The organism is Stenotrophomonas sp. FW305-3-2-15-E-LB1, assembly GCF_058787375.1.
The window spans coordinates 57,672-113,866 of record NZ_JBYSZR010000003.1; the positions used below are offsets into that span (position 1 = coordinate 57,672).

Annotated in this window: 53 protein-coding genes (2 of these 53 cut by a window edge); 40 read left to right on the top strand and 13 right to left on the bottom strand. The window is 68.4% G+C overall.

All coding sequences use genetic code 11. The annotated features are described in order from the left end of the window. Both AC3WL7_RS03510 and AC3WL7_RS03515 read right to left on the bottom strand, forming a co-directional pair. Positions 1-717 carry the 5' portion of a hypothetical protein gene (locus AC3WL7_RS03510; RefSeq protein ID WP_492749344.1) on the bottom strand. 132 nt of this gene lie to the left of the window's left edge, so 717 of the gene's 849 nt are visible here — the first part of the coding sequence; its start codon is at positions 715-717; its stop codon lies beyond the left edge, outside the window. A 165-nt stretch (positions 718-882) separates the two neighbouring features. Continuing rightward, positions 883-2,121, bottom strand: a complete 1,239-nt coding sequence (locus AC3WL7_RS03515; RefSeq protein ID WP_492749345.1) for a glycosyltransferase — start codon at positions 2,119-2,121, stop codon at positions 883-885. Positions 2,122-2,236: 115 nt separating this feature from the next. Between AC3WL7_RS03515 and AC3WL7_RS03520 the strand changes: the two genes are divergently transcribed. Further along, a complete protein-coding gene (locus AC3WL7_RS03520; RefSeq protein WP_079224290.1) occupies positions 2,237-2,956 on the top strand; it encodes an IclR family transcriptional regulator in 720 nt (239 codons plus the stop codon). A gap of 107 nt (positions 2,957-3,063) precedes the next feature. Next, entirely contained in the window at positions 3,064-4,353 is a 1,290-nt protein-coding gene (locus AC3WL7_RS03525) for an MFS transporter (RefSeq protein WP_492749346.1), read from the top strand. Between the two features lie 54 nt (positions 4,354-4,407). Here the strand turns inward: AC3WL7_RS03525 and AC3WL7_RS03530 are convergent, their stop codons facing one another. Beyond that, entirely contained in the window at positions 4,408-5,577 is a 1,170-nt protein-coding gene (locus AC3WL7_RS03530; RefSeq protein ID WP_492749348.1) for a mandelate racemase/muconate lactonizing enzyme family protein, read from the bottom strand. After that, entirely contained in the window at positions 5,574-6,506 is a 933-nt protein-coding gene (locus AC3WL7_RS03535) for a dihydrodipicolinate synthase family protein (RefSeq protein WP_492749349.1), read from the bottom strand. Before AC3WL7_RS03535 ends, AC3WL7_RS03530 begins: the two co-directional genes overlap by 4 nt. 295 nt (positions 6,507-6,801) lie before the next feature. Between AC3WL7_RS03535 and AC3WL7_RS03540 the strand changes: the two genes are divergently transcribed. The 11 genes from AC3WL7_RS03540 to AC3WL7_RS03590 all read left to right on the top strand — a co-directional run bounded on the left by AC3WL7_RS03540 (position 6,802) and on the right by AC3WL7_RS03590 (position 19,596). Next, entirely contained in the window at positions 6,802-9,474 is a 2,673-nt protein-coding gene (locus AC3WL7_RS03540) for a TonB-dependent receptor (RefSeq protein ID WP_492749350.1), read from the top strand. A gap of 2 nt (positions 9,475-9,476) precedes the next feature. Next, a complete protein-coding gene (locus AC3WL7_RS03545) occupies positions 9,477-10,223 on the top strand; it encodes an SDR family NAD(P)-dependent oxidoreductase (RefSeq protein ID WP_492749352.1) in 747 nt (248 codons plus the stop codon). Beyond that, positions 10,220-11,152 carry a 2-dehydro-3-deoxygalactonokinase gene (locus AC3WL7_RS03550; RefSeq protein ID WP_492749353.1) on the top strand — a complete coding sequence of 311 codons (933 nt, stop codon included), beginning with the start codon at positions 10,220-10,222 and terminating at the stop codon, positions 11,150-11,152. The genes AC3WL7_RS03545 and AC3WL7_RS03550 overlap by 4 nt, the downstream gene beginning before the upstream one ends. Further along, positions 11,149-12,600: a 2-dehydro-3-deoxy-6-phosphogalactonate aldolase gene (locus AC3WL7_RS03555; protein ID WP_492749355.1), complete on the top strand. Its 1,452-nt coding sequence runs from the start codon at positions 11,149-11,151 to the stop codon at positions 12,598-12,600. The genes AC3WL7_RS03550 and AC3WL7_RS03555 overlap by 4 nt, the downstream gene beginning before the upstream one ends. Before the next feature lie 214 nt (positions 12,601-12,814). Beyond that, a complete protein-coding gene (rpmB, locus tag AC3WL7_RS03560; protein ID WP_005411638.1) occupies positions 12,815-13,051 on the top strand; it encodes a 50S ribosomal protein L28 in 237 nt (78 codons plus the stop codon). Positions 13,052-13,061: 10 nt separating this feature from the next. Beyond that, positions 13,062-13,229, top strand: a complete 168-nt coding sequence (rpmG, locus tag AC3WL7_RS03565; RefSeq protein WP_170272460.1) for a 50S ribosomal protein L33 — start codon at positions 13,062-13,064, stop codon at positions 13,227-13,229. A 200-nt stretch (positions 13,230-13,429) separates the two neighbouring features. Next, positions 13,430-14,848 (top strand): cardiolipin synthase, encoded by a 1,419-nt coding sequence (gene cls / locus AC3WL7_RS03570; RefSeq protein ID WP_492749357.1) that lies wholly within the window; start codon positions 13,430-13,432, stop codon positions 14,846-14,848. Positions 14,849-14,893: 45 nt separating this feature from the next. Continuing rightward, positions 14,894-16,315: an FAD/NAD(P)-binding protein gene (locus AC3WL7_RS03575; protein ID WP_492749359.1), complete on the top strand. Its 1,422-nt coding sequence runs from the start codon at positions 14,894-14,896 to the stop codon at positions 16,313-16,315. A gap of 9 nt (positions 16,316-16,324) precedes the next feature. Then, positions 16,325-18,517: a DNA helicase II gene (uvrD, locus tag AC3WL7_RS03580; RefSeq protein WP_492749360.1), complete on the top strand. Its 2,193-nt coding sequence runs from the start codon at positions 16,325-16,327 to the stop codon at positions 18,515-18,517. Between the two features lie 86 nt (positions 18,518-18,603). Then, positions 18,604-18,930, top strand: coding sequence for a low molecular weight protein tyrosine phosphatase family protein (locus AC3WL7_RS03585; protein WP_108757537.1), 327 nt, complete (start codon positions 18,604-18,606; stop codon positions 18,928-18,930). 111 nt (positions 18,931-19,041) lie between these two features. Beyond that, on the top strand, positions 19,042-19,596 hold the full coding sequence (locus tag AC3WL7_RS03590) for a hypothetical protein (RefSeq protein WP_079224267.1): 555 nt from the start codon (positions 19,042-19,044) through the stop codon (positions 19,594-19,596). Positions 19,597-19,718: 122 nt separating this feature from the next. Here AC3WL7_RS03590 and AC3WL7_RS03595 read toward each other — a convergent pair whose 3' ends face one another. Continuing rightward, positions 19,719-19,865, bottom strand: coding sequence for a hypothetical protein (locus AC3WL7_RS03595; RefSeq protein WP_174208708.1), 147 nt, complete (start codon positions 19,863-19,865; stop codon positions 19,719-19,721). Positions 19,866-19,940: 75 nt separating this feature from the next. Next, positions 19,941-21,536 (bottom strand): RNA repair transcriptional activator RtcR, encoded by a 1,596-nt coding sequence (gene rtcR, locus AC3WL7_RS03600; protein WP_492749364.1) that lies wholly within the window; start codon positions 21,534-21,536, stop codon positions 19,941-19,943. 187 nt (positions 21,537-21,723) lie between these two features. Between rtcR and AC3WL7_RS03605 the strand changes: the two genes are divergently transcribed. The 4 genes from AC3WL7_RS03605 (at position 21,724) to AC3WL7_RS03620 (ending at position 26,694) form a co-directional block, all read left to right on the top strand. Further along, positions 21,724-23,280 carry an RNA-binding protein gene (locus AC3WL7_RS03605; protein ID WP_492749366.1) on the top strand — a complete coding sequence of 519 codons (1,557 nt, stop codon included), beginning with the start codon at positions 21,724-21,726 and terminating at the stop codon, positions 23,278-23,280. 516 nt (positions 23,281-23,796) lie between these two features. Then, positions 23,797-25,023, top strand: coding sequence for an RtcB family protein (locus AC3WL7_RS03610; RefSeq protein ID WP_079224263.1), 1,227 nt, complete (start codon positions 23,797-23,799; stop codon positions 25,021-25,023). An 83-nt stretch (positions 25,024-25,106) separates the two neighbouring features. Continuing rightward, entirely contained in the window at positions 25,107-26,123 is a 1,017-nt protein-coding gene (gene rtcA, locus AC3WL7_RS03615) for an RNA 3'-terminal phosphate cyclase (RefSeq protein WP_283221127.1), read from the top strand. Positions 26,124-26,247: 124 nt separating this feature from the next. Next, a complete protein-coding gene (locus tag AC3WL7_RS03620; RefSeq protein WP_079224261.1) occupies positions 26,248-26,694 on the top strand; it encodes a universal stress protein in 447 nt (148 codons plus the stop codon). A gap of 102 nt (positions 26,695-26,796) precedes the next feature. Here AC3WL7_RS03620 and AC3WL7_RS03625 read toward each other — a convergent pair whose 3' ends face one another. Beyond that, positions 26,797-27,240, bottom strand: a complete 444-nt coding sequence (locus AC3WL7_RS03625) for a helix-turn-helix domain-containing protein (protein ID WP_079224260.1) — start codon at positions 27,238-27,240, stop codon at positions 26,797-26,799. 108 nt (positions 27,241-27,348) lie between these two features. Next, on the bottom strand, positions 27,349-27,633 hold the full coding sequence (locus AC3WL7_RS03630; protein ID WP_108747682.1) for a DUF2782 domain-containing protein: 285 nt from the start codon (positions 27,631-27,633) through the stop codon (positions 27,349-27,351). A 97-nt stretch (positions 27,634-27,730) separates the two neighbouring features. Between AC3WL7_RS03630 and polA the strand changes: the two genes are divergently transcribed. Both polA and AC3WL7_RS03640 read left to right on the top strand, forming a co-directional pair. Then, on the top strand, positions 27,731-30,505 hold the full coding sequence (gene polA / locus AC3WL7_RS03635; protein ID WP_492749368.1) for a DNA polymerase I: 2,775 nt from the start codon (positions 27,731-27,733) through the stop codon (positions 30,503-30,505). A gap of 314 nt (positions 30,506-30,819) precedes the next feature. Then, positions 30,820-31,293, top strand: a complete 474-nt coding sequence (locus AC3WL7_RS03640; protein ID WP_492749369.1) for a DUF421 domain-containing protein — start codon at positions 30,820-30,822, stop codon at positions 31,291-31,293. A gap of 154 nt (positions 31,294-31,447) precedes the next feature. On the opposite strand, the gene hemF is transcribed toward AC3WL7_RS03640, so the two are convergent. From hemF to AC3WL7_RS03665, 5 genes are all read right to left on the bottom strand, one after another. Then, entirely contained in the window at positions 31,448-32,344 is an 897-nt protein-coding gene (hemF, locus tag AC3WL7_RS03645) for an oxygen-dependent coproporphyrinogen oxidase (RefSeq protein WP_283221124.1), read from the bottom strand. A gap of 39 nt (positions 32,345-32,383) precedes the next feature. Beyond that, positions 32,384-33,400 carry a hypothetical protein gene (locus AC3WL7_RS03650; protein WP_492749370.1) on the bottom strand — a complete coding sequence of 339 codons (1,017 nt, stop codon included), beginning with the start codon at positions 33,398-33,400 and terminating at the stop codon, positions 32,384-32,386. A gap of 774 nt (positions 33,401-34,174) precedes the next feature. Then, positions 34,175-34,738 carry a hypothetical protein gene (locus AC3WL7_RS03655; RefSeq protein WP_492749371.1) on the bottom strand — a complete coding sequence of 188 codons (564 nt, stop codon included), beginning with the start codon at positions 34,736-34,738 and terminating at the stop codon, positions 34,175-34,177. A 30-nt stretch (positions 34,739-34,768) separates the two neighbouring features. Continuing rightward, positions 34,769-35,188 carry an NUDIX hydrolase gene (locus tag AC3WL7_RS03660; protein WP_079224252.1) on the bottom strand — a complete coding sequence of 140 codons (420 nt, stop codon included), beginning with the start codon at positions 35,186-35,188 and terminating at the stop codon, positions 34,769-34,771. A 10-nt stretch (positions 35,189-35,198) separates the two neighbouring features. Next, the gene (locus tag AC3WL7_RS03665) at positions 35,199-37,565 is read right to left on the bottom strand and encodes a S9 family peptidase (protein WP_492749373.1); all 2,367 of its coding nucleotides are present in this window, start codon (positions 37,563-37,565) and stop codon (positions 35,199-35,201) included. A 150-nt stretch (positions 37,566-37,715) separates the two neighbouring features. On the opposite strand from AC3WL7_RS03665, the gene AC3WL7_RS03670 reads away from it, so the two are divergent. The 21 genes from AC3WL7_RS03670 to AC3WL7_RS03770 all read left to right on the top strand — a co-directional run. After that, positions 37,716-38,162: a hypothetical protein gene (locus AC3WL7_RS03670; protein ID WP_313419390.1), complete on the top strand. Its 447-nt coding sequence runs from the start codon at positions 37,716-37,718 to the stop codon at positions 38,160-38,162. Between the two features lie 79 nt (positions 38,163-38,241). Next, a complete protein-coding gene (locus tag AC3WL7_RS03675; protein WP_079224246.1) occupies positions 38,242-38,571 on the top strand; it encodes a hypothetical protein in 330 nt (109 codons plus the stop codon). A 36-nt stretch (positions 38,572-38,607) separates the two neighbouring features. Further along, on the top strand, positions 38,608-39,252 hold the full coding sequence (locus AC3WL7_RS03680) for an RNA polymerase sigma factor (protein ID WP_313419388.1): 645 nt from the start codon (positions 38,608-38,610) through the stop codon (positions 39,250-39,252). Next, positions 39,249-39,464 carry a hypothetical protein gene (locus AC3WL7_RS03685; protein WP_492749374.1) on the top strand — a complete coding sequence of 72 codons (216 nt, stop codon included), beginning with the start codon at positions 39,249-39,251 and terminating at the stop codon, positions 39,462-39,464. The genes AC3WL7_RS03680 and AC3WL7_RS03685 overlap by 4 nt, the downstream gene beginning before the upstream one ends. 183 nt (positions 39,465-39,647) lie before the next feature. After that, a complete protein-coding gene (locus tag AC3WL7_RS03690) occupies positions 39,648-41,045 on the top strand; it encodes a cytochrome ubiquinol oxidase subunit I (RefSeq protein ID WP_492749375.1) in 1,398 nt (465 codons plus the stop codon). A 1-nt stretch (position 41,046) separates the two neighbouring features. Beyond that, on the top strand, positions 41,047-42,060 hold the full coding sequence (gene cydB / locus AC3WL7_RS03695; protein ID WP_283221119.1) for a cytochrome d ubiquinol oxidase subunit II: 1,014 nt from the start codon (positions 41,047-41,049) through the stop codon (positions 42,058-42,060). A gap of 218 nt (positions 42,061-42,278) precedes the next feature. Further along, the gene (locus AC3WL7_RS03700; protein WP_492749377.1) at positions 42,279-43,022 is read left to right on the top strand and encodes a beta-ketoacyl synthase chain length factor; all 744 of its coding nucleotides are present in this window, start codon (positions 42,279-42,281) and stop codon (positions 43,020-43,022) included. Continuing rightward, the gene (locus AC3WL7_RS03705) at positions 43,015-43,812 is read left to right on the top strand and encodes a lysophospholipid acyltransferase family protein (RefSeq protein ID WP_492749378.1); all 798 of its coding nucleotides are present in this window, start codon (positions 43,015-43,017) and stop codon (positions 43,810-43,812) included. The genes AC3WL7_RS03700 and AC3WL7_RS03705 overlap by 8 nt, the downstream gene beginning before the upstream one ends. After that, positions 43,799-44,056, top strand: a complete 258-nt coding sequence (locus AC3WL7_RS03710; protein ID WP_005411610.1) for a phosphopantetheine-binding protein — start codon at positions 43,799-43,801, stop codon at positions 44,054-44,056. The genes AC3WL7_RS03705 and AC3WL7_RS03710 overlap by 14 nt, the downstream gene beginning before the upstream one ends. A 16-nt stretch (positions 44,057-44,072) precedes the next feature. Beyond that, positions 44,073-44,330 (top strand): acyl carrier protein, encoded by a 258-nt coding sequence (locus tag AC3WL7_RS03715; RefSeq protein ID WP_025878014.1) that lies wholly within the window; start codon positions 44,073-44,075, stop codon positions 44,328-44,330. A 22-nt stretch (positions 44,331-44,352) separates the two neighbouring features. After that, positions 44,353-44,904: a COG4648 family protein gene (locus tag AC3WL7_RS03720; protein WP_079224233.1), complete on the top strand. Its 552-nt coding sequence runs from the start codon at positions 44,353-44,355 to the stop codon at positions 44,902-44,904. Beyond that, complete coding sequence (locus AC3WL7_RS03725) at positions 44,897-46,582, top strand: ApeI family dehydratase (protein WP_492749381.1); 1,686 nt, start codon at positions 44,897-44,899, stop codon at positions 46,580-46,582. Before AC3WL7_RS03720 ends, AC3WL7_RS03725 begins: the two co-directional genes overlap by 8 nt. Next, complete coding sequence (locus tag AC3WL7_RS03730; RefSeq protein WP_492749382.1) at positions 46,572-47,342, top strand: glycosyltransferase family 2 protein; 771 nt, start codon at positions 46,572-46,574, stop codon at positions 47,340-47,342. The genes AC3WL7_RS03725 and AC3WL7_RS03730 overlap by 11 nt, the downstream gene beginning before the upstream one ends. A gap of 1 nt (position 47,343) precedes the next feature. Beyond that, positions 47,344-48,285 (top strand): lysophospholipid acyltransferase family protein, encoded by a 942-nt coding sequence (locus tag AC3WL7_RS03735; protein ID WP_492749383.1) that lies wholly within the window; start codon positions 47,344-47,346, stop codon positions 48,283-48,285. Next, positions 48,275-49,825, top strand: a complete 1,551-nt coding sequence (locus AC3WL7_RS03740; protein WP_079224225.1) for an HAL/PAL/TAL family ammonia-lyase — start codon at positions 48,275-48,277, stop codon at positions 49,823-49,825. The genes AC3WL7_RS03735 and AC3WL7_RS03740 overlap by 11 nt, the downstream gene beginning before the upstream one ends. Next, positions 49,812-50,243 carry an acyl-CoA thioesterase gene (locus AC3WL7_RS03745; protein WP_079224223.1) on the top strand — a complete coding sequence of 144 codons (432 nt, stop codon included), beginning with the start codon at positions 49,812-49,814 and terminating at the stop codon, positions 50,241-50,243. Before AC3WL7_RS03740 ends, AC3WL7_RS03745 begins: the two co-directional genes overlap by 14 nt. Then, complete coding sequence (locus AC3WL7_RS03750) at positions 50,240-50,869, top strand: outer membrane lipoprotein carrier protein LolA (protein ID WP_492749384.1); 630 nt, start codon at positions 50,240-50,242, stop codon at positions 50,867-50,869. Before AC3WL7_RS03745 ends, AC3WL7_RS03750 begins: the two co-directional genes overlap by 4 nt. Position 50,870: 1 nt before the next feature. Continuing rightward, complete coding sequence (locus tag AC3WL7_RS03755; protein ID WP_492749481.1) at positions 50,871-53,225, top strand: MMPL family transporter; 2,355 nt, start codon at positions 50,871-50,873, stop codon at positions 53,223-53,225. 56 nt (positions 53,226-53,281) lie between these two features. Next, positions 53,282-54,550, top strand: a complete 1,269-nt coding sequence (locus AC3WL7_RS03760; protein WP_492749385.1) for an NAD(P)/FAD-dependent oxidoreductase — start codon at positions 53,282-53,284, stop codon at positions 54,548-54,550. Continuing rightward, a complete protein-coding gene (locus tag AC3WL7_RS03765; RefSeq protein ID WP_200733560.1) occupies positions 54,538-55,095 on the top strand; it encodes a DUF3261 domain-containing protein in 558 nt (185 codons plus the stop codon). Before AC3WL7_RS03760 ends, AC3WL7_RS03765 begins: the two co-directional genes overlap by 13 nt. Beyond that, on the top strand, positions 55,092-56,195 hold the 5' portion of the coding sequence (locus AC3WL7_RS03770) for a beta-ketoacyl-[acyl-carrier-protein] synthase family protein (protein WP_492749386.1). Its footprint extends 87 nt past the window's final position; the window shows 1,104 of its 1,191 coding nt (coding positions 1-1,104); its start codon is at positions 55,092-55,094; its stop codon lies off the right edge, out of view. Before AC3WL7_RS03765 ends, AC3WL7_RS03770 begins: the two co-directional genes overlap by 4 nt.

Genomic DNA, 56,195 nt, shown 5'->3' on the forward strand with positions numbered 1-56,195 from the left:
CCGCAGATCCTGATGAAAGGTGATGGGCTCATGGTGGAACACGCGATTTCGCAGGGCACGAGCGCTTTCGACGCGACGTTGAACCTTTGCCCTGGTTCTCCAGGACTTGGGGACGCCAGGCAGAACAGAACCGAGGAGAGCAGGCCAGGCTGCCCTTCTTCCATTTTCATAGGCGAAGTGAAACATCCCGCACCAGAAGCCGAAGCCGAGCTCTGCAACTACTCGATCCGGATCATGGGGTTTGTTGCGCTTTGAGAGCTTTGCTTTTGCATCCAGGACCATGGCTGCATGGTTCGCATTGAGCCAAGTCTGTTCATACCAATCGGGCGCCCCGAAGTGCTGGCTGAAAGCGTTGTGGATGCTGTTGCGCATCACTACCTCCAGCATATGAAGCACTGGATACATCGCCTCGCACAGCATCATGTTCCTGGCGTGCCTTGCTACGGCCTCGATGCCCGCATTTCCATATGAGCGGGCTTCGGGTGCCGCCCCTTGGGACTGGGCGGCGGTGGCAGATTCCTGCCGGGCGTTCAAGGCCTCGGCCAGCGCAGATCCCAGCGCACTCGCGGGTGCTTGATTGACGGGATTGACCACAACGGCGACGGCGGATGCAGTTGGCAAGCCGTAAGATGCCAACCTGACCGATGACACTGCCGCCACCACCCCGTCAGCGGCTTTCACATCGATGAGCGATGCCCAATAGGGACTCTTGAACATGATGTGATCTTCCCCTAGCATCGCCAGCGCATACCCCGGCTAACTCCTCTCCTCACATGCTTCTCGTGAGTGATGGGTCCGGGGTTTTTTATGGTTGGCCAAACGTCCGTGTGTTGTGCTCACCCTGGAATTTCATGGGCTGGGCAAGGGTCTGGCAAAGCCTGTTCAACGTTCTACAGCAACGTCAGGCGGGCGGTAAGGTTGAATTCCGTCAATCGCGGCGACTGCAGTGCCCACGCCATCCTCGCTGGCCATCGCCGCGCCCAGTGCTGCCGCACGTGCACGCGTAACGCTGTCCTCGGCGAACGCAATCGCTGCCGCCAGCGTGGCCGCATGCAACCGCTTCGGTGACAGTGGCGCCGGCGCGACCCCCAGCGCCTGCAGGCGCCGCGCCCAGAAGAACTGATCGGCCGCGAACGGCATCACCAGCGAAGGAATGCCGGCGCGGCACGCCGAATGCGTGGTGCCGCTGCCGCCATGGTGGATGGCCAGCGCGCAGCGTGGGAACAGTGCTTCATGCGGGGTCGGACCGAGCACGAACACGTTCGCTGGCAGCGCACCTGCCGGCAGCCCGGCCCAGCCCGGAAACAGCAGCACGCGGCGCGGCGCCAGCGCCTGCAGCAAGGCCGGCAGCACACGCTCGCGGTCGAAGCCGGTCATGCTGCCGAAGCCGAGATAGACCGGCGCGGGCCCGGCATCGAGGAAGGCCTGCAGGTCGGCGGGTGGCGACCACGGTTGTTCCGGCATCCGCCACTGCCCGCACACCACATGGTCGGCCGGCCAGTCGGCAGGCGGCGGCAGCAGCTGCGGGGAGATGCCGTACAGCATCGGCAGCCCGGACCAGAGCGTGCGGCGCGGCGGTTGCCCCAGGCCGGCGCGCGCGGCGTTGATCGGCCTGCGGAAGGTGCGCCATACCGCCTGGTTGACCAGCCCGTAGCTGGCCCGGCGCAGCACGCCCGGCAGCGGCATCGGTGGCAGGAAGGGGGAGGCAAAGGCGCGCGTCGGGGTGAGCGGGATCATCCCGGTGCCAATGGCCGGCAGGCCGTGCCGCTCGGCCACGCTCAGGCCCACCAGCGCGGCCAGGCCGCCGGTCAGCACTGCATCGCAGCCGGCGGTGGCCGCATCGGCCTGCGCCATCCAGGCCGGCACGTGGCGGCCGGCCATCCGCGCCAGCCCGCGCGAGGCGGCGGCCAGATTGTTGCCGCGCGCCACCAGCGCGACCACTTCGTCGTGGATGTCGCCTTCCAGCGCCGCGTGCGGCACGCCCAGTTCGCGCGCGCTGCCCAGCGTGCCCTGCTCGGCCAGCAGCAGCACCTCGTGGCCGGCCTTGCGCAGCCCATGGCACAGCATCACCAGGGGGCGCGTGTCGCCTTCGGTTCCATAGGTCACGGCCAGCAGTCGCATCGGGGGCTTCGCGGGTGGGGCTGTCAGTATCGCCGCAGGTCGCAGAAGGCCGCGCGAATGCACCCGCGTGTTGCTATTGGTGGCATTGCACGGGCCCGGCCAGTACGCTTCCTGCATGCGAACCAAGCCCAATGCCCAGCCCAACCAGAGCCTGATCGACGGCATCGCCACCCTTCAGGCACTGGCGTCGTCGCCCGAGCCGGTGGGCTGCCGTGAACTGGCCCGCCAGCTCGACGCCAACCCGACGCGGGTCAACCGCCTGCTCAAGACCCTGGCCTATCTGGGCATCGCACGGCAGACCGCCGACCGCAAGTACACCGCCGGCCCGGGCATGCACGTGCTGGCCGCGCAGAGCCTGTTCGCTTCCGGTCTGATCCGTCGCGCGCTGCCGGTGCTGGAAAGCCTGCGCCGCTTCGGCCACACCGTGGCACTGGGCGTGCTGTGGAACGACAGCGTCAGCTACCTGTTCCATGCGCCGCCGGGCATCGAGGCGGCACGGGGCCTGGGCCGCATCGGCCTGCTGCCGGCCACCACCAGCGGCATCGGCATCGTGCTGCTGGCGCAGCTGAGCGATGACGAAGTGCGCGAGATCTACCAGGACAAGCCGATCCCGATGTTCCCCGAGGGCATCGAGCAGCTGCTGGCGACCCTGGCAGTGACCCGTGCGCAGGGCCATGCCCGGGTGCACGTCGCCGACGAACGTGACCACCACATCGTCGCCATCGCCATGGGCGACCCGGTCCACGCCGGCATCGCCATGTCCGGCTGGATCCCCGAATCGGCCACTGCGGAACTGGTCGCGGCCCTGCGCACGGCGGCGGCGGAGATAGGCTGAGGCACCGCGACAGGGCTGCCGCAGTGCGACTTGACCTGTTGCTACAATAGCAATACGTTGCAGCCTTCCGATGGGGAGGTGTCGTCGATGGCCAAGCGGTGGAGCGCGTGAGCGGGTCGGGCAAGACCAAGTGGGTCCTGCTGGGACTGCTGTTCTTTTCCACCGTCATCAACTACCTGGACCGGCAGGCGCTGTCGATCCTGGCCACGACCATCCAGGCCGACCTGGACATGTCCGACATCGAGTACGCGCGGGTGGTGCAGGTGTTCCTGTTCGCCTATGCCGCCGCCTATGTCATGGCCGGGCGCATCACCGACTGGCTGGGCGCGCGGGTGGCGCTGCTGCTGTTCGTGGGCTGGTGGTCGCTGGCCAACATCGCTACCGGCTTCGTACGCAGTGCGGTGGAACTGGGCGCGGCGCGATTCGCGCTGGGCCTGGGCGAGCCGGGCAACTACACGGTCGGCACCAAGGTGGTGTCCGAACAGTTCCCGCCGCGCCAGCGTGGCCTTGCCCTGGGCCTGTACACCGCCGGCGCGATGATCGGCGCCACCCTGGCACCGCCGCTGATCGGCGGCATCGCCATCGCCTACGGCTGGCGCGCGGCATTCTGGATCACCGGCCTGGCCGGGCTGGTGTGGATGATCGGCTGGTGGTGGGCCTACCCGCGCGGCGCCGGCAAGCAGTCGACCGCAGTGGCCGCCAGCGCTTCGGTTGCGTCTCCATCCGACGAGGCCGTGGCCGCACCGACGCCGCCGAGCATGAAAGGGGTCTGGGGCCGGTTGGCGCGCGACCGTACGGTATGGGCGTTGGTCGCCTCGCGCGCCGTGGCCGACCCGGTCTGGTACTTCTACCTGTTCTGGTTCCCCAAATACCTGGGCGATGCGCGCGGCATGAGCCTGATGGCGGTCGCGTCGCTGGCCTGGATCGTCTACGTGGCCGCCGACATCGGCAGCGTCGGCGGTGGCCTGATTTCCGGCGGCCTGGTGAAGCGTGGCATGGACCCGGTGCAGGCCCGCCTGCGCACGATGATCGGCGCGGCGTGCCTGGCACCGGTCGGCATCTTCGTGGCCCTGCATCCGCCGATCCCCGTGCTGCTGGGGCTGGCCTGCCTGGTCACGTTTGCCCACCTCACCTATCAGATCAACCTGACCACGATGACGGTGGACCTGTTCCCGTCGCGCTACATCGCTTCGGTGGCGGGGCTGGTGGGCTGCGGCAGTGCGCTGGGCGGCATGGTGTCGGCGCAGGTGGTGGGGCACCTGGTGGCCGGTGGCAACTTCGACCGCGCGTTCGTGCTGATGGCGGTGCTGCACCCGATCGCGGTGGTGCTGGCCTGGATCGCACTGCGCCAGGCACGTCGCTCGCCGATGACCCTTGTAGGGCAGCAGGCGGCATAACCACGTGTCTCTGTAGCGTCGAGCATGGCTCGACGCTACAGAGGCCAAGCCGGGTCAGCCCACGGCTTCGGCGTGTTGCCAGAACATCGCGTTGGGCGTGGCACCCAGGCCTGGGCCGCTGGGCAGCCGATAGCCGTCCTGCGTGTAGGCCATGTCGGTGTCCAGCATCTGCACCGAGCGCGAGAAGATCGAGTGCTGCCACTCGTGCCGCCACAGCCCTTCGACCACCGCCGATGCATGCAGGCTGGCCGCCATGAAGATGCCGCCGCCGATGGTGGCGTGCGGTGCGACCTGCACGCCGTGGGCGGCGGCCAGGCGGGCGATGCGCAGGAACTGGGTGATGCCGGTGTGGCCCATCTCCGGCTGCACGTAGGCCAGGCTTCCACCTTCCACGCGCGGCCTCGCCACGTATTCTGTCGGCCACTCTTCGCCTGCAGCCACCGGAATCGGGCTCTGCTGGCCCAGCGCGACCAGTCCAGGCACGTCTTCCGGCTTCAGCGGCGCCTCGATGAAGGTCAGCCCCACCGGCTGCAGCTGGTGGGCCAGCTGCAGCGCGCCTTCAAGGTCGAACTTCCAGTGCAGGTCGACCATCAGCTGGGCGTCCGCGCCCAGTGCCTGGCGCAGCGCCGCCATCTCTTCGGCAATGCCGTCGTGGCTGACCACCGCGTGCACCTTGAAGGCGGTATGGCCCTGCTGCTGGAACGTGCGCGCCATGGCCACCTTCTCCTCCAGCGTGGCCGCGGGCAGGCCGGACACGTAGCCGGCGATGCGCTCGTGGCGCCGCTCTCCCAGCAGCGACCACAGCGGCTGGTCCGCGGCGCGCGCGCGCAGGTCCCACAGCGCGATGTCCAGCGCGGCGATGGCATCGGTGTGGAAACCGCTGCCGCAGCCGCGCACGCGCATCAGGCCGTACAGGTCGTCCCAGATCGCCTCGACGTCTTCCGGGTCGCGGCCCAGCAGCTCCGGTGCCAGCAGGTCGTTGATGATTTCGCAGGTCGCGCGCGGTGCGCAGATGCCGTACGTCTCACCCCAGCCAACGGCGCCGTCGGCGGTGGTCACCCGTACCAGCACCGAGCGGTCCACGGTCGGGTACAGCGTGCCGTTGCCCCGGCGCACCAGGTAGCCACGCTCGTTGACCCTTTCCCCGGCACCCAGTGGCCCCAGGTAGGGCGTGCTGCGTGGCACGGTGAGGATGAAGGTCTCGACGCGGGTGACGGCGCTCATGCAGGGGTCCGTTGTGGGCGACCGGGCACAACGTCCAGCGGCAGCAGGTCGGCGATGCGGGACAAAAGGGTATCCAGTTCGCGGCGGTCCCAGGCATCCAGCGCCGGGCCGGGCGCGCGTACATGCTCGCAGTCGATGATGCCCCGGCGCAGCAGCACGGCCTTGGTCAGCCGCCAGCGGAACACCGCCTGCATGCTCAGCAGCGGCAGCGTGCGTTCGAACAGTACGCGCGCGCGCTCGTGGTCACCGGCGGCATGCGCGGCCAGCATCGCCACGTGCACTTCGGTGATCTCGCAGGCCGGCATGGTGCCCACCGCACCGCGTGCCAGCTCGTCCAGCACGTAGCGCGCGCCCGCGCCACCGAACACCGCCTGCACGGCATCGCCAGCACGTTCGGACAGCGCGGTGATGCGATGCCCGGACGGCATCGTTTCTTCCTTGACGTAGGCGATCGCCGGCACCTGGGTGGCCAGCGCCAGCAGCGCATCCACGCCCAGCCCCACGCCCATCGGCGGCGGTGCGTTCTGCAGCATGATCGGCACGCCGGATTCGGCGCCCAGGCGCGCAAAGAACGCCGCCATGCCTTCGTTGTCACCGGCCAGCGCGTGCGGGGTCAGCACCATCGCCGCCGCTGCGCCTGCTTCGCCGCCGGCACGGGTCAGGCGCACGGCATCGTCCAGCGTCTTCGCACTGCCACCGACGATGAACGGCACGCGGCCGTTGTTCCAGCGGCCGATGCAGGCGGTCAGGTGCAGGCGTTCCTCCATGTCCAGCATGTCGTACTCGCTGGCCAGGCCGGGGAACACCACGCCGGCGGCACCGGCGGCCAGCAGGTACTCGAACACTCCCTGGGTTGCGGTCTCGTCCACGGCGCCCTGGGCATCGAAGATCGTGGGAAGAATCGGGAAGACACCTTGCAGAGCGGCCATTGCGCCGGATCCTTGTGGAAAGGGTGTGCCATGTGTAGCAACACCATGAAGGGGAGGTTCCCGCTGGGGCCGCGAAGGAACCGTCATTCTTCGCTGCATTGCAGCGTGCGCGGCCAAAACATATTGCTATATTAGCTACACCACTGCCAAGTCGCAGTGCAGCAGCAACGACCGGAAAAGCGCTGGATCCAGGTGGCAGTTCGGCAAGCGGGGTGGGGTGGGGCAGCGGACGGAGGGTCCGCGCCGGCCCCGGTCGGTGCCGCCTGGGTCCCAACCTTGGGAGAGGGCCCGATCCATGCATCGTTTTCCACGTTCGACCTTGTTCACCGCTCTGGGGACCTGCCTGCTGATGCCCATGCTGGCATCGGCGCAGGACACGGCCCCGGCCACCACCACAGGCGACGGCCAGCAGCAGGCGCAGACCCTGGATGCCGTCAGCGTCGTTGGCATCCGCGGCAGTCTGGAAGCCTCGCGTGACCTGAAACGCGACTCGGCGCAGATCGTCGATGCGATCGTCGCCGACGACATCGGCAAGCTGCCCGACACCAACGTCGCCGAGTCGCTGGGCCGCGTGGCCGGCGTGCAGCTCGAGCGCGGCATGGGCGAGGGCAGTGACATCCTGGTGCGCGGCCTGAAGGAAAATGTCCTGCTCTACAACGGGCGGCAGATCGTCGATGCCACCGGCCGCGGCGGCAACGGCCTGGACCAGCTGGCCACCTCCACCTACGGCCTGCTTTCGCTGGTGCCGTCGGAGCTGATCTCGCGGCTGGAGGTGACCAAGCTGGCCGGTGCCGACCAGCTCAGCGGTGGCCTCGGTGGCATCGTCGACATCCATACCCGACAGCCGTTGTCCGGTGATGCCGAGCAGAACGTGGTGAGCGTGGCCGGCACCTATGACGAGATGGCCGATTCCTGGGGCCACAATGCCTTCGGCCTGGTGTCGCGGCGCAGCGATGACCGCCGCTTCGGCGCGCTGGTCTCGGCCACCTACGGCCGCCGCAACGTGGTGCAGCAGGGCCTGGATACGTTCTCCGGCTATGCCCGCTACACCGACCCGGCGAGCCCGGGTACCACCCGCTTCGGCAGCACCGACATGCGCGCGCAGAACATCGACGACGACCGCACCAAGGTGGGCGTCAGCACCGTGCTGCAGTGGCGCCCGAGCGATGGCGTGGAACTGACCTGGGACACGTTCTATTCGCGGCAGAAGGCCGAGCGTGACCGCTACTGGATTGCCTTCAACCCATCCGCAGGCCTGAGCAACGCGGTCTACTCCGACCACGACATCCTGCTGGCTGGCCGCTCCACCGGTACCGTGCTGCTCAACTCCGAAGCGGCCGACATCAATTCGGACACGATCTCCAGCGCGCTGCGCGCCAGCTTCCGCGTCGGCGAACGGCTGGATGGTTCGGTGGAACTGGATTGGGGCCGTTCCACTGCCAAGTACGACCAGCGCTACATGCGCCTGGCGCCGATGGCCGGTCTGACCTCGGTGACCGACTTCGACCTGCGCAGCGGCAATTTCGGCAGTTTCAACGTCAGCGGCGTGGACGTGACCGATCCAGCGCAGTGGCGCATGACCATCATGTTCGACAACTACTGGCGGGCCAGGACCGACTCGCGCGCGCTGCGCAGCGACTGGAGCCTGGCCTTCGATGACGGCCCGCTGCGCTCGCTGGATTTCGGCGCCCGCTTCAGCCGCCTGGAGAGCCTGCAGGATCCGCTGCGTGCGGACATCCGCCCGGCCGGTGGCATCCCGGTCACGCAGATGGCGCCGTACATCCGCGTCTACAGCAACAACGATTTCCTGCCCGGTGAATTCAACGGCCTGCCGCGCGACTACCTCGGCGCGTTCCGCAGCACCTTCGGTGGCTGTGAAAGCTTCACCACCGTGCCGCAGATCTCGCAGAACGCGCAGTGCCTGGACCCGCGCAACAACGCACTGGCCTACGCGGCAACCTTCCGCCTGGACGAGGATTTCCTCGAGGCCTACGCCAAGCTCAACTGGGATACCGACGTGGCCGGCATGGCGCTGGGCGGCAATGTCGGCGTGCGCTTCGTCGGTCGTGACATGACCTCGCGCGGCAACCTGATCAGCGGCAACGGCACGCTCACCCCGTCCACCTTCGACCGTGACGACCGCGAAGTCCTGCCCTCGGCGGTGGCCAAGCTGCAGATCACCGACAGCCTGGTGCTGCGTGGTGGCGCGGCCAAGGTTGTAGCGTTCCCCAACACCGAAGACCTCAACAACGGCGTGACGCTCAACAACAACGCCGTGTTCGATGGCAACGGCGTGCAGACGTCGCCGGGCACCGGCACCGGCGGTGCACCAGACCTGGATCCGTTCAAGGCCACCCAGTACGACCTGTCGCTGGAGTGGTACTACGGCGGCCAAGGCCTGCTCTCAGCCGGCCTGTTCTACAAGGATGTGTCGACCTTCATCGTGCAGCGGCAGAGCGCGGAAACCTACAACAACATCAACTACCTGGTGCTGCGCAAGATCAATGGCGACAAGGCCAAGGTGAAGGGCGTCGAGCTGCTGGCGCAGGTGCCGTTCAGCGGCATGCTCGATGGCTTCGGTGTGGTCGCCACCTACACGTGGATCGACTCGGAAACCCCGATCACCGACGTCAACGGCAATGCGATGACCTTCCCGGGGCTGTCGAAGAACAATGCCAACCTGATCGGTTATTACGAGAACGGCCCGTTCGGCATCCGCGTGGCCTACAACTGGCGCGATGAGTACCTGGTCGGCCTGTCCAGCGCGGCTACCGGCATCTTCAACGACACCTACAAGGATCTGTCGGCGTCGATGAGCTACGATTTCAGCGACCGCCTGTCGCTGAAGGTGGAAGCCAACAACCTGCTGGACAGCGAGCAGCGCACCTTCGACGGCTACGACGAGGGCCTGCGCACCAACGTGGTGTTCGGTCGCTCGTACAAGGCCAGCCTTACCTACCGGTTCTGAGCATGGGCAACGACGCAATGCAGGGTGAGTGGCAGGGCAGGCATGTCTGGGTAAGCGGGGCGGCCAGTGGCATCGGCGCGGCGGTACTGGCGCAGCTGCAGGCGCAGAGCGCCAACGTGCTGGCATTGGATCGCGAGCCGGTGCCAGCAGCGACCACGCAGGTACGGGCCGACCTGGCCGACGCCGACGCGGTCGATGCCGCGCTGGCGCCACATCTGGGCCAGCCGCTGGATGCGCTGATCCACTGCGCGGGCTGGTGCCCGCCGGCTGATACCTGGGCTGACGACGACGCGCTCTGGCAGCAGGTGCATGCGGTGAACGTACTGGGTGCGCGCCGGCTGATGCGCCATGCGTTGGCTGGCCTGCGTGCGAATGGGGGCGGCAGCATCGTGCTGCTGTCCTCCATCAACGCGCGCTACGCCACCCCTGGGCTGGCAGCCTACGCGGCGTCCAAGGCGGCGCTGGAATCGCTGGCACGTACCGCAGCGCTGGAACTGGCCGAAGCGAACATCCGGGTCAACGCGATCGCGCCGGCATCGGTGGATACGCCGATGCTGCAGGGCTCGTTCGCACGCAGCGATGATCCCGCCGCGGCCCTTGCACGCAACGTGCAGCGGCATCCGCTGCAGCGCCTGGGCAGCGCAGCCGATGCGGCAGAACTCGCGCTGTTCCTCGCCTCACCGCGCAGCGGCTGGATGACCGGCGCGGTCGTGCCGCTGGATGGTGGCGCCGGAGTGACGCGCCGATGAGCATGCACGACAACGACGCACTGATCATCGGCATCAACTGGGGCAGCAGCAACTTCCGTGCCTTCCTCATCGCCGCCGATGGGCGGGTGCTGGACAGCGTGGAACAGCCACGCGGCATCGCCGGGCTGGACCGCGCGCAGATGCAGGCCCTGCTGGAACAGACCGTGACCGCCTGGCCCGGCGCGGCGGCGGTGTATGCCTGTGGCATGGTCGGCTCGAACATCGGCTGGAGCGATGCCGGCTACGCTGATTGCCCGGCCACGCCGCAGCGGCTGGCCGCGCAGCTGCACCACACCCGCATCGGCCAGGTGCCGGTGGCCATCGTGCCCGGGCTGGCTTGCCAGCGTGTGCAGGACGACGCGCCGGACATCATGCGTGGCGAGGAAACCGAGCTGCTCGGCCTGCTGGCCGGTGGCGCACTGCCGCTGCATGGGCTGGTGGCGCTGCCTGGCACGCACAGCAAGTGGGTGCAGCTGCAGGGCGGGGCGGTGGTGTCCTTCCTCACCGCGATGTCGGGTGAAATCTTCGACCGCCTTACCGCTACCGGGCTGCTGGCGTCGGTAGTGGATGGCCCTGCCGTGGAAGGCGCGGCCTTCTTCGATGGCCTGCAGCACGGCCATGCGGGCGGGCTGGGACTGGGCAGTCTGCTGTTTGGCGCGCGCGCGCGGGTGATCCGTGGCCAGCTGCCGCGTGCAGACGGTGCCTCGTGGCTGCGCGGTGTGCTGATCGGCGCCGAGCTGGCCGACGTGCGCCGGCTGTGGCCCACTGCGCTGCAGGTGCCGTTGCCGATGGTCGGTGCTGCGCCGGTGTGCGCGCTGTACGCCGCCGCCGTGCATGCCCTGGGTGGCAGTGCACGCACGCTGCTGTCCCACGATGCCGTGACCCGCGGCTTCCTCGCCCTGCACCGGGCCGCACAGGTAACGCCATGAACACCGCACACGCCGCCGCCTTCGATGCGGCCATCGAACACACACCGCTGGTAGCCATCCTGCGCGGGCTGACCGGTGCCGAGGCGCTGACTGTCGGCCAGGCCCTGGTGGATGCCGGCGTGCGCTTGGCCGAAGTCCCGCTCAATTCGCCGGACCCGCTGGCCACCATCGCCCTGTTGGCCGCGCATTTCGGCGACCGCCTGTGGGTGGGTGCGGGCACCGTGCTGGAGGTGGCCCAGGTCGAAGCCCTGGCCGCCACCGGCTGCCGCTTCTGCGTATCGCCCAACACCAACCCGGAGGTGATCGCCGCAGCACGCGCGCACGGCATGGAGCCGATGCCCGGCTTCAGCACCGCCACCGAGGCGTTTGCCGCGCTGGCCGCAGGCGCGCGCTACCTGAAGGCGTTTCCGGCGCACGATTCCGCACCACGGCTTGCGGCACTGTCGGCGGTGTTGCCGGCGCAGGCGCGGCTGGTAGCCGTGGGCGGGTTCACCACCGATGCGCTGCCTGCGCTGTGGCAGGCAGGCGTGCGTGCGGTGGGCATCGGTACCGACCTGTATCGCCCCGGTCGCGCCGCGGACGAGGTGGGTCGACGCGCGCGGCACTGGTTGCAGGCGCTGCGGGCGGTACCCGCCAGCGGCGTGCGCCTGGTCTGCGATGCCGGAACGCTGGTGGGGGAGTCGCCTGTCGTGCTGGACGATGGCCGCGTGGCCTGGGTCGAGCCGACCGCACCGGCCCTGCTGCATTGGGATGGCCAGGCCTGCTCGCGCACGCCACTGTCCGAGCCGGTCTGGTCGCTGGCAGTGACGCCGCAGGGCCTGGTCGGCAACGGTGAAACGCACTTCGTGCGGATTGCCGATGACGGTGGCCTGCAGCCCGGGCCGACCATCGATGTGGGCGCCGGTTGCCGCCTGAATGACATGACCGTGGATGCGCGCGGTGGCCTGTGGGCCGGGTCGATGCACCGCGGCCTGCTGGGCGGCCGTGGCGCACTGTTCCATGCAGCAGCGGTGGATGCGCCGGTGCGGCGTGTGGCCGAAGGCCTGGGGGTGGCCAACGGCATGGTGTTCAGCCCGGAGGGCGATACCCTGTACGTGATCGATACCCTGGCCCGCACCCTGCTGGCCTACCCGGCCGATGTGGCCGCAGGCACCCTGGGCGAACCCAGGGTGGTCACCGATTTCCTTGGCGAACCAGGCAAGCCCGACGGGCTGGCGTTGTCGCCGCAGGGCAGCTTGTGGGTGGCGATGTGGGGCGGGGCCTGCGTGCTGGAGCTGGCGGCCAACGGCGCGGTACAGCGGCGGCTGGCGGTACCGGCGCCGCACGTGGGTGCACTGTGTTTCGCCCCGGATGGGCGCCTGTTCATCACCACGGCACGGGCGCGGCTGGGCCCCGACGCATTGCAGCGGGCGCCCGGCTCGGGCGGCTTGTTCATCGCCACGCCCTGACCCGCGCCTGTGGGTAACTTGCGCAAGTGCTTGAACCCGTGCATAATGCGCGGCTCGCTGTGTCCGGTTTTCTACCGGGCGGCGCCCCCGGGAGCACGTCCCCGGCCGCCCAACGCCAGCGTAACCCTTTGATTCTCTTGACGTGTGGTGGGCAACCACCGAGGCCGCCGTCTCCCGGGCTACGGGCTGACACAACTTACTATCGAGGTGCGCAATGTCCCGCGTATGCCAGGTTTCCGGCAAGCGAGTGCAGACGGGTAACAACGTCTCGCACGCCAACAACAAGACCCGTCGTCGTTTCCTGCCGAATCTGCACGAGCGCCGCTTCTGGGTTGCCAGCGAGAACCGCTGGGTGAAGCTTCGTGTTTCCGCGCATGCACTGCGCACCATCGACAAGAACGGTATCGATTCCGTTCTGGCTGAGCTGCGTGCGCGCGGCGAAAAGGTCTGAGGAGTAGACGATCATGGCAGGCAAGCGCGATAAGGTCCGTATGATTTCGACCGCTGGTACCGGTCACTTCTACACGACCGACAAGAACAAGAAGAACACCCCGGGGAAGATGGAATTCTCCAAGTACGATCCGGTCGTGCGCAAGCACGTCCCGTACAAGGAAGGCAAGATCAAGTAATCCGCAAGGATTGCTGGTCGCTTCCGAAAGAACCCGCCCTCGTGGCGGGTTTTTTTGTGCCCGGTAGTCCTGTGGCGGGTGCCGGTAGGTGCCGACCGTTGGTCGGCACGCTCTCCCAACCCGGTGGGTGCCAACCGTTGGTTGGCACGTCGCCGGAAGGCTGGGCAGAATGGCCCCCACACCTCCCGACGGGCGACGCGATGCTGTTCGAGTGGCTGCTGGGTTCGTACCTGCTGTTGATCGACTGGCTGATCCGGCTGGTCGCGCTGTGCTGGATCCCCACCCGCACCACGCCAGGGGCCGCGCGCAGCTGGCTGCTGCTGGTCGGCTTCGTGCCGCTGCTGGGTCTGCCGCTGTACCTGCTGTTCGGCCACCCATGGCTGTCGCGCGAGCGCATCCGCCGGCAGGCCGAGGCGTCGCAGGTCATCCGCGAGGAACAGGCGCTGCAGCGCCGCCTGCGCTGGACGCCGAAGGCCGACACCGCCTGCGCCGAGATCGTGCCGCTGGTGCAGCGCCAGGGCGATTTCATGCCGGTGCACGGCAACGCGGTCGATCTGCTCACCGACTACGACGAATCGCTGCACACCCTCATCGCCGACATCGACCAGGCCGAGGACCGCGTCCATCTGCTGTATTACCTGATGTTCGACGACGCCGTGGGCGAGGCCATCGTCGAAGCGCTGCAGCGCGCCGCCGCGCGTGGCGTGCAGTGCCGCGTGCTGCTGGATGCGGTGGGTGCCAAGCGTGGCCTGCGTGCCTATCGCAAGCGCCTGCAGGCGCGTGACATCGAAGTGCGGGCGATGCTGCCCGGTGGCCTGCGCTGGCGCCGCAGCGGGCGCATGGACCTGCGCAACCACCGCAAGATCGCGGTCATCGACAACGAAGTGGCCTACATCGGCTCGCAGAACCTGGCCGGCCCCCGCTTCGTGCCCGGCCACCCCAACCGCGAACTGGTCGCGCGCGTGCGCGGCCCGGCGGTGGCCCACCTGGAGGCGGTGTTTGCCAGCGACTGGTACATGGAAACCGGGCAGCGCCTGGATGTCATCGCCGATGTGCCGGTGTGTGGCGATGACATCGCCACGCAGCTGCTGCCGAGCGGCCCGGCCTACCCGTACAGCAACGCGCGCGATGCGGTGGCGGCGCTGATCCACCTGGCGCGGCGGCGGCTGGTGATGGTCACCCCGTATTTCGTGCCCGACGAAGCGACGCTGAGCGCACTGCGCATCGCCGCGCTGTCCGGCGTGCAGGTGCAGCTGATCCTGTCGGCCAGCAACAACCAGCGGCTGACCTCGTGGGCGCAGGAGGCGTACTACGACGAGCTGTTGCGCAGTGGCGTGCAGATCGCCCTGTACGAGCCACAGTTCCTGCACGCCAAGCACATGAGCGTGGACGAGGACATCGCCGTGCTCGGCTCGATCAACATGGATATCCGCTCCTTTGCGCTGAATGCCGAGATCGGCCTGATCTGCTACGACCGCGCGCTGGTGCAGCAGCTGTGCGCCATCGAGGACGACTACCTGCGCCAGTCGCGCCTGCTGGACCTGGAGCAGTGGCGCAGGCGCCCGGCCTGGCGCCGCAGCCGCGAAGGCATCGCGCGGCTGGCCGATGCGTTGATGTGACGCCGCTGTAACCGCCCGCTCCGGCAACCCGGTGCGTCACCCGCCATGGCCTACAATCGGCGCATGACTGATTCACCGCGAAATGGCGAACTGGACCTGGCGATCATCGGCGGTGGCGCGGCCGGTGTGCTGGTAGCGATCCAGGTGTTGCGACAGGCCCACGCGCCGCTGGCACTGGCTCTCTTCGAACCCGCTTCGCAGCTGGCCCAGGGCATTGCCTACGCCACGCCGTGGCCGGAGCACCTGCTGAACGTGCCGGCGGCGAAAATGAGTGCGTTCCCCGACCAGCCCGGCGACTTCCTTGATTACCTGCAGGCCGTGGATGCCTACCCGGGCGAGGCGCGCGAGCTGCTGGGCGAACGCTACGCAAGCCGCCACCATTTCGCCGCCTACCTGCAGCAGCGCCTGCAGGACGCGGCCGACGCCAGCCCTGCGCAGCTGCAGGTGATGGGGCAGCCGGTGCTGGGCCTGCAGCCGGACGACCACGGTTACCACCTGCAGCTGGGCGATGGCAGCACGCTGCACGCGGCACAGGCGGTCATCGCCACCGGCAACAGCATGCGCCCGCTGCCGGTGGCCGGCGCCGATGCGCTGCCCGCCGACGACGTGGTCGAGGCCTGGGACTATGACGGTGTGCGCACCCTGGCCGGCGCCCATGCGCTGGCCATCGTAGGTTCCGGCCTGAGCATGGCCGACACCGTGCTGGCGCTGGTGGCCGCCGGCCATACCGGTCCGCTGCACGTGATCTCGCGCCACGGCCTGCTGCCGCTGCCGCATGCGCATGGCGTGCTGCCTGATTTCGATCCGGGCGCGCTGCTGCCGATGACCCTGCGCCAGCGCGTGCACGCCCTGCGCGGCTTCGCCCGGCAGGCGCAGGCCGATGGCCAGCCGTGGCAGGGCGTGATGGATCGCATCCGCCCGCATGGCCAGGCACTGTGGTGCAGCCTGGACGAGGCCGACCAGCGGCGCTTCCTGCGCCATGTGGTGCGATATTGGGATGTGCACCGCCACCGCATTGCCGAGGACGTTGATGCGCAGCTGCAGGCACTGCAGGCCAGTGGCCAGCTGCGCCTGCACCGTGCCCGCCTGCAGCGCGTCTGGCGCGAGGGCGACGTGCTGCGCTTGTCCGGTCGCGATTCCGCAGGTGCCGAGCAACAGTGGACGATCGCCGCGATGGTCAATGCCACCGGCGTGGAAACCCGGGCGCGTGCGCTGCGCAACCCGCTGCTGCAGCAGTTGCTGGCCGATGGCCTGGCCTGCCCCGGGCCGCATGGGCTGGGCCTGGACAGCAGCGTGCCGGGCGACCGCCTGTGCAGCGCCCGTGGTGCGGCGCAGGCGCGGCTGGGCGTGCTCGGCAGCCTGCGCATCGGCAACCTGTGGGAAAGCCTGGCCGTGCCTGAACTGCGGCAGCAGGCGCAGGCGCTGGCTGCCCAGGTGGTCGCAGGAGCCGCGACGGCGATGCCGTAAAATGGGGGCATGGATGTCTCCCACCTGCTCGATGGCCTGAACCCGGCCCAGCGCGAAGCCGTCTCCGCTCCCCCCGGCCACCACCTGGTGCTGGCCGGCGCCGGTTCCGGCAAGACCCGCGTACTCACCCACCGCATCGCCTGGCTGCATGAAGTCGAAGGCGTGCCGACCCACGGCATTTTTGCGGTGACCTTCACCAACAAGGCCGCTGGCGAGATGCGCCACCGCATCGACGCGCAGCTGCCCAATGGCAGCCGCGGCATGTGGATCGGCACCTTCCACGGCCTGGCCAACCGCCTGCTGCGCCTGCACTGGCAGGACGCCAAGCTGCCCGAAGGCTTCCAGGTCATGGATTCGGACGACCAGCTGCGGCTGGTCAAGCGCGTGGTGCAGGCGCTGGAAATCGACGACAGCAAGCATCCGCCCAAGCAGATCGCCTGGTGGATCAACGAACAGAAGGATGAAGGCCGCCGCCCGCAACACATCCAGCCCGAGCCGCATGATGCGTGGCTGGAAACCATGCGCCAGGCCTACATCGAATACCAGGCGCGCTGCGACCGCGCCGGCCTGGTCGACTTCGCCGAGCTGCTGCTGCGCGCGCATGAACTGCTGCGCGACAACCCGGCACTGCTGGCGCACTACCGTGCACGCTTCCGCGAAATCCTGGTGGACGAGTTCCAGGATACCAACGCCATCCAGTACGCCTTCGTGCGTGTGCTGGCTGGGCACGAGGGCCATGTGTTCGTGGTCGGCGACGATGACCAGGCCATCTACGGCTGGCGCGGCGCCAAGGTCGAGAACGTGCAGGGCTTCCTGCGTGACTTCCCCGGTGCACAGACCATCCGCCTGGAACAGAACTACCGTTCCACCGCCAACATCCTCGGCGCGGCCAACGCAGTCATCGCGCACAACCCGGACCGCATCGGCAAGGAACTGTGGACCGACAGCGGCGACGGCGAGCCGATCGACCTGTATGCGGCCTACAACGAGATGGACGAGGCGCGCTACATCGTCGAGCGCGCGCGCCAGTGGGTGCGCGATGGGGGCAGCTACACCGAAGTGGCCGTGCTCTACCGCAGCAACGCGCAGTCGCGCGCGCTGGAAGAGGCGCTGCTGAGCGAACAGGTGCCGTACCGCGTGTATGGCGGCATGCGCTTCTTCGAGCGTGCTGAGATCAAGGATGCGCTGGCCTACCTGCGCCTGATGTCCAACCGCAACGACGATGCCGCCTTCGAGCGCGCGGTGAACACGCCCACCCGTGGCATCGGCGAGCGCACCCTGGACGAGGTGCGCCGCGAAGCGCGCGCACAGGGCATCTCGCTGTGGGAGGCCACCATGCTGGTCACCCAGGGCACGGCGCTGGCCGCGCGTGCACGCAATGCGCTGGCCGGCTTCCTGGTGCTGGTGAACGAACTGCAGGCGCAGACCCTGCACATGACCCTCGCCGAGCGTGTGGACCATGTGCTGTCGCGCTCGCAGCTGCGCGAGCACTGGAGCAAGGAAAGCCGCAATTCGCTGGATTCGGAATCGCGTACCGACAACCTCGACGAACTGGTCTCGGTGGCCTCGCGCTTCCTGCGCCGCGCCGACGACATCGAGGAAGTGGGCGAGGACATGGACGAGCTGGTTGCGTTCCTGGCCTATGCCGCGCTGGAGGCCGGTGAAGGCCAGGCGCAGGCGGGCGAGGAGGGCGTGCAGCTGATGACCCTGCACTCGGCCAAGGGCCTGGAATTCCCGCTGGTGTTCCTGGCCGGCATGGAAGACGGCCTGTTCCCGAGCGCACGTTCGCTGGAAGAAAGCGGGCGGCTAGAAGAAGAGCGCCGATTGGCCTACGTGGGCATCACCCGCGCCCGGCAGAAGCTGGTGCTGTGCTACGCCGAATCGCGTCGCATCCATGGCCAGGACAACTACAGCCTGCCGTCGCGCTTCCTGCGCGAGATCCCGCGCGAACTGTTGCACGAAGTGCGCCCGAAGGTGCAGGTCTCGCGGCCGGCCTCGCTGGGCAGCAGCCGGGTGATGGGCCACGCCTCGATCGAGGCCCCGCCGCTGAAGCTGGGCGCGCTGGTCACCCATCCCAAGTTCGGCGAAGGTATGGTGACCGACTACGAAGGCAGCGGCGCCCACGCCCGCGTGCAGGTCGAGTTCGCCGATGCCGGCAGCAAGTGGCTGGTGATGGCCTACGCCAACCTGACGGTGATCTGATCTCCTGTAGAGCCGAGCCAACGCTCGGCTGCTTGCGCCGGGAAAATCAGCCGAGCATGGGCTCGGCTCTACAAGGACGAGTGGTCATGACCCGCAACGTGCTCTTTCTCTGCAGCCAGAACCGCCTGCGCAGCCCGACAGCCGAGCAGGTCTTCGCCGATTGGCCGGGGATTGAAACCGCCTCGGCCGGGCTGCTGGCCGACGCCGAGGAAGTGCTCAGCCCGGAGCTGCTGCAGTGGGCGGACCTGGTGTTCGTGATGGAGAAGGCGCACCGCAACCGCCTGTCCAGCCGCTACAAGGCATGGCTGAACGGCAAGCGGGTGATCTGCCTGGATATTCCTGATGACTACGACTACATGGACCCGGTGCTGGTCGAGCTGCTGAAGCGCAAGGTGCCGCCGTTCCTGCGCTGATCACATCGAACCCCCGTAGAGTCGAGCTTGCTCGACTGCCTTGTGCCGCGCTGGAAGCAGTCGAGCAAGCTCGACTCTACAATAGGGTCCACATCTTCCAGGAACGCCCCCATGACCGAACCGACCCTGCATGTCACCGTGAAGTTGAATGCGAAGCTGCAGCCGGAGCATCGCCACGAGCTGTTCGAGGATCCGCTCGATGCGCTGCTGCAGGCGGCGAACCTGGGCGAGCTGACCGGGGGTGGCACCGCAATCTCCGACCTGGGCGAAGTCGAGTACGGCGATATCGAAGTGGCACTGGTCGATGCGGACGGCGTGCCGAAGCTGATCGACCTACTGGAGCAGCTGGGCGCACCGAAGGGTTCGCAGGTGCAGCGTGTGGGCGAGGATGATCGCGCCTTCGGCGTCACCGAGGGCTTGGGCATCTATCTGGATGGCCTGAACCTGCCGGACGAAGTCTACGAACAGTGCGACTCCAACCACGTGTTCGAGCAGCTGTCCGACAACATCGATGGACTGGGTGAGATCTGCAGCTGGTGGCAGGGGCCGACCGAGACCGCGCTGTACATGTACGGCGAATCATTCGAGAAGATGCGTGATGCGATCGCGGAGTTCGTGGCCAGCTACCCGCTGTGCCAGAACGCGCGCATCGTGCAGATCGCCTGAGCAGGCGTATCTTCGGCATCGTGCCAACCTGCTTGGCGCGATGCCGTCGCATGTTCCTGTAGGTGCCAACCTTGGTTGGCACGATGCAGCCGGTCACAGAGAGCAGTCGAGCAAGCTCGACGCTACCGGCTTGCGGCCTGCTCTGCGTTCTCGCGCAGGGCCAGCTGCTTGCCCACCTGGTAGCCGCCATAGAACATCACCAATGCGGCGGCGACGGCCAGCACGATGGCCCGTGGGGTGACCTTTGATGGCGGCTTGCGGTCCTGCATGCGCGTGCTCCCCAATGGCGGCGGCGTGCCGCGCGGCCATCATGCGCCGCGGCTGGCGGCCGGGCAAGCGCGGCGCTACGGCCCCGCCGGGGGCCGCACCTGCTCCCAGTCCAGGCCGAATTTCGCCAGGTACTTGCGCAGGCGGTCGGCATCGTTGGTGCTGGCGCGCTGGGTGCGCGACACCGCAAACAGCTCGCGGCCGGCCGCTGACAGCGACTTCGCGTGCGCGCAGACCCGCACCACCTCTTCCAGCTGCACGCGGTCGAAGCGGTCCAGCTCGTCCACGGCCGGGCCCAGCAGCGCCTCCAGCGCTGACGGCGCCTGGCCGCCGCGCCATTGCTGGCGCAGGCGCGCGATCTCATCATCGACGCCTTCGATCTGGATGCGCCCGGCGTTGGCCAGCGTCGCCAGCCGCATGATCGATGCCCCCAGATCGCGGAAATTGCCGCGCCAGGCCGCCTCGGCGCTGGTGGCGAATGCCAGGTAGCGCGTGCGTGCCTCCACGTTGAAGCGCACCTGCGCGTGCTGCTGCTGCGACCAGCGCTGCAGCTCGAACTCGATGTTGGGCTCGATGTCCTCCCTGCGCTGGGCCAGGCCGGGCAGGTGGTAGGTCCACAGGTTCAGGCGCGCCAGCAGGTCTTCGCGGAAGCTGCCCTCCAGCACCGATTGCTGCAGATCGCGGTTGGTGCCGGCAATCAGCTGGAACTCGCTTTCCACCTCGCGGTCGCTGCCCACGGGCAGGAAGCGCTTCTCTTCCAGCGCACGCAGCAGCATGGCCTGTTCGTCCAGGCCCAGCTCGCCGATCTCATCCAGGAACAGCAGGCCCTGGTGGGCAGAGCGCAGCAGGCCGGCGCGGTCGGACGAGGCGCCGGTGTACGCGCCCTTGGTATGTCCGAACAGCGTGCTCATTGCGCCGTCGCCGCGCAGGGTGGCGCAGTTCACTTCGACAAAGCGGCCGGGCAGCTGGTGCTTGAGCTTCTTCAGCTCGAACACGCGCTTGGCCAGCTGGCTCTTGCCGGCACCGGTAGGGCCCATCAGCAGCATCGGCGCGCGCGAGCGCGTGGCCACGGTTTCAATCTGCGCGATCATCGCGTTGAAGGCCGCATTGCGCGTGGCGATGCCACTCTTCAGCAGGTCGCGGTCCTGCAGTTGCTGCTGGGCGAATCGCTGCGCGATGTGGTCGTAGCGCGACAGGTCCAGGTCGATGACGGCGTAGCTGCCGGCCGCGCCGTCCTGCTTGCGCGGCGGCGAGGTCTGCAGCAGGCGGCCGGGGAAATGCCGGCTCTCGGTGAGCAGGAACCAGCAGATCTGCGCCACGTGCGTGCCGGTGGTGATGTGGACGTAGTAGTCCTCCTCCTCCGGCTGGAACGGATAGCTGGCCAGGAAGTCGTGCAGGGTCGCGTAGACCCCTTCGAACTCCCAGGGATCTGCCAGGTAGGTGTCGTGCCGCCGCACCTCCAGCCCGGGCGCCATCTGCTGCAGGTCCTCGCAGACCACGCGGGCCAGCTTGGCGTAGCGGCGCTCGTCCAGCAGCAGCTCGATGCGGTCGGGCAGGAAGTCCTCATGCATGCCCAGCGACACCGTGGGACGCCATTTCTGCCAACGGCCTGGACCCTCGCCCGCGTCGAGCTGGGTGCCGAGCATGCCGAAGACTACCTGCCGACGGGACATATCCATTCCTATAAAAGACGCGCGATGAGTATATACATTAAGCGCGGTCAATGGACGAGTGTTGCGCCAGAAATCAGGCAAATTTCATACAAAACAACGAGTTGATGCGTCATGGAAAAAGTTGGCACGGCCATTGCTCAATCCATCCCAAGACACGAAGCGGGCCGTTCCCGCCGAGGACACCACGATGGCCAACCTGACGCTCTTCTCCACCCCGCGTGCCCCGGCACTGCCGCCGGCCACCACCGTCAATGAAGCCGGTGGCCTGGCCTACCGCCGCGACCCGCGCGCTGCCCTGGCCCTGTATGCGGCCACCGGCTGCCTCAACAACACCTTCTACAGCGCTGCCGACGCACAGCTGCAGCAGGTGCTGGCGCTGACCGCGCAGGTCGAGCCGCGCTTCATTGCCCGCACGGCGGTCTACGCCCGCCAGGTGGCGCACATGAAGGACATGCCGGTGCTGCTGGCGGCGGTGCTCAGCGTGCGTGACCCGGGGGCCTTCGCCCAGGTGTTCCCGCGGGTGGTCGACAACGGCCGCCAGCTGCGCACCTTCGTGCAGATCATGCGCAGCGGCCAGGTCGGCCGCCGGTCGCTGGGGTCGCTGCCGAAGCGCCTGGTGCGCGAGTGGATCCAGCAGGCATCGGCGGAAACCCTGGTGCGTGCGGCCATCGGCCAGCAGCCGTCGCTGGCCGACCTGATCCGCATGGTGCACCCGAAGCCGGCCGATGCCGAGCGCAAGGCGCTGTATGCGTGGATCGTCGGTCGCCCGTACGAAGAGGCGCAGCTGCCGGCGCTGGTGCAGGCCTACGAGGCGTTCAAGCGTGACCCGCGTGGACTGCCGCCGGACCTGCCGTTCCAGTACTTCAGCACGCTGCCGCTGGATGCGGCGCAGTGGTCGGCGCTGGCGCGCAGTGCGTCGTGGCAGTCGATGCGGATGAACCTCAACACGTTCGCCCGCAACGGCGTGTTCGATGACCCGGCGATGGTGTCGGTGATCGCAGCGCGGCTGCGTGATCCGGCCCAGGTGCGCCGCGCCCGGGTGATGCCGTACCAGCTGCTGATGGCCTACCAGGCCAGCGCCCGCCTGCCGCAGCAGATTCCGGAAGCGTTGCAGGACGCGATGGAAACGGCCACGGCGCAGGTGCCGGTGCTGCCGGGCCGGGTGGTGGTGGCGGTGGACGTGTCCGGTTCCATGCAGTGGCCGGTGACCGGCTACCGCAAGGGCGCCAGCTCGGCGGTGCGCTGCGTGGACGTGGCGGCGCTGATCGCGGCCTGCGTGCTGCGCGGCCAGCCGCTGGCCACCGTGCTGCCGTTCGATACCGAGGTGCGCCCGGTGCGGTTGAACCCGCGCGACAGCGTGATGACGTTGGCGGCGCAGTTGGCGATCAACGGCGGTGGTACCTCGGTCAGCGCACCGCTGGAACACCTCAACCATCGTCGCGAGCAGGTCGACCTGGTGGTGCTGGTGTCGGACAACGAGAGCTGGCGTGACACCCGCAGGGGCGGCGCGACGGCCACGATGCAGGCCTGGGATGCACTGAAGCAGCGTTGCCCGCAGGCACGGCTGGTCTGCATCGACCTGCAGCCGGTGGCCAGCAGCCAGACCGTGCAGCGCGAGGACGTGCTGCACATCGGCGGCTTCAGCGATGCGGTGTTCGACCTGCTGGCGCAGTTCGCGCAGTTCGCGCAGGCGCCGGGCGATGGCAGCGGCTGGGTCGAGCGCATCGAGGACATGCCGCTGTAAACACGATGTTGGACGGCGGCAAGGATGTCGCCAGGGACCGCCCGGCTGGCAATGGGGCCAGCCGGGCAGGATCAGGAATTCACGTTTCCCGCGGTGAATGCTGGTGGAACTACATGGGTTGTCCCTTCGGGGTCGGGTTCGAATCCCGCGTGTCCTGCCGGTTGTGGGGAGACGATGTTCCACCCCTCTTTGTCACCGCACCTGTTTCAACGCCGGCACTGCGAATGCCGGAGGAACTACAGCCTTTTAAGCTCCGGGTCGCGGGTTCGAGCCCCGCCCGCTGTGGCAACACAGCGGTAGCTCAGTGGTAGAGCAGGATGTTCCTCCACCCCTCGTCGTGCTGCCGGCACCTTCGCTTTCGTTGCGCGGGGAATGCAGGCCGAACTACATCGGTAGCCCTTCAGGGTCGGGTTCAAGTCCCGGCCGCCTGCCACGGCAACGTGGCAGGCGGAATGTTCGGCCATCTTTGTCACCGCACCTTCTTTGTTTTTGTATTGGATGAAAGGAAACATCACCATGACCACCTTGAACCATGACGTGATCCAGCAGCCGGGCGCTGCACCCATCAAGCTGTGGACGCGCGGCGTGCCGCTGGAAGACCAGGCACGCGAGCAGCTGCAGAACATCGCCAGGCTGCCGTTCATCCACAAGTGGATCGCGGTGATGCCCGACGTGCACCTGGGCAAGGGGGCAACCGTGGGCTCGGTGGTGCCGACCGTCGGCGCCATCATTCCGGCCGCAGTGGGCGTGGACATCGGCTGCGGCATGATGGCCGTGCGCACCACGCTGGATGCCAGCGACCTGCCGGACAACCTGTCAGCGGTGCGCAGCGCGATCGAGCGGGCCGTGCCGCATGGCCGCAGCGTGACCCGTGGCGGCCGTGACAAGGGCAGCTGGGACACGCCGCCGGAGCTGGCCATCGAAGGCTGGAAGCAGCTGGTCGATGACTTCGCGCTGATCTGTGAGCGCCACCCGCGCCTGAAGAACACCAACAACCTCAAGCACCTGGGCACCCTCGGCACCGGCAACCACTTCGTCGAAGTGTGCCTGGACCAGGACCAGCGCGTGTGGTTCATGCTGCACTCCGGTTCGCGTGGCGTGGGCAATGCCATCGGCACCTACTTCATCGAACTGGCCAAGCAGGAAATGCGTCGCTGGATGATCAACCTGCCCGACCAGGACCTGGCATACCTGCCCGAGGGCAGCCAGCACTACGGTGACTATGTGTTCGCGGTGGAATGGGCGCAGCGCTTCGCCCGCATGAACCGCGAGGTGATGATGCGCAACGTGGTGGCGGCCGTGCGTACGGTCATCAGCAAGCCGTTCGAGGCCCAGGCCGAGGCGGTCAACTGCCACCACAACTACGTCAACCGCGAAGTGCACTTCGGCAAGGAAGTGATGCTGACCCGCAAGGGCGCGGTGAGTGCGCGCAAGGGCGAGCTGGGCATCATCCCGGGCAGCATGGGCGCCAAGAGCTTCATCGTGCGCGGGCTGGGCAACGAGGACAGCTTCCACAGCTGCAGCCACGGTGCCGGGCGCGTGATGAGCCGCACCCAGGCGCGCAAGCTGATCACCGTGGATGAGCACGCCAAGGCCACCGCGCACGTGGAATGCCGCAAGGATGCGGAGGTGGTGGATGAATCGCCGGCGGCCTACAAGCCGATCGAGGCGGTGATGGAGGCCCAGCGCGATCTGGTCGAGATCGTGCACACGCTGCGCCAGGTGGTGTGCGTGAAGGGATGAAGCGGGCCGCGCGCGGCGTACACTGCGCCGCGCGCGGCAGGACGGCCTGCAGACGAAACCGCAGGCATGGAGGAACAGAACAGATGGACATGATCGAACTTGATGGCGGGCACGGCGGCGGACAGCTGCTGCGCTCGGCCCTGACCCTGAGCCTGTGCACCGGCATCGGCTTCACCCTGCAGAACATCCGCGCGATCCGCCGCAAACCCGGGCTGATGCGCCAGCACCTGACCGCGGTGAATGCCGCGGCGCGGGTCGGCAACGCCTGCACGCACGGTGCCACGCTGGGCGCGACCTCGCTGCGCTTCGAGCCGGGCGTGGTGAGCGCGGGCGACTACCACTTCGCCACCGGCAGTGCCGGCTCGGCCACCCTGGTGCTGCAGACCGTGTTGCCGGCGCTGTGGCGCGCGCAGGGGCCGTCGCGGCTGCGCCTGGAAGGCGGCACCCACAATCCGCTGGCGCCCAGCGCTGATTTCATCGCCGACAGCTACCTGCCGTCACTGGCACGGATGGGCGTGCAGGCCTCGCTGCAGCTGCTGCAGCACGGCTTCCACCCGGCCGGCGGCGGCGTGATCGAGCTGCAGGTGCAGCCGTGCGGGACGTTGCAGGTGCCGTGCATGGAGCAGCGCCCGGCACTGGATTCGATGCAGGCGCAGGTGGTGATGTCCGGCCTGTCCAGCAGCATCGGCCTGCGCGAACTGCAGGTGCTGGCCGATGAACTCGGCGTCGACCCGCACCCGCGCCACGTGCAGTCGGTGCGGCCGGCACTGGGCCCGGGCAACGTGGCGATGGTGCGCGTACGCCACGGCGACCACGTGGAAGTGTTCGATGGGCATGGCGAGCGCGGCGTGTCGGCCGAGCAGGTGGGCGCGCGCCTGGCTGGCCAGGTACGCACTTATCTCAGCGGTGGCGCGTGGGTCGGCGAGTACCTGTCCGACCAGCTGCTGTTGCCGATGGCCCTGGCCGGGGGCGGCAGCTTCACCACCCACGTCATCAGCGACCACCTGGCCAGCAACGCGCGCCTGATCGAGAAATTCCTGCCGGTGGAATTCGACTGGCAGCCGCATGCAGGGGGCTGGCGGGTCACCGTCGAGGCCTGAACACGCCGCCGGGCATGGCCCGGCGCTACCCATGGGCATGGATTGATCCTGCTCAAGGCGCGGCGTGCACATCCGGTGTGCAATGGTGATGTTCCCAACTGGCACCCCGCCAAGGAGGCCCACCATGTACACCCGCATCCTGATCGCCACCGACGGCTCCGAGCTGTCCGACAAGGGCCTGGCCAAGGGCCTGGAGCTGGCGAAGGATCTCAACGCCGAGGTCGATATCGTTACGGTCTCCGAACCGTGGGCGGTGGGCATGTACGACGCCATGGGCTGGAGCGTGGGCTACATGAACAGCCCCGAATACAAGGCCGACCGCGAGGAAGGTGCGCAGAAGGTGCTGCAGCCGGCGCTGGCCAAGGCCGCCGAGCAGGGCATCCGTGCCAATCCCATCCATGTGCTGGACCGCTACGCCGCCGACGGCATCATCGAGACGGCCGGCGAGCGCAACAGCGACCTGATCGTGATGACCTCGCACGGTCGCCGCGGGGTGACCCGCGTGCTGCTGGGCAGCCAGACGGCCGAAGTGCTGGCACGCAGCACCCTGCCGGTGCTGGTCATCCGCTGATCAACATCCACTGATCCGCGCGTTCCCGGGGAGGGGACCTGGTGCCGGTACGCAGGATGCGTGCCGGCACCCACTTCCTCCAGGCCGTCCCAGCGGGTCCGCTCAGGACAGCAGCGAGCCCCGTGCGCGCTGCCGGCAGGCCTGCCGCCAGTCGGCCGGCGACATGCCGAACTGCGCCAGGAACGCGCGCTGGAACTGGCGCTCGGACGCGAAGCCGACTTCATAGAGCAGCCAGGTCAGGCGGCAGCCCGGCTCCCGGGCCAGGTGGCGGTGCGCCAGCCAGGCCCTGCATTCACGGATGTAGCGCGCCACCCCGCCGTGGGCCTGGAACAGCCGGTAGACCGTGGAGCGGGACATCGCGAAGGCGTCGCAGATCATCTGCTCGCCCAGCTCGCAGTCGCCCAGGTGGGCATCGATGTAATCGACGATGCGCAGCAGGCGCGGGTCGGCCGTGCCGCCGCAGGTGACGCGCTGGCGAGCGCTGCTGCGGCGCAGGTCGGCGGCAAGTGATGCAACCACCGAAGGGGTGGCCTGTTGCAGGTTCATGGCAGCGTGATCCCGGCCCACCTCCGGGGCCTGTCATGGGATCAACCGGCAGATGCGTCGGGAACCTATCACCGGCCGGCTGCGCTGACGGAGCCGGCCGCGGATGCATCACCAGCTGTACAGCTTCCAGTACACCGGCGAGACGCCGTCCTTGTCGTTGTCCATGCGGCCATCGCCGTTCTTGTCGTACATGTAGAACGGTGCGCCGCGCGACGGGGTGACCTTGACCATGCGCAGCTGGCCGGACACGCGGTATTCCTCGATGACATCGCCGTTGCCCATGGTGCGGCTGGACACATCGGCGCCCTTCACGTCCACCGGGGGAGCGCCTGCACCGCCCATGCTGGCGCAGCCAGCAAGCAGCAGCAGGGAAGCCAGCATCAGGGTCTTCATCGGCAGGGCCTTCGCATCGATCGGACCTTGATTATGCCCCATCGACGCGTCGCGGCCGTGTCGCCGCGGTGCAGGCACGGGCGCGTAGAATCGTCGCATGAGCAGATTAGTCCTGATCGACGGGTCCAGTTACCTGTACCGCGCGTTCCACGCGCTGCCGCCCCTGTCCAATGCACAGGGCGAGCCCACCGGCGCGCTGTTCGGCGTGGTCAACATGCTGCGCTCGACGCTGAAGGAGCGCCCGGCCTACGTCGCCTTCGTGGTCGATGCCCCAGGCAAGACCTTCCGCGACGACCTGTACGACCAGTACAAGGCCAACCGCCCGCCCATGCCCGATGAACTGCGCAGCCAGGTCGAGCCGATGTGCCGCATCGTCGAAGCGCTGGGCATCAGCATCCTGCGCATCCCCGGCGTGGAAGCCGACGATGTGATCGGCACGCTGGCCCTGCAGGGCGTGGCGCAGGACCTGAAGGTGACCATTTCCACCGGTGACAAGGACTTTGCCCAGCTGGTGCGGCCGGGCATCGAACTGGTCAACACCATGACCGGCAGCCGCATGGATTCGGACGCGGCGGTGATGGACAAGTTCGGCGTGCGCGCCGACCAGATCATCGACCTGCTGGCGCTGATGGGCGACACCGTGGACAACGTGCCCGGCGTGGAGAAGTGCGGCCCGAAGACCGCCGCCAAGTGGCTGGCCGAGTACCAGCACCTGGACGGCGTCATCGCTGCCGCGCCGACCATGAAGGGCAAGATCGGCGAGAACCTGCGCGCCGCGCTGGAGCGCCTGCCGCTGAACCGCGAGCTGGTGACCATCCGCACCGACGTCGAGCTGGACGCTTCGCCGGCCACCCTGGCCCTGCGCGAGCAGGACGTTCCGGTGCTGACCGAGCTGTATGCCCGCTATGGCTTCACCCAGGCGCTGAAGGAGCTGGGCGGCCCGCTGCCGGCACCGGCCGCCGCCAGTGAAGCCACCCCGAGCCTGCGCGGCACCGCCGCCGGCTTTGCCCGGGGCAGCGCTGAAGCGCTGCCGGCCGCCGGGATCGACCCGGCGCTGTCCGCGCCCGGTGAGTACGAAACCGTACTGACGGCCGAACAGCTGCAGGCCTGGGTGGAGCGCGTGCAGCAGGCCACGCTGATCAGCTTCGACACCGAAACCGATGCGCTGGACGCCATGCGCGCGCGCCTGGTCGGCGTCAGCCTGGCAGTGGAACCGGGCAAGGCCGCCTATATCCCGGTTGGCCACGATTACCCGGGGGCCCCCGCCCAGCTGCCGCTGCAGCAGGTGCTGGACGCCCTGCGCCCGGTGCTGCAGGACCCGGCGAAGCAGAAGCTGGGCCAGCACGGCAAGTACGACCTGCACGTGCTGCGCCGCCACGGCGTGGACGTGCAGGGCTACCACGACGACACCATGCTCGAGAGCTTCGTGCTCAATTCCACGGCCACCCGCCACGACATGGATTCGCTGGCCCTGCGCTACCTGGGCTACAACACCATCAAGTTCGAGGACGTGGCCGGCAAGGGCGCCAAGCAGATCCCGTTCTCGCAGGTGGGCATCGACGAAGCCAGCCGCTATGCAGCCGAGGACGCCGACATCACCCTGCGCCTGCACCATGCGCTGCGGCCGCAGCTGCTGGCCGAACCGGCGCTGGACAGCGTGTACCGCGACATCGAGATGCCGCTGGTGCCGGTGCTGGCCAGCATCGAAGCCAACGGCGTGCGCATCGATACCGATGAGCTGCGCCGGCAGAGCCACGACCTGTCCTCGCGCATGCTGGCCGCGCAGCAGAAGGCCACCGAGCTGGCCGGGCGCAGCTTCAACCTGGATTCGCCCAAGCAGCTGCAGGCGGTGCTGTTCGACGAGCTGAAGCTGCCGGCGGTGGTGAAGACCCCGAAGGGCCAGCCCAGCACCAATGAAGAAGCGCTGGAGGCGATCGCCGACCAGCACGAGCTGCCGCGGGTGATCCTGGAATACCGCGGCCTGGCCAAGCTGCGCAGCACCTACACCGACAAGCTGCCGGAGATGGTCAACCCGGACACCGGCCGGGTGCACACCAGCTACCACCAGTCCGGCGCCGCCACCGGCCGCCTGTCCTCGTCGGACCCGAACCTGCAGAACATCCCGATCCGCACCGAGGATGGCCGCCGCATCCGCCGTGCCTTCGTCGCACCGGAAGGCTTCCAGCTGCTGGCGGCCGACTATTCGCAGATCGAGCTGCGGATCATGGCCCACCTGTCCGGGGACCCGGGCCTGGTACGTGCCTTCGAGCAGGGTGCCGACGTCCACCGTGCCACCGCCGCCGAGGTGTTCGGGCGCACGCTGGAAGAGGTGACGCCCAACGAGCGCCGCGCCGCCAAGGCCATCAACTTCGGCCTGATGTACGGCATGAGCGCCTTTGGCCTGGCCCGCAACCTGGGCATCGACCGTGGCCAGGCGCAGGATTATGTGGCGCTGTACTTCAGCCGCTATCCGGGCGTGCGTGACTTCATGGAGCGGATGCGCCAGCAGGCGCGTGACCAGGGGTATGTGGAAACCCTGTTCGGCCGCCGCCTGTACCTGAATGACATTCATGCCCGCAACCAGGGCCTGCGTGCCGGCGCCGAACGCGCGGCGATCAACGCGCCGATGCAGGGCACCGCCGCGGACATCATCAAGCGGGCGATGGTGTCGGTGGACCAGTGGCTGCGCGACAGTGGCGCCCCGGCGCGGATGATCCTGCAGGTGCACGATGAACTGGTATTCGAAAGCGAGGCCGGTTTCACCGAGGAACTGCGTAAAAACGTGATCGAGCGCATGTCGCAAGCGGCACAATTGCGGGTGCCGCTGGTCGTCGATACCGGTGTTGGGGTTAACTGGGACGAGGCGCACTGATTCGCATTCAGGCTAAAAACGCCATGAATGGTTCATTTGTACGATTTATCTGACTCGAAGATGAATGTTTTGGGTAGAGGCCTACAATAAATTGGGCCCCTTCACGAACCGTTAGTGTTCGAGGTGTTTCTATAACTCTCGACAGGCGCAACGCCTGTCGTGGATCTCTCCCATCCCCTGGAGCAGATCTCGGAACGGGGGCTCCTCCCCAAGCGCCCGTTCCCCGGCCCCGTTGACCTCCCCCTGGTCAGCGGGGCTTTTTATTTGTGCGCTGCTGCGCCACGCTGGGCCATCGCTCCGCAGGGGAAGCCGCAATGCCCGATCTGTTCGCACTGGCGATGCCGTGGTGGGAATTCGTCCTGCGCGCGGTGGTGGTCTATGCCGTCGTGCTGGGCATGGTCCGGCTCAGCGGCAAGCGCGCGCTGGGGCAGATCACCCCGTTCGATGTGCTGCTGATCGTGCTGCTGGGCAATGCCGTGCAGAACGCGCTGCTGGGCACCGACACGTCGCTGGGCGGCGGCCTGCTGCTGGCGGCCACGCTGATCCTGCTGAACTATGGCGTGGGCTGGCTGACCACGCGCAACCGGCGCATGGAACGGCTGATCGAAGGCGAGCCGGTGGTGATCGCGCGCGACGGGCGCCTGCTGGAGGCCGTGCTGAGGCGCGAGCTGGTCAGCACGGCCGATTTCGAAGCCGCACTGCGCCAGCAGGGCTGCGTGCGCGTGGAGGATGTCGAGCTGGCGCTGCTGGAAACCACCGGCCACATCACCATCATTCCGAAGAAGTAGCCTTCGTAATGTCGCACGCGCTCGACGGTGCGTCCCGCTCCTGTAGAGTCGAGCTTGCTCGACTGCCGTTGGCGCAGTGCGAAAAGCAGTCGAGCAAGCTCGACTCTACGGGCATTGCGCCACACGCATTGATAGCGTCGAACGCGGCGTGGCCTCACACCCAGTCGCGCGGCACCAGGTAATCGGCCAGGCGCGCTTCGGCGCTGCCGGCTTCCGGAGTGAAGCCATATTCCCAGCGTACCCGCGGCGGCAGGCTCATCAGGATGCTCTCGCTGCGGCCGCCACTCTGCAGGCCGAACAGCGTGCCGCGGTCGTAGACCAGGTTGAACTCCACGTAGCGGCCACGACGGTACAGCTGGAATTCGCGCTCGCGCTCGCCGTGCGCGGTGTCCTTGCGCTGCTGCACGATCGGCAGGTAGGCATCGAGGAAGCCGTCGCCGACCGCGCGCAGGTAGGCGAAGTCACGTTCGAAATCGCCGTGCAGGTCATCGAAGAACAGGCCGCCCACGCCACGCGTTTCGTTGCGATGGCGCAGGAAGAAGTACTCGTCGCACCAGCGCTTGTGCGCGGCGTAGCGCTCCTCGCCATACGGCGCGCACAGGTCGTGGGCCACCTGGTGCCAGTGCTGCACGTCCTCATCGAAGGGATAGAACGGGGTCAGGTCGAAGCCACCACCGAACCAGCTGGCCACCACTTCACCATCGCGCTGGGCCTGGAAAAAGCGCACGTTGGCGTGGGTGGTCGGCACGTAGGGGTTGAGCGGGTGGAACACCAGCGAAACGCCGGTGGCGCGCCAGGAGGCGCCCGCCAGTTCTGGCCGGTTGGCCGAGGCCGACGGCGGCAGGCGGCTGCCGGACACATCGGAAAAGCCGATGCCGGCCTGTTCGAACACCGCACCGTCGCGCAGCACGCGGGTACGCCCGCCGCCGCCCTCGGCCCGCTGCCACAGGTCTTCCTGGAAGCGGGCTTGGCCGTCGGCGGCCTCGATGGCCGCACAGATGCGGTCCTGCAGGTCGGTGAGGTAGGCGCGTACGCGCTCGAAGTCGTTCATGGCGCGTACTTTACCGCAGCGCCCGGGCAGGCAAGCCCCTTACTGCTTGTGGTTGGGGGTGCGCGGCGCCGGTCTGGTCCGATCCTCGTCCGCCGACTGCTCCTGGACAGCACGCTCCAGGGCCTGGCCCAGTTCCAGCAACCCCCAGTTGCGGGTCGCCAGCACGTCGCACGCCACGTGGCGGCCACCCGCATCTGCGTCGCAAAGGCTTTGAAGCATGGGGCGGACGTCCACCCTGCTGCTGTTTTCCATGACGCTGGCCAGATTTTCACAACCCTCGCGGATGCCGGCCTGGCAGACCTTCTGGTAGTGCTCGCTCGCCTCGACCCACTTCCCGCCCAGCGCGGCGCGACTGCCCAGCACGTGGCAGCCCTGCATTCTCCCGGCCGCGCAGCAGGCCTCGGCTTCGCCGTCGATCGACGCACGCGGGCAATCCTGCGGGAACGGTACTTCATTGAACACCAGCGGCGCACTGCACTGCGCATCGCCCGGCTGCCGCTGGAATCGCTCGAAGCGAAGCCATTGATCCAGCCCCAGCAGATCGCCGTTGGGCAATGGCTGCAGCACGTAGTCACCCCCACGCTCGTGGCGCATGCGGATCTGGCCGTCCTCCACGCGCGCGCGCACCCGCGAGCCGTAACCGACCTCCACCATTCCGCCGTCGCCGAACGTCAGTTCGTCCAGCAGCCCGCCGGAGGCCGCATAGTGGCCGCATGGCACGGCGCTGGCGGCCTGCGGCACCAGCTTCCCATCCAGCGGCAGCAGTGCAGCCGCCTGACGGCAGGACGTCTCGTCGCCGCCCTCGCAGGCCACCTGCAGCGCCGCCCGGCCATCCTGCAGATTGCCGGCGGTCCACTGCAGCGTGGCGACCTCCTTGCAGAAGTCAGTTTCACCGACCTGCGTGCACAGCCCCTGCAGGCGCTGCAGCCGCGCATCCGACAGCGTGGGACTGGCGGCAGGCGAGAACACTTCAACCATGCTGGCCGCCATCGAGGCCGTGCGAATGGCAGTGGCGACGGCCTCGACGAGCTCCGGCCGCTCTTCCAGAATGGCCATGCAGGCCTCGGCATCGGCCGCAGGATCATCGTCGCGACACTGCCGGGGAAATCCATCTCGGCCATGGCCTTTTCCATGCTGGCCTGTATCACCGCGATCTGCGCTTCGGTCGGCGTATCGCTGCCGGGGGCCTGGTCGGCCTCGCGATAGCGCTCAGGCAGGCGCTGGCACAGCCACGGAACCCCTTCGGCGCAGGCCGATTCCAGCGCCGGTAGGCTCAGCTCACGATGGTGCCTGTCAAGGCAGTGCTGCGCGTCTGCCAGGCAGCTGCCTGGCGCGTGTTCAACCGGGGGCAGGCACGCTGCGCGCTGGGTCAGACGGTAGCGCGTGCCGTTCTTCAGCAGGACGCGACCGCCACGCTGGACGTCCAGTTCTGATGCAAAGCCAAAGGTGAGATTGACGAGATTGAGCCTGCCCTCGAAGCGCTGGACGACGAAGGGGCGGTCGGACATGTAACTGCCTTTCTCAACCCCGCGGTCGGGGCCGTCCACGCGAAGTTGGCTGTCGCCCCCCTCGGCCTCGAATACGCCACAGCGCGGCAGGCCGGATGCAGCGGCCTGTTGGGCGCAGAGCAGCAGGGACAGCAACGCGATGCAGCGCGGAAGCAGGGTGAGCGGGGCGAATGCAGACATTTCGAGGCCAGGGCAGAAAGACGCCGGCCACGATAGCCAGCCCCCACCGATCCGCAATCAAACCCGCTGGAACGCCTGTCCTGCGGTCAAGGTGTCTGCGCCGGGCAGGTCGTTCGCGTCAAAAACGCCAGCAGCCAGCGCTTCAGCGGAAGCGTGCCCGCATGTCCGGCCGCAGCAGGCGCCAGGCCAGCCAGCCCTGCAGGCCGGCAAACAGCACGGAACTTCCCAGCAGGGTCACGGTGAACATCAGGCGCTGCATGTCCAGTTCGCGGGCCATCGACGGATCGTCGGCGATCAGCGCGAACACCTGGCGCAGGACGCGGTCGAACCACCAGGTGATGACGAAGTTGGCAAGCGCGCTCAACAGCAGCGCCCAGACATAGGCCCACAGTCCCCAGCGCCGCTCGTGCCACAGCCCCCAGCTGGCCAGCGTGGACGCCAGGCAGACCAGGGCGGCCAGCAGCGATGCGGATACCGGGTGGACCAGCATCCACCACAGGGTGCGGTCCAGGCCGTGTTCCCAGGCCAGGCTGGCCAGGTGCTGCCACAGCGGCAGTGCGGCCAGGGGTATCGCCACCAGTGCCTGCAGCAGGCAGTAAACGGTCAGTACCAGGCACAGCCAGAACGAACCCTGCGCCAACGGTTTCAGCCAGTGGGTGCGGGCAGTGGTCGGCGCGGTGGGGATGGGGGGAATGGGCACTGACATCCGTTGTCCTTGCAGGCAGGGCCCGCGTATTCAGTGGGGCGTCGCCAGGGCGGCGACCGCCGGCAGGATATGGTGTTCGCTCAGGGGTGCCAAGCGCAGGCCGTGCGGCGGCCGCAGCGGAACCCAGGCCAGTTCGGCGATTTCCGCGCGTGCGGCTGGCGTGCCCAGCACCTGCACCCACCAGGCCTGGGCCTGTACGCGGTGGCCGGGCTCGTTCACCGCCCAGTCCTCGAACGTGCCCAATGCGATGGCGGTCCCGGCGCGCAGCTGCACGCCGAGTTCTTCGTCCAGCTCGCGGGCCAGGGCCTGCAGCGGCGCTTCACCCGCTTCAGGCTTTCCGCCGGGCTGGATGAAACGGTCGGCGCCGTGCTTGCGCACCACCAGCGCGCGACCGCGGTCATCCACGATGACCGCGGCCACGATGTGGATCGTGGCCGCGTCGCGGCTCATGCCAGCCGGCTCACTTCAGGTTCTGCTCGAACAGCTTGAGGATGCGCTTGTACTGGTCCAGCCAGGAATCGGCACGGATGTAGCCGTGGCGTTCCAGCGGGTACGGGGCGATCGACCAGTTGTCCTTGTGCAGCTCGATCAGGCGCTGGGTCAGGTGCACCGAGTCCTGGAAGAACACGTTGTCATCCATCATGCCGTGGGCGATCAGCAGGTTGTCCTGCAGGTTCTGCGCGTACTCGATGGGCGAGGACGTGCGGTACGCCTCCGGGTCGATGTCCGGGGTGTTGAGGATGTTGCTGGTGTAGGCGTGGTTGTAGTTCTGCCAGTCCAGCACCGGGCGCAGCGCGGCGCCGGCCTTGAACGTGCCCGGCGAACGGAACAGCGCCATGAAGGTCATGAAGCCGCCGTAGGAACCGCCGTAGATGCCGGCGTGGTCGCGGTCACCCTGCTGGGTGTCGACCAGCCAGTCCAGGCCGTCCTTGTAGTCTTCCAGTTCCGGGTGGCCCATGTTGCGGTAGATCGCCGTGCGCCAGTCGCGGCCGTAGCCCTCGCTGCCGCGGTAATCCATGTCCAGCACGATGTAGCCCTTTTCCACCAGCAGGTTGTGGAACATCTGCTCGCGGAAATAGGCGGGGTAGCGCTGGTGCACGTTCTGCAGGTAGCCGGCACCGTGCACGAACATCACGATCGGGTACTTCCTGCCCGGTTCCTTGTGCTCGGGCTCGTAGTACTTGGCCCAGACCACGCCGGCGCCATGCTTGGACGGCACCGCCACCAGTTTCGGCTGGACCCACTCGCGGGCCTTGTATTCGGCGGTGCGGGTGTCGGTCAGCACGCGCGCCTGGCCACCGGCGCTCGGCACCACGGCCAGCTGGGTCGGCAGGTAGGCGGCCGAATAGCGCACCAGCAGCTGCTGGCCATCGGGCGACAGCGAGAAATCTTCCACGCCGTTGAGGCTGGTCAGCTCGCGCACCTGGCGGTTGCCGGTGTCGACCGCGCAGACTTCATAGTCGTGCGGTGCCTGCTGGTTGCACAGGAAGTAGAAGCCCTTGCCGTCGGCCGACAGCACCGGCGCGGAGGTTTCCCACTTGCCGCTGGTCAGCGCCTGCGGCTTGGCCGTGCCGGCCTGGGTGTACAGGTGCGAGAAGCCCGATTCCTCGGACAGCAGCCACAGGGTGCGGCCATCGGCCATCCAGCCGAAATCGTTGAAGCCCCAGTTGATCCAGGCGTTGTCGGTCAGGCGGTGGCGGTTCTGCACGCGGCCATCGTTGCCGATGCTGACGATCCAGCGGTCCTTGTTGTCGTTGGCGCGCAGCATCACCGCGGCCTGCTGGCCATCGGCGCTCCAGCGCATGCCGCCGCCCATGAAGTCGCTCATCACCTGCACGCTGCGGTCGCCCTTCAGCGGGTCCTTGCTGGCCTTGCGGCGCAGCTCGGCCAGCGGGTCGGTGCCGATGCCCGGCAGGCCCGACAGCGAGAGCTTCTCGGCCTTGCCGGTGCGCACATCGACGTACCACAGGGTGTGCGGCTCGAAGCCGTTGCGGCCGACGCGGGTGCGGGTGTCCTCGGTTTCCTCGTAGCCCGATTCGGTCACGTACAGCGGCATCTTGCTGGTGCGGCCGTCATCGAAATCCTTCGGCTTGGTCACCACGATCAGGTGGCCCAGGTCCGGCGACAGCAGGCTGTCGGCGATCTCCACGTCGGCGCCCAGGTAGACCGGGGCTGCGGCACGGGTCGGGTCGGCCTGGCGCCAGCGCTGGTCCTGGTCCTTCAGCGCTTCACGCTGGTCGCGGTCGCGGCGCAGGGTTTCCAGGGTGCGCAGCTGCTGGTCGCGCAGCAGGTCGTCCTTGGGCTTGCTGGCCGGGTCTTTCTCGGCCTTCAGGCTGGCCACCTGCTGCACGCCGGCGGCGGCGGTCCAGTGGAACCATTCCTGGCCGACGCGCCAGATCACGCCGTTGTCGGCAGCGAAGTTCACGCCGCTGGCGCGCTCGTTGCTGCGGGTCAGCTGGGTCAGCGCGCCGCTGCGCAGGTCGCGCACGAACACATCGCCGTTGCGGACGAAGGCGCTGCGGCTGCGGCTGCGGTCGTAGACCGGCTCGGCCACGTCCAGGGTGCCGCGCTGGTCATCGGCCACCTGTGCGGCGGCGCCACCGGCCAGCGGCTGGCGGAAGGTGTCGCGCACCGGGCTGCCGTTGCGCTTGAGCTGGTACTCCACCTGCTGGCTGTTCCAGGACCACCAGGCCTTCTCGACCGGCGGACCGATCCAGTCCGGGTCGGCCATGGCCTGTTCGATGGTGATCGGCGTCGGCGCGGCATGCGCGGCCGGTGCGGCCAGCACGGCCGACAGCAGGAGGGACAGGGGCAGCACTCGGGACATGGGCGGACAGCACCAGATGAGGAAACCGGGCAAGGGTAGCAGCCGCCCGGGCCGGGGGAGGGGGCCACAGGTCATGCAGACCGCTTGGGCAAAGGCCCGGCGGGGCCTTGCGTGGCGCATGATGGGCGACTGAGCCGGAAGGAGCCGACCATGTACCCCTACGACTACCGCATTTCCCTGGGGGTGCAGCACCCTGCGGTCTCCAGCGCCGACATCTCCGCCCGGCTGGGGCTGGAACGGAGGTTCTTCCGTGATGCAGGCACCGACCTGCGTGGCGGTGATGGCCGCTTGATCCGGGTACATGGCTTCACCCGGGTGAGCTTTGAACTGGCCGCTGGCAAGGATGGCTGGCTGATGGACGCCTGGCCGCAGGTGGTCGGGATCCTGCAGGCGCGGGTGGAGGTGATCCAGGCATTGAACCAGGAGGGCGCCGATGTCGGCCTGCGTATCGCTGTTTTTGGCAAGCGTGCGTGGGCGGGTTTTGAATTGGATCCTGCCCTGGTGCGGCTGATGGCCGACCTGCGGCTGGGCTTCCATCTGGAAACCTGTTTTCCGGATGCACCGGTCGACCCCGAGACCGACGACGACGAAGCCTGACACATCCACTGCAACCGGTCGCCGGGCCTGCGCATCCAATCTCCTGAACCCGCATCATTCACCGGACAGGAGCACGACCATGCAGGAACTCATCCCGATCACCCTCTTCCTCTGCATCGCCTACGCGATTCACGCCATTGCCGATGCGCGGGCGCGCAGCAAGCTGGTGGCCCCGCACGTGCCGGAGGAAGTGATCCGCTCGCTGGCGGTGCTGGAAGAGGAGCGCCGCCGCCAGGGCGCGCTGCGCTGGGGCATCAGCCTGGTCAGCCTGGCCGTGGCCCTGGCCCTGCTGGAAGCCATGGGTGCGCGCGAATTGACCTTCGGCGCCGCCGCTGCGCTGGCCGGTAGTGCCGGCGTGGGCCAGCTGCTGGCGTGGTTCATCACCCGCCCCGCCGTGCGCAAGGGCTGACCGGCGCATGCCACGGGCACAGCGAGCGGCCAACGTATGAGCCTGCTGGGCGGCGCTCTGGCTGCACTGCGCGGGCGGCGTCGCGACGCCGCCGCCGAGGAACCAGCTGCGTGGGAAGACGACCGCGCGCTGGTGGTCGCCATCATCGATGGCTCGCAGGCAGCGTTCGCGCAGCTGGTGCAGGCCCATCAACGTACCTGTGCACACGTGATCGGGCGCATGGTCGGCGACCGCGACCAGGTGGCTGACCTGCTGCAGGAAACCTTCCTGGCGGTGTTCCGCCAGCTGCACCGGTTCCGTTTCGAATCCTCGCTGCGCACCTGGGTTTCGCGGGTGGCCTACACGACGGCGCTGCAGCACCTGCGCCGCCGCCGGCTGGAGATGCAGTGGATGGTGGCGGTGGAGGTGCCCGAGGAGCTGGGGATCGGCGACGAGGGCCCCGGCCCGGCGGAGCTGAGCGAGGCGCTGCACGCCGGCCGCCAGCTGGGCGCGGCGCTGGAGCGGCTGACCCCGCCGCAGCGGCTGATCGTGGGCCTGCATTACCTGGAGGATTTCGACCTGGCCGAGATTGAACAGGTGACCGGGATGGCGCGCGGTACCATCAAGAGCCACCTGTACCGCGCGCGGCAGACCCTGAAGCAGGAGTTGACGCGACGCGCCACCGCCGGAGAACTGCTGTGAGCGAAGCCAACGACCCCCGCGATGCCGATGCGCGCGCGCTGTCGCAGGCGCTGCGCGAGCAGGAACAACGGCACGCCGTGCCTGATGTGAACGAGGCGCTGCAGCAGCGGCTGCAGGCGGAAACGCGCGACAGCGGTGTGCTGTACGTGGTGGTGCAGGTGCTGTTGTTCGGGGCGCTGCTGGCTGCAGCGGCCTGGTATTTCTGGCACTGACAGCCCCCGCCGGGCATGGCCCGGCGCTACCAGCGGAGATCCAGGTAGCGCCGGGCCATGCCCGGCGGCGCTTCACCGCCCCTGCGACATAGTGAAGCAGCGCGTCACCCGGTCGCATCCCGGCTTAACCAAATCCTCCTAAAGTGGTCCGGTATCCCACCCGTACCCGGCAGGAGGCGTCCCTTGGACGCGTTGTTGTTGTCGCGGATCCAGTTCGGATTCGTCATCAGTTTCCACGTGCTGTTCCCCGCCTTCACCATCGGTACGGCCAGCTGGCTGGCCTTCATCGAATGGCGCTGGCTGCGCACGAAATTGCCCGTCTGGCGCGACCTGTATTTCTTCTGGCAGAAGATCTTCGCCGTGTCCTTCGGCATGGGCGTGGTCAGCGGCATCGTCATGGCGTTCCAGTTCGGTACCAACTGGCCGCGGCTGAGCGAAGTGGCCGGCACGGTCATCGGCCCGCTGCTGACCTATGAAGTGCTGACCGCGTTCTTCCTGGAAGCCAGCTTCCTCGGCGTGATGATGTTCGGCTGGGGCCGCGTATCGCCGCGCCTGCATTTCCTCTCCACCTGCATGGTGGCACTGGGCACGCTGTTCTCCACGTTCTGGATCCTGTCGTCCAACAGCTGGCTGCATACGCCGGCCGGCTACGAAATGATCAACGGCATCGTGCACCCGGTGGACTGGTGGCAGGTGGTGTTCAACCCGTCCTTCCCGTACCGCCTGGCGCACATGGCGCTGGGCTCGTTCATCACCACCTGTTTCGTGATCGGTGGCGTGGGCGCGTGGTACCTGCGCAAGGGCACGCACGTCGAAGCAGGCCGCCGCATGTTGGTCGCGGCGGTTGCGTTTGCTGCGCTGACCGTGCCGGTGCAGATCTTCGTCGGCGACATGCATGGCCTGAACACGCTCAAGCACCAGCCGATGAAGATCGCGGCGATGGAAGCGCACTGGCACGAAAGCAAGGCAGGCGAGGGCGTGCCGCTGGTGGTGTTCGCGCTGCCCAACGAGAAGGAGCAGCGCAACGATTTCGAAGTGGCCATTCCGAAGCTGGGCAGCGTGATCCTGACCCATTCGCTGGACGGGACGTTCGATCCGCTGACCTCGGTGCCGGCCAGCGAACGGCCGCCGGTGACGCCGGTGTTCTTCGCCTTCCGCATCATGGTCGGGCTGGGCACGCTGATGCTGCTGCTGGCCTGGGTCTCGGCGGTGCAGTTGTGGCGGAAGAAGCTGCTCGATTCGCCGTGGCTGCTGCGTGGCTGGAACTGGATGCTGCCCAGCGGTTTCATCGCGCTGGTGTCCGGCTGGTTCGTCACCGAGATGGGGCGCCAGCCGTGGGTGGTGTACGGCGTGCTGCGCACCGCCGATGCGGTAGGCCCGCAGAGTGCGTGGATGACCGCGCTGTCGCTGGCGGTGTACGTGGTCGGCTACGCCTTCGTCTTCGGCTGGGGCATCTGGTACCTGGTGAAGATCCTGCGCCACGGCCCGCAGCCGTATGTGGAGGGCCCCTCGCTGGACCACGGCAGCCACACGCCGGCGCGCCCGCTGTCGGCCGCCGACGAACCGCTGGAGGAGCGCTGACATGGACCTGATGACCTGGCTGCCGGTGGCATGGTTCGCGGTGATCGGTTTCGGCGTGCTGATGTACGTGGTGCTGGACGGCTTCGTGCTCGGCATCGGCATCCTCGCCCCGTTCGCCGAGGACGAGGAACAGCTGGACCTGATGATGAACACCGCCGCGCCGATCTGGGACGGCAACGAGACCTGGCTGGTGCTGGGCGGTGCCGGCCTGCTGGCGGCATTCCCCAAGGCCTACGCGGTGCTGCTGTCGGCGCTGTACCTGCCGGTGCTGCTGCTGGTGGTGGCGCTGGTGTTCCGTGGCGTGGCTTTCGAGTTCCGCTTCAAGGCCCACCGTTCGCGCCGGCTGTGGAGCGTGGCCTTCGGCCTGGGTTCGCTGCTGGCCACCTTCGCCCAGGGCGTGATCCTGGGCACGCTGGTGCAGGGCATTCCGCTGGTCGATGGGCGCTTCAGCGGCGGCGCGTTCACCTGGTTCAGCCCGTTTGCGATGCTGACCGGTGCCGCGCTGGTGGCCGGCTACGCGCTGCTGGGCAGCACCTGGCTCATCCTGAAGACCGAGGGCCGCGTACAGGCACTGGCGCGGCAGATGACCCGGCCGCTGGTGGTGGCGGTGATCGCGGCGATGGGCCTGGTCAGCAGCTGGCTGCCGTTCCTCGATTCGCGGTTGATGGATCGTTGGTTCAGTGATGGCAATTTCTGGTGGCTGTCGCCGGTGCCGTTGCTGACCCTGGCGGTGGCTGCCGCGCTGTGGCGCAGCGCCACCCACCCGCGTCGCGACCTGCCGCCGTTCCTGCTCAGCCTGGCCCTGTTCGTGCTCGGTTTCGCCGGGCTGGTGCTGGGCATGTGGCCCTACCTGCTGCCGCCGTCGATGACGCTGTGGCAGGCCGCCGCACCGGCCTCCTCGCTGGGCTTCACGCTGGTCGGGCTGGTGGTGCTGCTGCCGGTCATCCTGGGCTACACGGCCTGGTCCTACCGGGTGTTCCGCGGCAAGGTACGCGCCGACGCCGGTTACCACTGAAGGATGTGAACGGGGAGCGGCCGGTGACCGCTCCCCGTTTCGGTTTGTGAAACATGTATTCCCTGCGCGGGACGTGCTAGCGTTCGCACCTTTCCGGCCGCCAGGGGGGCTGCCGGCGACGTCCTGGACGGACGCACGGCTGCAGGAATGGGGGGCCGCCGCGCGTCGCCATGCTGTTGGCCCGTGCCTGTCTTCCGCCCATCCAAACATCACCGGTAATGATCGAATTTTCCGTTGTCGACTGGGCCGCCTGGGCGCCTGGACTGACAGAACGTAGCCAATGGATGGGCTGGGCCGACGCGCCGTTCCTGCCGCAGGGCGAGGGCACGCCGTCGTTGGCGGAAGTGCCGGCCATGCAGCGCCGCCGCATCGAGCGCCTGGGCCGCATGGCCATCCAGGCTGCGTGCTGGTGCGAAGACGCGCAGGGCGCCGACAGTGAAGTGCCGCTGGTTTTTGCCAGCCGCCATGGTGACGTGGCCCGTTCGATGGACCTGCTGGGCTCGCTGGCCGCCGCCGAGCCGCTGTCGCCCACCGGCTTCGGCCTGTCGGTGCACAACGCGATCGCGGCCCTGTATTCCATCGCCCGTGGCCACCGGGGCAACTACCTGGCGCTGGCCGCCGGCCAGGCCACCGTGGAAACCGCCTGCCTGGAAGCTGCCGGCCTGCTGGCCGACGGTGCGCGGGAGGTGCGGGTGGTGGTCTATGAATCATCGTTGCCCGACGTTTACGCCGAATTCGCCGACGAACCCGACCCGTTCTTCGCCTGGTGCTGGCGCCTCGCGCCGCCCGGCACGGCCGGCACCGGCCTGCGCCTGGCCTGGGAACCGGCCGCCGATGCGGCCGATACCGCGCCCGGCCTGCTGCCGCACGCGCTGGACCTGCACCGGTTCCTGCTCTCGTCTGCACCCACCCTCGAGCATGTGGCCCAGGGCCAGCGCTGGCGCTGGAGCCGCCATGGCTGAAGCCCTGCGCCGTCTCGACCACGCCTGGCGGGTTGTTGGCACCGGCCTGAGCTTCGCCGCGTTCGGCGTGGGCGGGCTGCTGCTGGGCGTGTTCGTGATGCCGCTGCTGCTGTTGATGCGCGACCCGGTCGCGCGCCAGCGGCGGGCGCGGCGGCTGGTGCAGCGGGCGTTTGCCAGCCACGTGTGGCTGATGTGCCGGCTGGGCCTGATGACGCTGCAGGTGGAGGGCCGCGAGCGCCTGCAGCGCGATGGCCTGCTGGTGCTGGCCAACCACCCGACCCTGATCGACGTGGTGTGCCTGATCGCGCTGCTGCCCAACGCTGACTGTGTGGTCAAGCGCGCGGTGGCCTGCAACCCGTTCATGCGCGGCCCGGTCCGCGCCGCCGGCTACATCGCCAATGACGATGGCGCCGGCCTGGTCGATGACTGCGTGGCCGCCGTGCATGCCGGCGGCACCCTGGTCATTTTCCCGGAAGGAACCCGCACCGTGCCGGGGCAGCCGCCGCGCCTGCAGCGGGGCGCTGCCAACATCGCCGTGCGCGGGCGGCTGGACATCACGCCGGTGCGTATCAGCTGCACGCCCGCCACGTTGACCAAGGGCCAGAAGTGGTATCGTGTGCCCTCACGTCGTTTTCACGTTCGGCTGCAGATCGGCGAAGATATCGCCATCGCACCCTTCCTGGCCGAAGATGACGCGTCAAGGGGGGATGCCTTGGCGGCCCGTCGCGTCACCGACCACCTCACTCGTTATTTCGACCTGTCTGGAGACCCGACCCGTGCAAGCACTTGAGCACGAGATCAAGGAATTGATCATTTCCTCGCTTTCACTGGAGGACATCACGCCGGAGGACATCGATCCGACCGCGCCGCTGTTCGTGGAAGGCCTTGGCCTCGATTCGATCGACGCCCTGGAGCTGGGCCTTGCCCTGCAGAAGAAGTACGGTGTCAGCCTCTCGGCCGACTCGGAAGAAACCCGTCGCCATTTTTCCAGCGTGCGCGCGCTCGGCGAGTTCGTCGCCGCCCGCCAGTCGTAAGGCGCCAGGAACTGCCATGACCAAGAATGAACTGTTCGAGCGCATCGTCCGCATCCTGACCGACAGCTTCGAGATCGAACCTGCCCGGATCAGCCCGGAATCGCGCCTGTATGACGACCTGGACATCGACAGCATCGATGCCGTCGACCTGATCGTGCAGCTCAAGCCGCTGCTCGGCCGCAACCTGCAGCCGGAAGCCTTCAAGGCCGTGCGCACCGTGCAGGACATCGTTGATGTCGTGCACGGTCTGCTGCCGGGCCAGGCTGCCGCCTGACCGCAGGCCGGGCACCGCGACCATGGCACGGGCACGCATGGTCGTGGTGGCAGCGCTTTCGCTCGCCTATCCGGTGCTGGTCTACGTGGCCATGGGCCGCTTCGAGCCGCGCTGGCTGTCGCTGCTGCTGTTCGGCCTGGCCCTGCTGCGTGCGCTGAGCACCCGGCAGCCGCTGTGGTGGGCTGCCGCGGCCGGTGCCGGCCTGCTGGCCGGCCTGGCCACCGTGCTCAACCAGGCCTTGCCGCTGAAGCTGTACCCGGCGCTGGTGAACGTGGTGATGCTGTCGGTGTTCGCCACCAGCCTGCGCTTCGGCCCGCCGCTGGTGGAGCGCCTGGCGCGCCTGCAGGAGCCAGACCTGCCCGCCTTCGCGGTGGCCTATACCCGTCGCGTCACCCAGGTGTGGTGCGGCTTTTTTGTTCTCAACGGTGGCCTGGCCCTGTTCACCGCGCTGTACGCGTCGGACCGGGTCTGGATGCTCTACAACGGATTGTTGGCGTACGTGATGATGGGAGTGTTGTTCGCAGGCGAGTGGCTGGTGCGGCGTCGGGTGAAGGCGGCCCATGCCCATGGCTGACTGGATCGCCCTGGACCGGTTGCTGGTCACCGCGCGGCCTGGCCGCGACATCGGTATCTGTGAAGGTGTCGCCCTGGACCACAGCGCACTGCGCCTGCGCGCGCTGGCCTGGCGCGATGCGTTCGCCGCTGCCGAAGGCCGCGACTGGGCGCTGTATTTCGACGATGCCATCGCCTTTGCCGCGGCCCTGTTCGGCGCCTGGCATGCCGGCAAGCGCGTGTTTCTGGCCGCCGACAACCTGCCGGCCACGCTGCAGGCGCTGCAGGAGCAGGTCAGTGGCTTCGCTGGCGATGTGTCGGCCGACTACCGCCCGTTGCTGCCCGCCGCCGTGGCGACCGACCGTGCGCTGCAGGCGCTGGACGAACGTGCCTGCGAACTGTGCGTGTTCACCTCCGGCAGCACCGGCCAGCCCAGCGCGATCAGCAAGCGCATGGACCAGCTGGCACGCGAAGTCGATGCGCTGCAGGCTGCCTTCGGCGCCCAGCTCGACGGCGTGCAGGTGCACGGCACGGTGTCCCACCAGCACATCTATGGCCTGCTGTTCCGCGTGCTGTGGCCGTTGGCCGCAGGCCGCCAGATCCAGCCGCGGCGTTTCTTCCATGAAGACCTGGTCGGCACCCTGGCCGCCGCCGACAGCGTGCTGGTGGCAACCCCGGCGCACCTCAAACGCCTGCCCGGACAACTGGACTGGGCCAGCCTGCACGGCCGCCTGCGTGCGGTCTTTTCCTCCGGCGGCCCGCTGCCGGAAGAGGCGGCGCGGCAGGTGCGGCAGTGGCTGGGCGTGGCGCCCACCGAGGTGTACGGCAGCAGCGAGACCGGCGGCATCGCCTGGCGCCGCTGGGACACCGACATGCCGCCGTGGCAGCCGCTGCCGGGCGTGCAGTGGCGCATCGAGGAGGGTTGCCTGGCCGTGGCGTCGGCGCACCTGGACAGCGCCGACTGGTGGCGTACCCAGGACCGCGTGGAAGCGCTGGCTGATGGCCGCTTCCGCCTGCTTGGCCGCGCCGACCGCATCGTCAAGATCGAAGAACGCCGGGTCTCGCTGGATGCGCTGGAACGCGCGCTGCGCGATGACCCGGAAGTCGAGGACGTGCGCGTGCTGGTGCTGTCCGGCCAGCGCGAGCAGCTGGCGGCGGTGGTGGTGCCGGCGGATCCAGCGCTGGTGGCCGCCGGCGATGCCGCGCGCCGTGCCTTCGGCCTGCGCCTGGGCGCGCGCCTGGCGCAGGGCCACGACGCGGTCACCCGCCCGCGCCGCTGGCGGCTGGTCGAAGCGCTGCCGATCAATGCGCAGGGCAAGGTCACCCAGGCCGCGCTGGCAGCGCTGTTCCAGCCGCTGATGCCGGTGCCGCAGTGGGACCACCGCGCGGCCACGTCGGCGACCCTGCGGATGACGCTGGATGCATCGCTGCGGGCCTTCCAGGGCCACTTTCCGCAGGCAGCGATCCTGCCCGGCGTGGCCCAGCTGGACTGGGCGGTGCGTTTCGCACGCCAGGCCTTCGACCTTCCGCGCGGCTTCGTGCGGATGGAGGCAGTGAAGTTCCAGCACGTGGCCCGCCCCGGCGACGAACTGACCCTGCAGCTGGACTGGGATGCCGGGCGTGGCGTACTGACGTTCCGCTACACCTCCCTGCATGGCACGCACGCCAGCGGCAAGGTGGTCCTGACCGATGCGCACTGACGCTGTGGTGGCCGGTGGCGCCTTCGCGCCGCTGGTGGTCATTCCGGTATACGACCATGAACATGCCATCGGCGCCGTGGTCGACGGCGTGCAGGCCGCCGGCCTGCCATGCCTGCTGGTGGACGATGGCTCGCGCGCATCGTGCACCGAGGTGCTGCAGGCGCTGGCACAGCAGGACGGTGTCGACCTTCTGCGGCTGGACGTGAACCAGGGCAAGGGTGGGGCGATGCTGGCCGGTTTTGCCGAGGCCGCGCGCCGCGGCTACAGCCACGTGCTGCAGATCGATGCCGACGGCCAGCACGACACCGGCGACCTGCCGCGTTTCATCGCCGCCGCGCAGGCGCGGCCGGACGCGGTCATCTGCGGCATTCCCGCCTACGACGCCAGTGTGCCCAAGGCGCGGCTGTACGGCCGCTACGCCACCCACATCTGGGTGTGGATCAACACGCTGTCGCTGCACCTGCGCGACACGATGTGCGGTTTCCGGGTCTACCCGCTGCCACCGGTGCTGCGCCTGATGGGCGAGGAAACCATCGGCCGGCGCATGGATTTCGATACCGAAGTGATGGTGCGCCTGTACTGGCGGCAGGTACCGGTGGACCACCTGTCCACCCGCGTGACCTATCCGGCCGATGGCGTTTCGCACTTCGACGTATGGCGTGACAACGTGCGCATCAGCCGCATGCACACCCGCCTGTTCTTCGGCATGCTGCCGCGCGCCCCGCGCCTGCTGTGGCGCCGCCTGCAGGGGCAGGGCTGAGATGAGCCGCGCGCACGACGCACCACACTGGGCCGACATCGGTGAATCCACGTCCGTGGCCGGCGTGCTGTTCCTGTGCTGGGTGCACCGCTGGTTCGGGCGCTGGCCGTTCCGCCTGTGCGTGTGGCCGGTGGTGCTGTGCCACTGGCTGGGCAACCGGGTGGGCCGCCGCGCCTCGCTGCAGTACCTGCAGCGGCTGCAGGCGCACACCGGCGCGCTCGGCCATGCGCCGGGCTGGCGCGACAGCCTGCGCCACTTTTTCAGCTTCGCCGACACGATGCTGGACAAGATCCTCGGGCTCGGCGGCCGCTATCCCCCCGAGCGCATCCACCTGCAGCGCGACCTGGTGCTGGACAAGATCGCGCGCCGCGAAGGCGGGCTGATCCTCACCGCGCACATCGGCTGCCTCGAGCTGTGCCAGGTGCTGGCCGAGCAGGTGCCTGGCTTCCGCATCACCGTGCTGGTGCACACCGCGCATGCGCAGCGCTTCAACCGCCTGCTGCAGCGGCTGGACCCGCTGGCCGCGGTGGAGCTGGTGCAGGTGACCGGAATGGGGCCGGCCACGGCAGTAATGCTGGCCGAGAAGGTGGCCTCCGGTGGCTTCGTGGCCATCGTCGGCGACCGCGTGCCGGTGCAGGGCGGGCGCAGCGTGATGGCCGATTTCCTCGGCCACCGTGCGCCGTTCCCGATCGGTGCCTATGTGCTGGCCTCCGCGCTGGCATGCCCGGTCTACACGATGTCCTGCCTGCACGAAGGCGATGGCTATCGCGTGGCCTTCGAACACTTTGCCGACCGCGTGGTACTGCCGCGCGGGTCGCGCGATGCCGCACTGGCCGAACAGGCGCAGCGCTTCGCGCGCTGGCTGGAACTCCAGGTCATCCAGTCCCCGCTGGACTGGTTCAATTTCTTCCCCTTCTGGGATCAGGCTCCTCATGACGATTGACGCCGTACCCGTGTGCCGTTTCGGCGATGCACCGCTGACCATCGAAGACGTGGTTGCCCTGGCCCAGCGCCAGTGCGATGCCGCCCTGAGCGAGGCGCCGGCCTTCCGCGCGCATATCCAGCGCGGCGCCGATTTCCTTGACCGCCTGCTGCGCGAGGACGGGGTGATCTATGGCGTGACCACCGGCTACGGCGATTCGTGCACGGTGAACATTCCGCCGGCGCTGGTGGCCGAACTGCCGCACCACCTGTACACCTACCATGGCTGCGGCCTGGGCCGTTACCTGGACCCGGCCGAAACCCGCGCGGTGCTGGCCGCGCGCCTGGCCTCGCTGGTGCGCGGCATGTCCGGCGTCAGCGTGCCGCTGCTGGAAGGCCTGGCCACCCTGCTGCAGCACGACGTGCTGCCGTTGATCCCGGCCGAAGGCTCGGTCGGTGCCAGTGGTGACCTCACCCCGCTGTCCTACGTCGCCGCCGTGCTGTGTGGCGAGCGCGAGGTGCTGTTCGAAGGCCAGGTGCAGCCGGCCGGCCCGGTGCTGGCGAAGATCGGCATGGTCCCGCTGAAGCTGCGGCCGAAGGAAGGCCTGGCGATCATGAACGGCACGGCGGTGATGACCGGCCTGGCCTGCCTGGCCTGGCAGCGCGCTGACTACCTGGCGCGCATGGCCACCCGCCTGACCGCGTTCAACGTGCTGTCCAGCGATGGCAACGCGCACCACTTCGACGAAACCCTGTTCGCCGCCAAGCCGCACCCGGGCCAGGGCCGCATCGCCGCGCGCCTGCGCAGCGACCTGCACAGCGAACGCCCGCCGCGCAACGAACAGCGCCTGCAGGATCGTTACTCGCTGCGCTGCGCGCCGCACGTCATCGGCGTGCTGGAAGACAGCCTGCCGTTCCTGCGCCAGCTGATCGAAACCGAGCTGAACAGCGCCAACGACAACCCGCTGATCGATGCCGACGGCGAGCGCATCCTGCACGGTGGCCACTTCTACGGCGGCCACATCGCGCTGGCGATGGACACGCTGAAGAACACCGTGGCCAACGTCGCCGACCTGCTCGACCGGCAGCTGGCGCTGGTGGTCGATGCCCGCTACAACCACGGCCTGCCGGCCAACCTGTCGGCGGCCACCGGCCCGCGCGCGGCCATCAACCATGGCCTGAAGGCGCTGCAGATCAGCGTCTCGGCGTGGACCGCCGAAGCGCTGAAGCAGACCATGCCGGCCAGCGTGTTCTCGCGTTCGACCGAATGCCACAACCAGGACAAGGTCAGCATGGGCACCATCGCCGCGCGCGACTGCCTGCGCGTGATCGAACTGACGGAACAGGTGGTGGCCGCGATGCTGATCGCCGCACGCCAGGGCCTGGCCCTGCGCGAGCGGGTTGGCCTGAACGCGCAGCTCCATGGCAGTCTGGCCGACATGTACGCCGACCTGGGGCAGCGCATCGCCCTGGTCGAAGAAGACCGCGCGCTGGATCGCGAACTGCGGGAACTGCTGGTGGAGATCCGCGCGCAACGCTGGGAGCTGTATGTCGGTGAATGAGGCAATCGAACTGGTCGGCGAGATTTCGCTGTCCCCGGCCTTCCATGACTGCGATCCGATGAACGTGGTCTGGCATGGCAACTACTTCAAGTACTTCGAGATCGCACGCTGCGCGCTGCTCAGCCGCTACGACTACGACTACCCGCAGATGCTCGAATCGGGCTACCTGTGGCCGGTGGTCGATGCGCGGGTGAAGTACGTACGGCCGCTGCTGTTCAACCAGGCCCTGCGCGTGGTGTCGCGCATCGTCGAATGGGAGAACCGGCTGAAGATCGAATACGAGATCCTCGATGCGGAAAGCGGCCAGGTGCTGACCCGTGCGATGACCATCCAGGTTGCGGTGGACGCAACCAGCAAGGAAATGCTGTACCAGTGCCCGCCGGTGCTGTGGCAGCGTCTTGGAGTGCCTGCCCCGTGAATGCCTTTATCCGCCTCCCGCGCGTGCTGCTGTGCGCGCTGCTGCTGGCCGCCGCACCGCTGGTGCAGGCCGCCGATGCCAACGTCGATGCGATCACCCAGGCGGTGGCGCGGCCGGACGTGCTGCGTGGCCAGTTCACCCAGGAAAAGCAGGTCAGCGGCTTCAAGAACCCGCTGCGTTCGCAGGGCCAGTTCGTGGTCGCGCGCCAGCACGGCGTCATCTGGACCACGCTCAAGCCATTCCCCTCCGAAGTGGTGGTGACCGCTGACCGCATCCTCAGCCGCCAGCGTGATGGCAGCACCCGCGTCGAACTGGACGCGCGGCAGCAGCCGGCGATGCGCTCGGTCAACGCGATCATGTTCGCGCTGATGAGCGGTGACGTGCAGGCACTGTCCAGCCAGTTCAACGTGCAGGCCAGCCGCGAAGGGCAGGGCTGGCGGCTGAAGTTGACCCCGAAGTCGGCGATGCTGGCCAAGGCCTTCGAATCGCTGACCCTGCAGGGCGACCGCTACGTGCGCCAGGTGGAGATCGTGGAGGCCAACAAGGACCGCACGCAGATCCAGTTCAGCGCGCTGAGCGAAGCGCCGGCCAGCCTGTCCGCCGACGAGGCGCGCCGCTTTGACTGAGGTGCCTGACGTGGCTGCAGGCAAGGGCTCGGAGCGCCTGCGCCGCTGGTGGCACTGGCTGGGCATTGCCTGGCTGCTGGTGCTGCTGGTGCTCGGCGCGCAGCAATGGCGCCTGTGGAGCCAGGAATCGCGGATCGACACCGACATCCTCGCCCTGCTGCCGCAGGATGCACATGACCGCCTGCTGAGTGATGTCACCCGGCGCATCGCCGATGGCAGCTCGCGGCAGGTGGTGGTGCTGCTGGGCAGTGCCGATGGCGCCGCCGCCAAGCGCGCGCAGGCCGCCTTCGCCAAGGCGATGGCCAGCGATGCCGACAGCGGCCTGCTGGTGCCCAGCGGTTCGATCGAAGGCTGGTTCGATGAAGCGCGCGCGTTCTACGCGCCGTATCGCGATCGCCTGTTGACCCCGGCGCAGCGCGAACAGCTGCAGCAGGCCGAACCGGGTGCGCTGGCCGAACAGGCGCTGGGCGCGCTGTACGGCCCGATGGGCGCGCCGCGGCTGACCGGCTGGCGGCAGGACCCGCTGTCGCTGTGGCCGCAATGGTGGCAGCAGCAGGCACAGGGCTCCGGCCTGCGCCTGGGCGATGACGGCCTGCTCGAAGCCGAGGGCAAGCACTGGGCCGCGCTGCAGTTCGATACCCCGGGCTCGGCCTTCCAGCTTGATGGCGAGCGCCATATCGACGGCCTGCTCGAGCGCGCCGGCCTGGCCGCCAAGGCCGCCGCAGCGGATCTGGAGATCCTGCATGCCGGCGTGCCGCTGCATGCCGAAGCGGCCGCCGTGCAGGCCAACCAGGAAATCAACACGATCGGCTGGGGCTCGCTGGCCGCGGTGCTGCTGCTGGTCTGGCTGGCCTTCCGTTCGCTGCGGCCGATCCTGCTGGTGGCCGCCTCGCTGCTGATCGGCTGCGGCGTGGCGCTGGCGGTGACCGTGCTGGTGTTCGGCAAGGTGCACGTGCTGACCCTGGTGTTCGGCGCGTCGCTGGTGGGCGTGGCCGAGGATTACGGCATCCACTGGTTCGCCTCGCGCCAGGCCGAACCGGCCGACCGCCGCTGGAAACTGCTCAAGCACCTGTTGCCCGGCCTGTGGCTGGCGCTGGTGACCAGTGCGCTGGCCTACCTGGCACTGGGCCTGGCGCCGTTCCCCGGCCTGCGGCAGATGGCGCTGTTCTCGGTGGTCGGCCTGGCCGGCGCCTTCCTGACGGTGATCTTCTGGTTCCCGTGGCTGGACGGTGGCGAGATCCGCCAGACCCGTTTCTCGCAGTGGCTGGGCAACACCCTGGAGCGCTTCCCGCGCCTGCATGGCACGCGCCCGGTCACGGTGTTCATCGTGGCCGCGCTCGCGCTGTCGGCCATCGGCATCGCGCGCCTGCAGAGCAACGACGACCTGCGCAGCCTGCAGTCCTCGCCGCCGGCACTGATGGCCGAGCAGATCCGCCTGAGCCAGCTGCTGGGCATGCCCAGCCCGGCACAGTTCTACCTGGTGCAGGGCGCCGACGCGGCGCAGCTGCTGGAGCGCGAAGAAGCACTGACCGGACGCCTGCGCGCACTGGCCAGCGACAAGCGCATCGGTGGCTACCGCGCGATCAGTGACTGGCTGCCATCGCCGGCGCGCCAGCAGGCCGATGCCGCGCTGACCGCCAGGGTGGAACCGGGCGTGTTGTCGGCGGTGTCCGAAGCCGTGGGCGAGCCGCTGCCGCGGCCGGCCTTCGCCGCTTCGCCGCTGACCGCCGAGGCCTTCCTGGCCTCGCCGGCCTCGCAGCCGTTCCGCCACCTGTGGGTGGGCGCGGTGGGCGGGCAGATGGTCAGCGTGGTGATGGTCGATGACCTGTCGCGCGCCGATGCACTGGCCACCCTGCAGGACGCGGCCGAGGGCCTGCCCGGCGTGCGCTGGGTCGACCGCACGGCCGACTTCTCCAAGTTGCTGGGCCATTACCGCAAGCTGATGGGCGGGCTGCTGCTGGTCGGCATCGCGCTGGTGTTCGGCGCGTTGTGGCTGCGCTACCGCCGCCAGGCCTGGCGCGTGTTCGCCCCGACCCTCATCGCCGGTGCGCTCACCCTGGGCCTGCTGGGCCTGTTCGGCCAGCCGCTGCAGCTGTTCAACGTGCTGGCGCTGATGCTGCTGCTGGGCATGGGCATCGACTATGGCATCTTCCTGATCGAGCACCGCGGCGATGCCAGCGCGTGGCTGGCGGTCTGCGTGGGTGCGGCCAGCACCTGGCTGTCGTTCGGCCTGCTGGGCCTGTCACAGACGCCGGCGCTGCGTGCGTTCGGCCTCACCCTGCTGTTCGGCATCGGCCTGGTCTGGCTGATCTCGCCGCTGTTCCGCCCGCCGCCGCACGACCTGCCGCCGGCCTGACCACGCTTCACTGCACACCCTTCCTTTCCACCTGATCGAGCAACAAGGACGCACCGATGACTACTGCCGTGGATGTTCCTGCAGATCCGACCGATGTCGAACGTACTGAAATCCTGATCATCGGCGCGGGCCCGGCCGGTTCGGTCGCCGCGGCCATGCTGCGCCAGCAGGGCCGCCAGGTGCTGATGCTGGAGCGCCAGCAGTTCCCGCGCTTCTCGATCGGCGAGAGCCTGCTGCCGCAGAGCATGGAGTACATCGAGGCCGCCGGCCTGCTGCAGGACGTGGTGGAAGCGGGCTTCCAGTACAAGAACGGCGCGGCCTTCGTGCATGGCGAGGCGCGTACCGCGTTCGACTTCCGCAGGAAGTTCTCGCCGGGCTGGGGCACCACCTACCAGGTGCAGCGCGCCGACTTCGACAACGTGCTGGCGCGCGGTGCCGAGCGCATGGGCACCACCCTGCGTTTCGGCGACGAAGTGCTGGCGGTGGAAGCCGGCGAGCATCCGGCGGTGAACGTGCGCCGTCCCGATGGCAGCGAGTACCGCATCGAGGCCGACTTCATCCTCGATGCCTCCGGTTTCGCGCGCCTGCTGCCGCGCCTGCTGAACCTGGAATCGCCGTCCAACTTCCCGGTGCGCGGCGCGATCTTCTGCCACGTGCGCGACAACATTCCGGCCGAAGCGGATTTCGACCGCAACAAGATCCTCATCACCACCCACCCCGAGCACATCGACGTCTGGTACTGGACCATCCCGTTCTCCAACGGCTGCTGCTCGCTGGGCGTGGTCGCCGAACCGTCGTTCTTCGAACGCTACGAGGGCGACGACCTGCAGAAGCTGCAGGCCATCGTCGGCGAGGACCCGAACCTGACCGGCCTGCTGGCCAACGCCGAATGGGCGGTGCTGCCGGTGCGCCGCATCACCGGCTACTCGGCCAACGTCAGTTCGCTGTGGGGCCCGGGCTATGCGCTGCTGGGCAATGCCGGTGAATTCCTCGACCCGGTGTTCTCCTCCGGCGTGACCATCGCCTTCAAGTCCGCGCAGCTGGCCAGCGAATGCCTGAAGCGCCGCTACGCCGGTGAAACCGTCGATTGGGAAAACGAGTTCTCGATTCCGCTGCGCGCCGGCGTGAAGACCTTCCGCCGCTTCGTCGAAAGCTGGTACGAAGGCGGTTTCCAGAAGATCATCTACCACCCCGACCAGCAGCCGGAAGTGCGTGACATGATCAGCTCCATCCTGGCCGGCTACGCCTGGGATACCAACAACCCCTACGTAGCCGACCCCAACGGCCGCCGCATGCGCGTGCTGGAGGAACTGTGCAGCGCCTGATCGTCCGCTTCAGCGCGGTGCTGCTGTGCCTGCTGCTGGCCGCCTGTGCCAGCCGCATGCCGCGCCCGCTGGTTGAACTGCCGCCGCTGCGCCTGCCGCCGGCCAGCCTGCCGGCGCCGCTGGCGCTGCAGCAGCAGCTGCATTTCCGCTTCGGCAGCCACGAACGTGACCTGGATGCGCTGCTGGAAGCGGACGCGCAGCAGGTGCAGCTGGCCGTGCAGGCGATGGGCCAGACCGGCGTACGCCTGCAGTGGGACGGCAAGCAGCTGACCCAGCAGCGTGCGCCGTGGCTGCCGCCGCAGGTGCGTGCCGAGCGCGTGCTGGACGACCTGCAGTTCGCGCTGTGGCCCACCGCCGCGATTGCCGCGGCGCTGCCGGCGGGCTGGCAGGTGGCCGACGATGGCCAGCAGCGCAGCCTCTCGCGCGATGGCCAGGTGTGGCTGCAGCTGCAGCGCCTGGACGATGGCAGCGTGCAGCTGGACAACCGCGCCGAGGGCTATGCCCTGCGCATCGAATCGATCGACATGGCTGGGCAGGATAAATGACCGCAGCGATTTACCTGAACGACCTGGGCGTGGTCTGTGCGCTGGGTGAGGGCCGTGCGGCCGTGGCGTCGGCGTTGTTCGCCGATGCACCGGGCGGGCTCAGCGACAACGACACCCTGCTGCCGGGCCAGACCCTGGCGCTGGGCGAAGTGCGCACGCCGCTGCCCGCGCTGGACGACCTGCCGGTGGCCCTGCGTGGCCGCAACAACGCGCTGCTGGACGCAGCCCTGGCGCAGATCGCGCCGTCGGTGCAGGCCGCCATCGCCCGTTATGGCGCATCGCGCGTGGCGGTGGTGCTGGGCACCAGCACCTCGGGCATCGGTGAATCCGAGCAGGCCCTGCGTACCCGCGCCGAAACGGGCGAGTGGCCGCCGGGTTTCGATTACGCGCAGCAGGAAATGGGCACGGCCGCGCAGTTCGTGCGCCAGCGCAGCGGTGCGCTGGGCCCGGCCTGGACCCTGTCCACCGCCTGTTCCTCCAGTGCCAAGGCGCTGATGTCGGCCGCGCGCATGCTGCGTGCCGGCATCGTCGATGCGGTCATCGCCGGCGGCGCCGATTCGCTGTGCCGCTTCACCGTGGCCGGTTTCAGCGCGCTGGAGTCGGTGTCGGCGCTGCGCTGCAATCCGTTCTCGCAGCACCGCTGCGGCATCAACATCGGTGAAGGTGCCGCCCTGTTCCTGCTGACCCGTGATGCCGGTCCGGTGCAGCTGGCCGGCTGGGGTGAATCGGCCGACGCCCACCACATGTCCGCGCCCGACCCGAAGGGCCTGGGTGCGATCGACGCCCTGCAGCAGGCGCTGCAGCGTGCCGGCTGGGACGCGCAGGACGTGGATTACGTGAACCTGCACGGCACCGCCACCGGCCACAACGATGCGATGGAAAGCGTGGCCGTGGCCCAGGTGCTGGGCACCACGGTGCCGGCCAGTTCGACCAAGCCGCTGACCGGCCATACGCTCGGCGCCTCGGGTGCCATCGAGGCCGCCGTGTGCTGGATCCTGCTGGCTGAAAACCCGGGCCACCGGCTGCCGCCGCACTGGTGGGACGGCAGCGCGGACCCGGCGCTGCCGCCGCTGCCGCTGGTCGCCCCCGGCACCCGCCTG

Bases quoted from the DNA above. Each gene is read 5' to 3' on its own strand.
- AC3WL7_RS03515 (WP_492749345.1), bottom strand. From the start codon at position 2,121: ATGCGACTGCTGGCCGTGACCTATGGAACCGAAGGCGACACGCGCCCC.
- AC3WL7_RS03520 (WP_079224290.1), top strand. From the start codon at position 2,237: ATGCGAACCAAGCCCAATGCCCAGCCCAACCAGAGCCTGATCGACGGC.
- AC3WL7_RS03530 (WP_492749348.1), bottom strand. From the start codon at position 5,577: ATGAGCGCCGTCACCCGCGTCGAGACCTTCATCCTCACCGTGCCACGC.
- AC3WL7_RS03535 (WP_492749349.1), bottom strand. From the start codon at position 6,506: ATGGCCGCTCTGCAAGGTGTCTTCCCGATTCTTCCCACGATCTTCGAT.
- AC3WL7_RS03540 (WP_492749350.1), top strand. From the start codon at position 6,802: ATGCATCGTTTTCCACGTTCGACCTTGTTCACCGCTCTGGGGACCTGC.
- AC3WL7_RS03545 (WP_492749352.1), top strand. From the start codon at position 9,477: ATGGGCAACGACGCAATGCAGGGTGAGTGGCAGGGCAGGCATGTCTGG.
- AC3WL7_RS03550 (WP_492749353.1), top strand. From the start codon at position 10,220: ATGAGCATGCACGACAACGACGCACTGATCATCGGCATCAACTGGGGC.
- AC3WL7_RS03555 (WP_492749355.1), top strand. From the start codon at position 11,149: ATGAACACCGCACACGCCGCCGCCTTCGATGCGGCCATCGAACACACA.
- rpmB (WP_005411638.1), top strand. From the start codon at position 12,815: ATGTCCCGCGTATGCCAGGTTTCCGGCAAGCGAGTGCAGACGGGTAAC.
- cls (WP_492749357.1), top strand. From the start codon at position 13,430: ATGCTGTTCGAGTGGCTGCTGGGTTCGTACCTGCTGTTGATCGACTGG.
- AC3WL7_RS03575 (WP_492749359.1), top strand. From the start codon at position 14,894: ATGGCCTACAATCGGCGCATGACTGATTCACCGCGAAATGGCGAACTG.
- uvrD (WP_492749360.1), top strand. From the start codon at position 16,325: ATGGATGTCTCCCACCTGCTCGATGGCCTGAACCCGGCCCAGCGCGAA.
- AC3WL7_RS03585 (WP_108757537.1), top strand. From the start codon at position 18,604: ATGACCCGCAACGTGCTCTTTCTCTGCAGCCAGAACCGCCTGCGCAGC.
- AC3WL7_RS03590 (WP_079224267.1), top strand. From the start codon at position 19,042: ATGACCGAACCGACCCTGCATGTCACCGTGAAGTTGAATGCGAAGCTG.
- AC3WL7_RS03595 (WP_174208708.1), bottom strand. From the start codon at position 19,865: ATGCAGGACCGCAAGCCGCCATCAAAGGTCACCCCACGGGCCATCGTG.
- rtcR (WP_492749364.1), bottom strand. From the start codon at position 21,536: ATGTCCCGTCGGCAGGTAGTCTTCGGCATGCTCGGCACCCAGCTCGAC.
- AC3WL7_RS03605 (WP_492749366.1), top strand. From the start codon at position 21,724: ATGGCCAACCTGACGCTCTTCTCCACCCCGCGTGCCCCGGCACTGCCG.
- AC3WL7_RS03610 (WP_079224263.1), top strand. From the start codon at position 23,797: ATGACCACCTTGAACCATGACGTGATCCAGCAGCCGGGCGCTGCACCC.
- rtcA (WP_283221127.1), top strand. From the start codon at position 25,107: ATGGACATGATCGAACTTGATGGCGGGCACGGCGGCGGACAGCTGCTG.
- AC3WL7_RS03620 (WP_079224261.1), top strand. From the start codon at position 26,248: ATGTACACCCGCATCCTGATCGCCACCGACGGCTCCGAGCTGTCCGAC.
- AC3WL7_RS03625 (WP_079224260.1), bottom strand. From the start codon at position 27,240: ATGAACCTGCAACAGGCCACCCCTTCGGTGGTTGCATCACTTGCCGCC.
- AC3WL7_RS03630 (WP_108747682.1), bottom strand. From the start codon at position 27,633: ATGAAGACCCTGATGCTGGCTTCCCTGCTGCTGCTTGCTGGCTGCGCC.
- polA (WP_492749368.1), top strand. From the start codon at position 27,731: ATGAGCAGATTAGTCCTGATCGACGGGTCCAGTTACCTGTACCGCGCG.
- AC3WL7_RS03640 (WP_492749369.1), top strand. From the start codon at position 30,820: ATGCCCGATCTGTTCGCACTGGCGATGCCGTGGTGGGAATTCGTCCTG.
- hemF (WP_283221124.1), bottom strand. From the start codon at position 32,344: ATGAACGACTTCGAGCGCGTACGCGCCTACCTCACCGACCTGCAGGAC.
- AC3WL7_RS03650 (WP_492749370.1), bottom strand. From the start codon at position 33,400: ATGGCCATTCTGGAAGAGCGGCCGGAGCTCGTCGAGGCCGTCGCCACT.
- AC3WL7_RS03655 (WP_492749371.1), bottom strand. From the start codon at position 34,738: ATGTCAGTGCCCATTCCCCCCATCCCCACCGCGCCGACCACTGCCCGC.
- AC3WL7_RS03660 (WP_079224252.1), bottom strand. From the start codon at position 35,188: ATGAGCCGCGACGCGGCCACGATCCACATCGTGGCCGCGGTCATCGTG.
- AC3WL7_RS03665 (WP_492749373.1), bottom strand. From the start codon at position 37,565: ATGTCCCGAGTGCTGCCCCTGTCCCTCCTGCTGTCGGCCGTGCTGGCC.
- AC3WL7_RS03670 (WP_313419390.1), top strand. From the start codon at position 37,716: ATGTACCCCTACGACTACCGCATTTCCCTGGGGGTGCAGCACCCTGCG.
- AC3WL7_RS03675 (WP_079224246.1), top strand. From the start codon at position 38,242: ATGCAGGAACTCATCCCGATCACCCTCTTCCTCTGCATCGCCTACGCG.
- AC3WL7_RS03680 (WP_313419388.1), top strand. From the start codon at position 38,608: ATGAGCCTGCTGGGCGGCGCTCTGGCTGCACTGCGCGGGCGGCGTCGC.
- cydB (WP_283221119.1), top strand. From the start codon at position 41,047: ATGGACCTGATGACCTGGCTGCCGGTGGCATGGTTCGCGGTGATCGGT.
- AC3WL7_RS03700 (WP_492749377.1), top strand. From the start codon at position 42,279: ATGATCGAATTTTCCGTTGTCGACTGGGCCGCCTGGGCGCCTGGACTG.
- AC3WL7_RS03705 (WP_492749378.1), top strand. From the start codon at position 43,015: ATGGCTGAAGCCCTGCGCCGTCTCGACCACGCCTGGCGGGTTGTTGGC.
- AC3WL7_RS03715 (WP_025878014.1), top strand. From the start codon at position 44,073: ATGACCAAGAATGAACTGTTCGAGCGCATCGTCCGCATCCTGACCGAC.
- AC3WL7_RS03720 (WP_079224233.1), top strand. From the start codon at position 44,353: ATGGCACGGGCACGCATGGTCGTGGTGGCAGCGCTTTCGCTCGCCTAT.
- AC3WL7_RS03725 (WP_492749381.1), top strand. From the start codon at position 44,897: ATGGCTGACTGGATCGCCCTGGACCGGTTGCTGGTCACCGCGCGGCCT.
- AC3WL7_RS03730 (WP_492749382.1), top strand. From the start codon at position 46,572: ATGCGCACTGACGCTGTGGTGGCCGGTGGCGCCTTCGCGCCGCTGGTG.
- AC3WL7_RS03735 (WP_492749383.1), top strand. From the start codon at position 47,344: ATGAGCCGCGCGCACGACGCACCACACTGGGCCGACATCGGTGAATCC.
- AC3WL7_RS03740 (WP_079224225.1), top strand. From the start codon at position 48,275: ATGACGATTGACGCCGTACCCGTGTGCCGTTTCGGCGATGCACCGCTG.
- AC3WL7_RS03745 (WP_079224223.1), top strand. From the start codon at position 49,812: ATGTCGGTGAATGAGGCAATCGAACTGGTCGGCGAGATTTCGCTGTCC.
- AC3WL7_RS03760 (WP_492749385.1), top strand. From the start codon at position 53,282: ATGACTACTGCCGTGGATGTTCCTGCAGATCCGACCGATGTCGAACGT.